At 57.4% G+C, this 40,637-nt stretch carries 33 protein-coding genes; 6 read left to right on the top strand and 27 right to left on the bottom strand.

Features of this window, described 5'->3' with window-relative positions; genetic code table 11:
• Positions 1-268: 268 nt before the first annotated feature.
• The 13 genes from ABJK56_RS09100 to ABJK56_RS09160 form a co-directional block, all read right to left on the bottom strand.
• Positions 269-3,622 (bottom strand): serine/threonine-protein kinase, encoded by a 3,354-nt coding sequence (locus ABJK56_RS09100; protein WP_347244353.1) that lies wholly within the window; start codon positions 3,620-3,622, stop codon positions 269-271.
• 84 nt (positions 3,623-3,706) lie between these two features.
• Positions 3,707-4,657 (bottom strand): hypothetical protein, encoded by a 951-nt coding sequence (locus ABJK56_RS09105; RefSeq protein ID WP_347244354.1) that lies wholly within the window; start codon positions 4,655-4,657, stop codon positions 3,707-3,709.
• Between the two features lie 115 nt (positions 4,658-4,772).
• Complete coding sequence (locus tag ABJK56_RS09110) at positions 4,773-5,708, bottom strand: type II secretion system F family protein (protein ID WP_347244355.1); 936 nt, start codon at positions 5,706-5,708, stop codon at positions 4,773-4,775.
• Positions 5,709-5,791: 83 nt separating this feature from the next.
• A complete protein-coding gene (locus tag ABJK56_RS09115; protein WP_347244356.1) occupies positions 5,792-6,646 on the bottom strand; it encodes a type II secretion system F family protein in 855 nt (284 codons plus the stop codon).
• The gene (locus ABJK56_RS09120; RefSeq protein WP_347244357.1) at positions 6,643-8,610 is read right to left on the bottom strand and encodes an ATPase, T2SS/T4P/T4SS family; all 1,968 of its coding nucleotides are present in this window, start codon (positions 8,608-8,610) and stop codon (positions 6,643-6,645) included. Before ABJK56_RS09120 ends, ABJK56_RS09115 begins: the two co-directional genes overlap by 4 nt.
• A 34-nt stretch (positions 8,611-8,644) precedes the next feature.
• On the bottom strand, positions 8,645-9,406 hold the full coding sequence (locus ABJK56_RS09125) for a hypothetical protein (RefSeq protein WP_347244358.1): 762 nt from the start codon (positions 9,404-9,406) through the stop codon (positions 8,645-8,647).
• Between the two features lie 180 nt (positions 9,407-9,586).
• Entirely contained in the window at positions 9,587-10,753 is a 1,167-nt protein-coding gene (locus ABJK56_RS09130; RefSeq protein ID WP_347244359.1) for a hypothetical protein, read from the bottom strand.
• The gene (locus tag ABJK56_RS09135; RefSeq protein ID WP_347244360.1) at positions 10,740-11,813 is read right to left on the bottom strand and encodes a hypothetical protein; all 1,074 of its coding nucleotides are present in this window, start codon (positions 11,811-11,813) and stop codon (positions 10,740-10,742) included. The genes ABJK56_RS09130 and ABJK56_RS09135 overlap by 14 nt, the downstream gene beginning before the upstream one ends.
• A gap of 67 nt (positions 11,814-11,880) precedes the next feature.
• Positions 11,881-13,305, bottom strand: coding sequence for a Tad domain-containing protein (locus ABJK56_RS09140; protein WP_347244361.1), 1,425 nt, complete (start codon positions 13,303-13,305; stop codon positions 11,881-11,883).
• A gap of 137 nt (positions 13,306-13,442) precedes the next feature.
• Positions 13,443-14,447, bottom strand: coding sequence for a hypothetical protein (locus ABJK56_RS09145; RefSeq protein WP_347244362.1), 1,005 nt, complete (start codon positions 14,445-14,447; stop codon positions 13,443-13,445).
• 66 nt (positions 14,448-14,513) lie between these two features.
• Positions 14,514-15,089 carry an A24 family peptidase gene (locus tag ABJK56_RS09150; protein ID WP_347244363.1) on the bottom strand — a complete coding sequence of 192 codons (576 nt, stop codon included), beginning with the start codon at positions 15,087-15,089 and terminating at the stop codon, positions 14,514-14,516.
• Between the two features lie 54 nt (positions 15,090-15,143).
• Positions 15,144-15,350, bottom strand: coding sequence for a hypothetical protein (locus tag ABJK56_RS09155; RefSeq protein WP_347244364.1), 207 nt, complete (start codon positions 15,348-15,350; stop codon positions 15,144-15,146).
• Positions 15,351-15,431: 81 nt separating this feature from the next.
• The gene (locus ABJK56_RS09160; protein ID WP_347244365.1) at positions 15,432-15,626 is read right to left on the bottom strand and encodes a hypothetical protein; all 195 of its coding nucleotides are present in this window, start codon (positions 15,624-15,626) and stop codon (positions 15,432-15,434) included.
• Positions 15,627-16,212: 586 nt separating this feature from the next.
• Here ABJK56_RS09160 and ABJK56_RS09165 point away from each other — a divergent pair.
• Positions 16,213-16,716, top strand: a complete 504-nt coding sequence (locus ABJK56_RS09165; RefSeq protein WP_347244366.1) for a thioredoxin family protein — start codon at positions 16,213-16,215, stop codon at positions 16,714-16,716.
• A gap of 77 nt (positions 16,717-16,793) precedes the next feature.
• The gene (locus ABJK56_RS09170; RefSeq protein ID WP_347244367.1) at positions 16,794-17,636 is read left to right on the top strand and encodes a hypothetical protein; all 843 of its coding nucleotides are present in this window, start codon (positions 16,794-16,796) and stop codon (positions 17,634-17,636) included.
• A gap of 38 nt (positions 17,637-17,674) precedes the next feature.
• On the opposite strand, the gene ABJK56_RS09175 is transcribed toward ABJK56_RS09170, so the two are convergent.
• A complete protein-coding gene (locus tag ABJK56_RS09175) occupies positions 17,675-18,682 on the bottom strand; it encodes a ferrochelatase (RefSeq protein ID WP_347244368.1) in 1,008 nt (335 codons plus the stop codon).
• Positions 18,683-18,845: 163 nt separating this feature from the next.
• On the opposite strand from ABJK56_RS09175, the gene ABJK56_RS09180 reads away from it, so the two are divergent.
• Positions 18,846-20,774: a sulfatase gene (locus tag ABJK56_RS09180; RefSeq protein ID WP_347244369.1), complete on the top strand. Its 1,929-nt coding sequence runs from the start codon at positions 18,846-18,848 to the stop codon at positions 20,772-20,774.
• A 43-nt stretch (positions 20,775-20,817) separates the two neighbouring features.
• Here ABJK56_RS09180 and ABJK56_RS09185 read toward each other — a convergent pair whose 3' ends face one another.
• The 8 genes from ABJK56_RS09185 to ABJK56_RS09220 form a co-directional block, all read right to left on the bottom strand.
• Positions 20,818-21,585, bottom strand: coding sequence for an exosortase-associated EpsI family protein (locus tag ABJK56_RS09185; RefSeq protein ID WP_347244370.1), 768 nt, complete (start codon positions 21,583-21,585; stop codon positions 20,818-20,820).
• A 59-nt stretch (positions 21,586-21,644) separates the two neighbouring features.
• Positions 21,645-23,129, bottom strand: coding sequence for a sulfatase (locus ABJK56_RS09190; RefSeq protein ID WP_347244371.1), 1,485 nt, complete (start codon positions 23,127-23,129; stop codon positions 21,645-21,647).
• A 127-nt stretch (positions 23,130-23,256) separates the two neighbouring features.
• Entirely contained in the window at positions 23,257-25,566 is a 2,310-nt protein-coding gene (locus ABJK56_RS09195) for a polysaccharide biosynthesis tyrosine autokinase (protein ID WP_347244372.1), read from the bottom strand.
• A 487-nt stretch (positions 25,567-26,053) separates the two neighbouring features.
• Positions 26,054-26,863 carry a hypothetical protein gene (locus tag ABJK56_RS09200; RefSeq protein WP_347244373.1) on the bottom strand — a complete coding sequence of 270 codons (810 nt, stop codon included), beginning with the start codon at positions 26,861-26,863 and terminating at the stop codon, positions 26,054-26,056.
• A gap of 424 nt (positions 26,864-27,287) precedes the next feature.
• Positions 27,288-28,220: an amidohydrolase family protein gene (locus ABJK56_RS09205; RefSeq protein ID WP_347244374.1), complete on the bottom strand. Its 933-nt coding sequence runs from the start codon at positions 28,218-28,220 to the stop codon at positions 27,288-27,290.
• Positions 28,217-29,023, bottom strand: coding sequence for an amidohydrolase family protein (locus ABJK56_RS09210; protein ID WP_347244375.1), 807 nt, complete (start codon positions 29,021-29,023; stop codon positions 28,217-28,219). The genes ABJK56_RS09205 and ABJK56_RS09210 overlap by 4 nt, the downstream gene beginning before the upstream one ends.
• Entirely contained in the window at positions 29,020-29,814 is a 795-nt protein-coding gene (locus ABJK56_RS09215; protein ID WP_347244376.1) for a hypothetical protein, read from the bottom strand. Before ABJK56_RS09215 ends, ABJK56_RS09210 begins: the two co-directional genes overlap by 4 nt.
• A 71-nt stretch (positions 29,815-29,885) precedes the next feature.
• Positions 29,886-31,229 carry a hypothetical protein gene (locus tag ABJK56_RS09220; RefSeq protein WP_347244377.1) on the bottom strand — a complete coding sequence of 448 codons (1,344 nt, stop codon included), beginning with the start codon at positions 31,227-31,229 and terminating at the stop codon, positions 29,886-29,888.
• Positions 31,230-31,732: 503 nt separating this feature from the next.
• Here ABJK56_RS09220 and groES point away from each other — a divergent pair.
• From groES to ABJK56_RS09235, 3 genes are all read left to right on the top strand, one after another.
• The gene (gene groES / locus ABJK56_RS09225) at positions 31,733-32,059 is read left to right on the top strand and encodes a co-chaperone GroES (RefSeq protein WP_347244378.1); all 327 of its coding nucleotides are present in this window, start codon (positions 31,733-31,735) and stop codon (positions 32,057-32,059) included.
• 60 nt (positions 32,060-32,119) lie between these two features.
• Positions 32,120-33,730 carry a chaperonin GroEL gene (gene groL / locus ABJK56_RS09230; RefSeq protein WP_347244379.1) on the top strand — a complete coding sequence of 537 codons (1,611 nt, stop codon included), beginning with the start codon at positions 32,120-32,122 and terminating at the stop codon, positions 33,728-33,730.
• A 320-nt stretch (positions 33,731-34,050) separates the two neighbouring features.
• Positions 34,051-36,057 carry a hypothetical protein gene (locus tag ABJK56_RS09235; RefSeq protein ID WP_347244380.1) on the top strand — a complete coding sequence of 669 codons (2,007 nt, stop codon included), beginning with the start codon at positions 34,051-34,053 and terminating at the stop codon, positions 36,055-36,057.
• Between the two features lie 105 nt (positions 36,058-36,162).
• On the opposite strand, the gene ABJK56_RS09240 is transcribed toward ABJK56_RS09235, so the two are convergent.
• The 5 genes from ABJK56_RS09240 to ABJK56_RS09260 all read right to left on the bottom strand — a co-directional run bounded on the left by ABJK56_RS09240 (position 36,163) and on the right by ABJK56_RS09260 (position 40,564).
• Positions 36,163-36,558, bottom strand: a complete 396-nt coding sequence (locus tag ABJK56_RS09240; RefSeq protein ID WP_347244381.1) for an Hsp20/alpha crystallin family protein — start codon at positions 36,556-36,558, stop codon at positions 36,163-36,165.
• Positions 36,559-36,652: 94 nt separating this feature from the next.
• Complete coding sequence (locus tag ABJK56_RS09245) at positions 36,653-37,099, bottom strand: Hsp20/alpha crystallin family protein (RefSeq protein ID WP_347244382.1); 447 nt, start codon at positions 37,097-37,099, stop codon at positions 36,653-36,655.
• A 280-nt stretch (positions 37,100-37,379) separates the two neighbouring features.
• Entirely contained in the window at positions 37,380-37,721 is a 342-nt protein-coding gene (locus ABJK56_RS09250; protein ID WP_347244383.1) for a hypothetical protein, read from the bottom strand.
• A gap of 139 nt (positions 37,722-37,860) precedes the next feature.
• A complete protein-coding gene (locus ABJK56_RS09255; protein WP_347244384.1) occupies positions 37,861-38,916 on the bottom strand; it encodes a DUF1559 domain-containing protein in 1,056 nt (351 codons plus the stop codon).
• 415 nt (positions 38,917-39,331) lie between these two features.
• Positions 39,332-40,564, bottom strand: coding sequence for a sialidase family protein (locus ABJK56_RS09260; protein WP_347244385.1), 1,233 nt, complete (start codon positions 40,562-40,564; stop codon positions 39,332-39,334).
• Between the last annotated feature and the right edge of the window lie 73 nt (positions 40,565-40,637).

A 40,637-nucleotide genomic window follows, 5' to 3' on the forward strand; every position in this document is an offset into this window, starting at 1 on the left:
GGCAATTTACGAAACAAGCTTATTATCAACGAATTGGCACAGATCGTGCTGCGCCTCCCGTTGGTAAGTTAGGCTGGCCCGTGGGGTTTCCGGCGCAGCGGTCGTCATGCGGGTACCTTGCCCTACCGCATGATTTCGCCACTGCGGAGGTGGCACGCCGGAAGCCCACTTTTTTTGTATCTCACCCGTTTCGGCCCTTTGATTTGAGGGGTCGGCTTTGTAACCGACCGCCTTTCGCAAAGAGCAAGAGCGCAGCGTGATCCTTGTTCTATCGATCCAAGCCGCTGAGAATCTGCCGCGACAGCGACTCGAACGGAAACGACGCGTATCGTCCCAACTGCCTTCTCTCGTAACGAATTTTGACCTGGGTGGCCTGGTCCGGCGCTCCGGCCAATTGTTCATCGAATCGATCCAAAATCTGCCGGCTCTGTTCTCGCCCCTGTTGGTACGCCGACGTCAACGGTTCGCCCAATTGCTGGACCCTGTCGTCGAGTTTCTGAAACAGGGAATCCGCCGGGCGTTCATTCCCTTCTCCAACACGAGCGGCGTATTCGCGGAGCTGGCCCAAAAAATGGAACACTTCCGGCCCGTTCAGGACCGTGACGATCAAGCCAGGCTTCGGTTTCACTTGAGAACTTTCCCAGTGGGAAGCAAGCGCCAGCATCTCTCCCACTGCCCCATTGTAGTCGCGTCGGAAAAGCTTCGTCCACGCCAGTGCCAGATAACTCACCAGTTCTTCGGGGCGTTCCAGTTTCAGCGGTTCAAATACCCGTTCCGCTTCACTGAACTGCGCCATCTTGATCTGCAACAGCCCATACAAAAGGGCAGGTTCCGGTTCCTTACCAGCGAGCTTGAGGGCCGTGCGATAAGCGTCATTGACCACTCTCGCATCCAGATTATCCTGCAAGAGCATCGCTCCAAGGCTCCGCAGGGCGTTCTTGGCCTCTTCTGTTAAACGAGGCGGCCGATTATCTGGGAGAAACAACCGCGGCGACTGCGACGTGCCGGCGAGCTGGGGCAACTGCCGCGTGAGAAACGCATAAAGTTCTCCCGCGTCGATTTGTCCATCTCGATTTTCGTCGGCCGCCCCTCGATAGGCATCAAGTAAAGCAATCGCCGTGGCAGAACCCTCCTGGGTGGCGACAACCCGCTGGCCGGACGTGGTTGCGGCAATCGCCGTGATAGTGCGAAATGGGGCTCGACCCGGCGGTCCCTGAACGGCCTGGAGGGCCTCTTCCGCAGAAACCACATCGCCCGGAATCTGAGCTCCCGCTGGAGACACATCCAGAATCAACAGCTTCCTGGACGCCGAAGACTTTTCCAGATCGTCCGCAAGCGATTGAATGGGAAGCGCCGTCTCCGACAGCCGATTGAGGCTACTGTCACGACACAGCAGATACACGCGTTTGCTCACATCTCGAATTGCAATGCCGGAATAGTACACGACCACCTCACCGTCCGCGGGCACCTCTTTCAGGAAAGCCCTCAGGGCCTGCTCCCATCGCACGCGACTGGGGTTGGTGAGGACAAGGGTCTGGCTGCGCGGGAAAGCCCCTCGCCGAATAAGTACGTCGGCGAGCTTCTGCGTGCCCGTGACAAGGACAGGCAGATCTGCCAACGATTCATCATCGAACTCGCCCACAGCCACCAGAAGGGCAAACCGCCTGCGATCCTCAGGCCGCACAACAGTGATCTTGAGAGCCCTCGCGATTCGACCGTCGGGCGTGTCGTGCTGGATGTCCACTTTGTCACCGGCCCGCAAATCCGTTAACTGGGCCGGTTCTCCGGCCAGCGTGATTTCACAAGTCTGCGGCACCAGGAACTGCATCGTCTTCTGATCCTGGCTGAGAAGGACGTCGATCGACCCGGCGTCGAAATGGACGCGTTCGATCACACCGGCCACACCCAGCACCCTATAGGCATCCACCCGCCGGATACGCGTATCGTGCTCAATTTCGACCTGGTCATTCACACGGAGATCAGCCGGGCGCAGAATCTGGCCGCCCACATTGGCCTGGCCGTTGAGTGTGACAATGCAATCCTCCGACCAGGGAAGCGTGACCACCTGTCCTGTCGAGTCCGATTCCACGGTTAAACGGGCGTTTTTGGCGTCCACCTCCCGCACAATTCCTTTCATCTGGACCACCCGAAAGGCGGCCACTTCCGTCACAACGAGCTCAGGCCCCTCACGCTGATAGTATAACTCCACCCGATCGCCACTTTTGAGCTGCGTGTATTCCAGCTTTTGCCCCTGAAAGGTAGGCTGGCCATTGAGCGTCACAGGGGTTCCCCGCGGAGCACGAAGAACCAGTTTTTCCCCTTCCGGTTCTCTGACGACGGTGATCGTCCCCTGTTCCGGCGAGACCGCCTCGATCTGGCCAATCAGGCGTTCTGGTCGAATGGCTTCGATTCGCTGAACCTGACGGCCCTGTTCATCGCGATAAACTGTAATCGTGATGCGATCCCCCGGCTGAAGATCTCGCAACAGCGACTTCTTGTCGTTGATGATGACCTCATCCCATGACCGGATTTCACGCTCTTCCTTCCCCTGACCGTCATGATCGATAATCAGCCGCCGGGCATCTAAAAGAACTGCCTCCAGGCGACCTTGGACGGGGGTCGCTGCCGCCGGTGGCGGGGGAGGCGGTGCGCGTTCAGGAAGAAGCATGAAAATTGACACCAAAAGCGAGCACGCCACGGCCACGCCCGCTATGATTCGCATCATCTTCTTTTGCCGTTGCTGCTTGAGCTCCTCTTCGCTGGGCTGCGATCGTTCCCCCGAGATGCTCGCGGGCACACTTACCTGCGGAGCCTTCAGAAGCGCCAGGGCTTCCCGAGCGGAACTTAATCGCTGCTGCTGATCCTTGACCACCAGACGGTCCACCACCTGGGCCAGGTCTTCGGGGACACCTTCCAGCACGCGATGGATGGGCGGCAATTTTTGATCGGGTGAGGCATGCCACATCATCCATGCAATTTGACGATCCCGTCCAAACGTGCTGAGCGTGGGAAAGAGCAACTCGAAATCTGGCCCACACATTAGCTCGTAGGCCGTAAATCCTAGCGAATACAAATCGCTGGCGGGGCCGACCGGACCAAATTGGGTGCTGATCAATTCCGGGGCCATGTACTTGGTGGTGCCCTTCAAAAGACTTCCGTGCTCATCTGTGGCCCTGCGTGCCAGCCCGAAATCTCCCAGCTTTACCCGTCCCCGGGCATCCAATAGCAAATTGCTGGGTTTAATATCACCATGGATAATGCCGTTGGTGTGGAGAAAATCCAGGGCCTGCAGAGAATCAATGAGAATTTCGCGGAGGAAATCCAGGTCGATCGGTCCTTTTTGCACACTGGCCTGAAGGCTACCCCGCATCAACTCCAGAATCAGCCATCCCCGGGACCGCACCACATCGTAGATGGTGATGATGTTTGGATGCTGGAGAGTCGCCAGAAGCTGCGCTTCTTTCCAGTAGCGCTCGAGTTGCTTGGGATCCCGTCGAAAATGGGGATGGATCTCCTTGATCGCCACATCGCGGCCCAGCTCGCGGTCTCGACCTCGATAGACCGTGGCAAAGTCCCCGGTAGCGATGGTGCCCACAATGTCATAACGGGATGCTTGGCCCATTCCCAACCTCACACCGAACCGCGACGGCGTGGCCTGCGTCTCTGTTTCCGACTGAACTTTTCACATCATGCCAATTGTGAAAGGCTATTCTTTGAGGAGGATCCTTAAAAGCTCCTCCAGTCGCTCATCCCGCGAGCGACTCCCTGTCAATCCAGTATAAGAGTTTCGCCCTTTTTCCGCGTAGAGCAAGAGGAGAACTTGACGGTAGAGCTCCCGCTCGCGCTGATGATCACCCCGACTGTGGGCCCAATGAGCTTCGCGGAGAAGTCTCTGATACTCGGCCAGTGGCGCGTTTGGGTTGAGACTGGAATAGTACTCAGCCGCCAGTTCTTCTCTCGCGCGTTCAAGCTCCTCCAAATTACTCCGCGTGGCGGGCACGGGTTCCACGAAGAGGAGCGCCAGTGAGGTCAAGAGGCTGGCAGCCAGCACAACCGCCAAAAGAACAGGATTGCTGGATCGCTTGACCTCCCGTTTTTTCTCGTCTGGAGAATCCTCTTGCAGGTGCAAACTGGGCAGGCTCCCGTCGGGCGCCAGCTTCCAGGCGGGTTCAGCCGTCTGGGTGAGGATCAGTCGGGCCACCTTTTTTCCGCCAGCGGTGGCAGTTCCCCCTGTGACGGGCGAATCGACCTTCGCCACCCTTTCAGACCGAGCCGCCCCGGCACCGTCACCCCGAAACCTGTTCTTTTCCGGCGGTACGTCCTTCCGGGCCTGTTCGACGCCGGGTCTTTCACGAGCTGCGGGAAGCGTCCCCTGGTCTTTCGCCCCCGAACGCTCCACTTTGGCGGGGGAAATTTCCGAGACTTTTTTGCCCTCTTTTTTCGCCTCTTCTCTCGCTGGCTCGGGACCGGCCGGAGCAACGGGTGGACTTGCCACCGGTGGTTCTGCTGGCCTAGCTTTCGATTCCGGCTGCTGCGGGAGAGCGGACTCCGGGCGAAAGCGATGGCGACACCACGGGCAGGCCACCTTGCTCTGCATCGCCGCATCGCTCACGGTCATTTCCGTGCCGCACAATGGACATTGAATCTTAACGGGCATGCCACCAATCCGTACTCTGCCAACCTAGCCTTTTAGGTTGTCCTGCCAGGATTTTTTCGCCAGGTGTTCACTTCTCACTCTCTCCCAGTGCGTCCTTTCCGAAAATCCTTTTACCTCACAGCGACAAACCGAAGTACAGATAGTTCATGAGAAACGGTCCCACCAGGATGAGCACGGCTGCCGCCATCACGAGAATTCCCGGCAGAAGCATGTTGACCCCTGCTTCACCGGCGATCATCTCAGCTCGCTGGGATCGCTTGATGCGGAGCACGTCGGCCTGGGTGCGGAAGATCGAGGCCAGCGGCGTTCCCAGGGTCTCCCCCTGCAAGATGGAGCCGATAATGCTTGTGATTTCGTCATCGGCCAGGCGGTCTCGCATCGCGTTAAAGGCTTCATAACGGGTTTTCCCCATACGGATGTCGGCGAGAACACGCCCGAATTCTTCGGCGATGGGGTGCCCGCGGTATTCCTCCACAGCCTGCGCTAGGGCATTGAGAAAGGTGGACCCCGCTTCCATCAAAAGGGTTAACAGATCCAGCAGAAACGGCAACCGACGTTTGATGGCCTGAAGCCGTCGCGCCGCTCGGTCAGCCAGCCGCAATCGCAACAGCCAGACAGTAAGCCCCGAGAAAATCACGGCGAGGAGAATGCCGGCCGCTCCCACTGCCCGCACCGCCACATAGGTGTACAGCGGGAAAAGCATCACAGCAATGAGTTCGAGCTTGGCCAGATATTCCTCCGCCAGCCAGAATCGCGGCAAACCCGCACAGTGAATGTGGCGCTGAATCTCCGGAAGCGCGTCACGGAATGCCGCACGATTGAACCGCGCCAAGAGTTGAATGAGCGGTTGAAATAGCCGGAAAAAGCGGTCTGCACGACGCAATTCATTGATTCGGCTTACGTCATAGCGCCACTCAGCACCCTGCGGCAGATCTTCGGTGTGGACGATTTGCCACAACCACTGCGTGACAAAAAAACCCGCAGCCGCCCACAGCGCGGAAGAAATAACCAGTAAAAATGCGTGTTGTTGACCCGCTTGCCAAGTCTCCATAGGCCAGCTCATTCCTTTTTAGAATGGTGTCTTTTACGGCTCTTTTCCCCCTTTGTCATGGCTTGTGGAATCTTTTTTCGGTGTTAAATATCAGGCCTCAACAGCGCACGGGCCCAAAGATACGCAATGACATCCAGGATGACGGCCATGCCCAGCAGTAGGTGCCCCAGCGGCTGTGTGAACAAAAGCATGGTGTTGCCGGGATCCATGATGTAAAAGCCGATCAGAAAAATCACCGGCGCAATGGCCATATAGACCGCCGATTTCCGCGCCTGTGCCGTTTCTGAGAGGACCTTCCGCTCCAGGCGCTGAAGTTCCAGGACGGACCCTGCAATTCTCTCCACTGTTTCGTTCAGTCGCCCGCCGTGTTCGTGGCTGGCAAGCAGGGCCGCAGCAAAAAGCGCGAAGTTTTCGCTCTTCAGCCGTTGTTTCGCTTCGATGAGCGTCCGATCGAGGGGTTTGCCGAGGTTATATTCCGCCACAATCTGCCGGAATTCCGCGTTGATAGGCCGCGGACACTGGGCTGCCAGAATCTCCAGCGACTGGGCCAGCGACAAACCCGCTCGCACCGCGTTGGCGAGGGTCACCATGGCGTCGGCCAGTTGATCCTCGATTTTCCGCCGATAGAACTCCGCCATCCGCCGCAGAAGATACCACGGCGCCGCCAGAAGTAACACAGCCGTCAAAATTGCAAAGATAAGGCTGTCCACCAGCAGCCAGAAACCGAAAAAAGCCACGGCAATACCGACTAGCCAAAGAGTCAACCAGAATCTCACCCGGGCGGTCCGCACCCGCAAACGCCGCAGCTTATCGGTGACGTCGGCTTCCATCCAGGCGAACGCTTGGGCTAGCCAATCACGAGCGCTGTACACCAGGATCGCAGCCGCGATACCGGAGCACAAACAGCCCAGCAGGAGTAAATCCTGGTTTCCCGTCATACCCGAATCCTCCGGTCCTCGCCGAGGGCTTCGTGCTGAGGGACAGTTTTTCCAGGGGCGGCCTGCACGGATTGATAGCCTTCCCCGTAGAGAAAGTTGAGGTCCAGCAAGTCCTTTTCAACCAGTGAGTCGATAAACGTGGGAAGATAGCCGGTTGGCTCAAGAGACTGGCCATTCCGGAAGTTAAAGATGTCGTGCATGATCACACTTTTTGTATCGGGATCGACACCCACAACCTCGGTGATTTCCGTGATCACCCTGCGTCCACCCGGCAACCGGGAAATATGGACAATCAGATCGATCGCCGAGGCGATTTGTCGGTGGATGGAATAAATTGGCAAATCGGCCGCCATAAGGATGAGCACTTCCAGCCGTTCGATAACCTCTCGGGCCGTGTTGGCATGGAGCGTCGTCAGCGAACCGTCATGGCCAGTATTCATCGCCTGGATCATGTCGAGGGCTTCCGGCCCGCGGCATTCACCCACAATGATCCGGTCCGGCCGCATCCGCAGCGCATTCCGGACTAGGTCGCGGATGGTGTAGGCTCCCTGCCCTTCCACGTTGGGCGGCTTGGCCTCGAGCGTGACGACGTGCTCCTGATGAAGGCGGAGTTCGACCGTGTCCTCGATGGTGATGATTCGTTCTTTGAACGGAATAAAACTGCTGAGGACGTTAAGCAGCGTGGTTTTTCCTGCCCCTGTCCCCCCGCTAACGAGGATGTTCTTTCGATCGATAACCGCCGCCCGAAGAAACGTGGCCGCTGCTTTGGTGATCGACCCCAACTCAATGAGGTCGTCCATCGTCATCCGTTGCAGCGGGAATTTGCGAATTGTTAGGCACGGTCCTTTCACAGCCAGCGGCGGGATAATGGCATTGACGCGAGAACCGTCGGGCAGCCGGGCATCGACAAGCGGCTGGCTTTTGTCGATGCGACGTCCTACCTGGGCCACGATTCGCTCGATAATCGCTTCGGTAACCTTGTCGGAGATGAAACGCCGTCCCGACTTCTCGATGACACCGTTGCGTTCCACGTAAATCTGATCCTTGCCCACCACCATGATTTCGGTGATGGAATCCGCGCGGAGAAGGTCCTGAAGCGGCCCAAAGCCGAAAATGGTGTCCTTCAAATCTTTCTTGAGCGTCCGCAGGATCAGATACTTCCGCAACTCGCTGTGAAGGTGAGGACGAACAAGCTGAAACGCTTCACTGAAATGATCCTCAATGCGCTGGACCTGCTCCGTAGTATCCCGACATTCCGAAAGCCGCAGCCTTTCCCGGATGAAATTGAGAATCCCCGCGAGCTCCGCTTCCCGCTCGGGGACCAGTGTGGCGGGAATATCGAACTCGTTGCCGCTCAATCCGGTCATTTCATAAAACGACTGGCTCCCCGACTCCATAATTAAGCTGTTGACCAGGTAATCGCGGAGCACGAGTCCTGTAATCTCTTCGAGAATCGGCTCATTCTCCGGCTCAAACACCCGGAGGTCCCGACAGATGTCCTCGATGTTGTTTTCCAAAAGGAGAATGCTCTGCGGATCATTCGTCCGACGATTTTCAAATTCGTAAAGATCGAGTCGTTCCAACAGCTTGCGGTGAATCCGCAGTTCCAAATCGGCAATCAGCGATCGGAGGTGGGCTTCCAATTCCTGCCGCGAGACGGTGACGGCCTTTTCCGCTTCGAAGGTCAGTGTGAAGGGCCAGATCCGCACCTTCGTCCCGGGTGTGAAGACGACCGTTTGCCCTCCCAGAATTTCTTCCTCCCCCACCAGGCAACTGTTGAGCCCGAGATTTTCTAACTGCAAACGCCCATCTTCTAAAAGCCGCACCACCGCATGCCGTCGCGACACGAGGGGACTGGGGAGCACCACCGTGTTGGAACTATCTCGGCCGATCCACACTTCCGTGGCGTCGACCTCAATCATGGTCCGCCGGCTTTCGTTGATGCGGTTGTACCAGATCTTCATGCGTCCCCCACTGTGGTTTTCCTCAAACAATCGTTCAGTTCTGCGAAGTATCCCGTGAATGGAGAATCACCCCCACCTGCCGAAAATTCGTGGCTTCTAGCATTTTCCAAAGCCGTTCCGCCTTGGGTTCAAGACGACCATCTTCGAGCTTCACGCTAATGGTCAGAATATTCTCCTGAGATTGCGGGAGTTGGTACGCCCGATGAGCTTCGACGCTCGTCAGCCGGTTACCCACCGCCAGCACTTTGAATTTGCCAATGACCTGCGGCCCGCCTCCCGCATTGGTCGCCGGCGCTGTGGGGTTTTCCCCGGCAGGAGGATTACCACCAGGGACCGGGGTTGGTGCGGAAACAATGAACGAGACCATGTCCCCTGGCTCGATCAAACTCGGCACAATCGTGCGAGTATCGATGGGGATAAACATCGCGATCTCTTCGGTGTTCCCGGCAGGCTGACCGCCAAACCGAAGACGCGGGGGCGGGGGGCGAAGGTCATCCTGAAGCAAAAGAGACCCGCCGGGCACGGGGCGCGTCACACGGAGCCCGATGATACTCGCTCGGTCCGCATAGAGATAAGCAAAATCCTTGAGCCGTCGCGCAGGAAGAGGAGGTATCGCGACCGGTACCAGGTCCTCCTCCGCCAGCACATGGCCAATATCCAGGTCCTTGTTGGGGGCAATTCCGACAAACGCGACCGCCTCAATATCGCCCGTGGCCCGGGTCATGTAGGCCCAGTTGAAAAGAGCCGCAGCCAACCCGACACCCAGGCCGAGAATGAGTCCTTGGATACCTTTCATAGAAGCGTGTCTTTCTCTGGGAGTATGGACACCTCAACTGCTGACGTCAGACAGGCCCCTGCCACTTTATTGTAATGCCCCGTTTGATGTTGACTCCACCCGCTATGACGGCAAGCCATAAAGGTTCTGCGCAACGTTTTTTCCAAGAATCTTTGACTGCGGAGATTTAACAAAATCTGTTCAGTTACCATCAGTCTGTGAGGCGCTGTGGCGAAGGTAAACCACTACCCCGCGAGACGCTTCCCCGGGCACGTTCCGAAGTCGTACAGTTAAATGCTCCTCGACCGTAGCATCACCGCTCCGAAGATACCTCCTCCAGCTTTCGTAGCCGGAAGCGTTCCACCGGCCCACTGCGTTCCACCCGTCGCGCGACAACTGCTGATCTATCCACAAGGGCCAGGTGGCTGCTTTTCCGGAAACAGTCTCCTCGAAGATTCCGACCCAGTTTTCTGAGGAAAAGGCAAACCGGGCCACCCACCGGGCCCCGACGGGAAGCTCGTTCAAGGGCTCCCGCATACTCTCGCTGGAGGATGTTCTTCCAACAGTGGCTACAAGCTTTTTGGACTGCGTGGGGGTAAGAACATAGAGAGACCAGAGATTTCCCCCCGCCTGCATCAGCACCGCCCACCCAATGACCCGCTGTGACACCCAGGGAGGCCCTTTCACGCTATGCACATCAGAGTTATTTGCTGAAGAATCACCATCGTTCGCCCCCAACGGTGCGTCCTTGTGATTTTCCGTCGGCCCAGACCTCGGCGAACTTTCCGGCCTTATGATTGCCCACATCGGAAAATGACCCGGGTAACGGAAAACCCGCGTCCCGTCGGGCGATGACCGCACCGGGACTACTACGGCCAGCCGTTCCAGAAGCCGCTGTTCCTCTAGACTCGGCGGGGTTTGGGGCAGTGTCAGCGTCTCTGATACAGCGAGACAGAGCTCTTCTGCTTTTCGGCAGGCTTCCGCCTGGCTGCCCGAAATAGCGATAATCCTCAGATTACCCTGCTCTGTGCTGACCCGCATACCTTCCCCGTCCCGTCCAGCCGACGTTTGCTCTGGCGTTATCGTGAGGTCACCGCTCATCGAGGAAGTCATTGGCGCTGGCGGTTCCTTCCACCACCGAATAACCTGCAGCCCGAAGCTCAACCCGGCAGCCAAGATCAAAAAAGTCACCAGCATCCGCGACGTGCAGTCCGTGATCCATCGCGCCAGGTCGCCAAACGTTTTAATGCGGCGGGAATTGGCCGGTCGCTCATCGAAGAAAACTTTCATCCCGTTCCCCTGCGCGGGATCCTGACCGGTATTCGAAGGGGCAGCAGGAAGTCCAGCCCGAGGATCATCGGCGGCCATGATTTTGCAAACTCTGACGAAACGTATCGAGAACGCTGATCCATTGCTGCAATTGGCCAATTTCCGCCTGGATGGCCGCAATCTGACCGGGCGGAGGCGGTGGTACGGCGTTGAGCTGGTTGTTCAACTCCTGAATAACACTCTGGTACAGGTTGATGTAGGCGGAGGCCATTCGTTCGGCCAGCGATGGTACGTGGTTGACACGCGGCGGACCCTGCTGCGGCCGGACACCTCCGATGCGGTCCAATAGGCGCTCTACCTCATCATGCGCTACGGCAAGATCGGTGGTACAAAAGGAACCCAATCGCGGGTGAAAGTCGGGTGAGCCGCCTCCACGCCAGCCGAATCTCTGTGCATAGGCCGGAAACTCCGGATCCCGGTCAAGGATCAGCAAAGCAGGACGTTCCGGCATATTGAGAATCGCCAAAGCCGCTTGAACGTACATTGCGAGAAAGTTTCCCCCTGCTGTAGGCAACTGGTAGAGGGCCGTGACTCGATGGGCCCAGCGATCGTGCCAGTACCAAGGCAGCGACATCTGGTGGTACTGCCAGCAATTGTCGAGCAGCGGAGTTTTCGCCTCGAGTCTGTAAGGTCCGAGCGTGGCAAGCAAGGGAAAATCCCGGGACAAATCGGAAGATCCTCGACGAAATCCCCGTGTAGGATCGAGAAGCTGGGTATTGACCACGAAACTCCCTAACCTTGGACCTCGTGCCACCGGAAGATTGACACGTGGATCGTCCAGCACCGGAGCGTCGGCGTCCCCTCCGCTTCCCAGACCGGCGTTTGCCGGCCAGTACTCAGGTCGCGGGGCAAGTGCGAGATCTCGCGGATGACGGCTCGCCCATACTGCGTGCCGAGCTACGGCCAGAGCCCGTACCCGCCATGCCGCGACCGTTCCAAAATTGATCATCAAGGCCATGATGAACAGGAATAGGGGAACAGCGATCACCAGCTCCAAAGGCGCCAGCCCACACCGGTACGACGCTCGCCTGGTGATCCCCAAGACATCGCGCCGGTCCTCAAACCGATGACCGTCTCTGCCTGACAAGCGGCAGTTCATCAAGTTTTCTCCCATAAACAGACCATCCGACCCCGGCCCAAAGGTCGGCCTAGGGGTATTTAATTCATCAGTGCGGACTGATCCTTTGGATGTCAGCGGCCGTCCAACCCGGAAGTGACGGCAACTGCAAGTTCCAGCCAGCGAACTCCGGTAAAGGAGGCGGCGTTTGGAGAATGGCCGGTAAACTCCACACCGTCGCCGGCTGCAAGGTACACGTCCAGTGCTGATTAAGAAGATCCCAGTGGGTCGGCACATCTTCGCGGACAACCTGCCAGGTTCCCTCGACATTTTCGGCAGGAGGAGACGGCTCATCCACGGGCAATTCAGCGAAATCACCCGGGACGCCTCCCAGAGGATCGGTCTGCCGGCCAGGCGCGAAGTACTCCCACACCAGCCGCGGCCGTGGAACAAACACCCGTACCTGTGCAAACGCGATGGTGTCGCTGCTCATGGGATGAATAAACAGCCCCGGCAAAATCGGGAGCATGGGACGCCAGTACGCCACTCCCACGAATGTGAAATACTGATCCAAATGGGCGTTGGGGTCCACGATCTCTTCACCGGGTGTGCGGATGACAAACGGCAAATTGCTCGCAGGATACTCGGCCAGCAACCGTTCCAGTTGCCCACATGTGAAGTTGCGCCAGAGTCTGCCGAACTGACTCATCTTGGCCTCGCGGTCGAAGAACAACATTGCCCGATCGTTCCACATGTCCAAATAATGCCGAGCAAGTCGCTGCCGTTGACTCCGCGCCGTATTGAAGTACTCAGCCTGATTGGGATACTGGTCCATGACCGGATCCACAACCGGCAAGGTCCGCTCGTACAGTTCCCCCGCCCCACCCACGGGAGTCACGTTGGTTCGCCAGAGAACCCCCAGCATTTCCCCCCGGCCGAAGTCTGGTCGACCATTGCGTCGTGCCACCTCCATGGCAGCCTGCTGGGCAATATCCGGAAACGCTGCCACCACCGCCCGCTCATACTCCGGGATGAGCTCCTGCCGGAGAATGAACTCCAGGGTAGGCAGAATCTGCTGGCTGGCAGCAGCAGCCCATTCGCTGTACGCCGTCACAAGGGCCTGTTCCAAGGGCGTTTTCGCAGGAATGGCTGTCGCCAGGGGGACGAACTTCGGAAAATTGGACTGTGCGAAAACCGGCGCTTCCTGATTCCAGGTCTCGAGGATGGCGGGCACAAACTGTTCTGCGTTGCGATCCCGAGCCTCCCGCATAAATGCAGTCAACGCGAATACATCACACAGAAGATGATTGCTGAAAGCGAGCGCGTTCATTCCGCGGGCAATGACCACTCCACCCGAATAGGCCACAGCATCTGCGGCATTTTGAAGCCGGATTTTATGATCCACCGCGCGGCCTACATTCATGACCATCCCCAGCAGGATGGTCAACAGAAGAACCGCGAAGACCGCCACGATGCTCATCGCGCCGGAGTCGTCGATAGGAAGTCGTTTCATTTTCTTGGCTATCGCTCGCATCACCGGTTTCTCCGCGATTCCGACTTAACCGCCAGAAACGTCCGTCGTTCGTCCCCAGGTATTGATCCCTCTGCGATCATGCCGACGACTCAGCACCGTGCGATGATTCAGGGCGCCAAACAGTCGAACCAATCTTTTCAAAACATGCTCGAAAGCCAATAAGTGTACGGAACCACCGATTTTTCGCCTTCGTGTCCCAGGGTGATAGAGGCTCGCAGTGGATAAGTGGCAATGCCGTTACGCACTTCAATCTCCTGCGCGACTCTGTCAGGTAAACCGTCGGGACGCCGCACAGCCTTAGCCAAAAACTTTCCCGGTCCAGGGAGCAAAGCCATGTGGTGTATGACTGTGACGGTGACCGTATCCTGAAATCCCAGTTCGTTCGGTCGAAACTGATAGATGTCATCTTCCAGATAATACGGCACGAGCGGAGGTTCCCGATTGGAATGGAAAAACCGCAGCTCCATTTCCGTAGCCAGCAGAGCATAGGCCAGCTTGTTTTCCAGCCGTCGCGGCACCCGAGGAATACCGCTGGCATTGGTAACATTCTGCAAATACGCCTGCTGCACCAGTTGTGCCGCCGCAGCAGCGGAAGGCGGAACGGAGAGCCCAAGGTCCCGGGAAGGGCAGATCGGCATCAGCGCGAGGACCGCTGCGGTGACGATTTTCTGCCACTTAGGGCTGCCAGGGTCATACGGAATGATGAACGTCATTCCTCCCGGCGACGGGCCATAATTGGGGTCAGAAGGATCCACAATAGGCAAAAACTGTTCTGCCGTGGGATCTGGATAATAGCCCGGCCCAATACAGTTTTCTAACTCGATATTGCCCACCCGAGCAGGAATCCACACCTGAGCCGCCCGTGCCGCGGCAAACGCCGCGTAGTGCACAACCACGGTGCCAATCATGATCTGGCTCACCTGCACAATAAAAAGCATTAGAAGGACGAAGATTGGCAGGGTGAGCACAAAACTCAGGCTTTGCACGGCGCCTGCATCATCGTGGACAAGCTCAGCCAATCGACTCCACCGAAAAGGGATCCTCCCAGACCCTCCCCAGCGAAGCAACCCAATGGCCGCCAGGATTGCTCCGATCAGCATCAGCGCCCACGGCCAGGATGCAAGCACAATCGCACGCCACATGGTGCGCCTCTCTCTGTTCCCCGGGTGACGAAGCGACCGTCCTCTGTTTGCTTCACCCCATTTACGTTATGGCTGACCAAGCAGCCGTTCTATCACCCCGAAATGTACAATGACCACGGCCAACCAGGCGCTCGGGGCCAGAAACAAGGTTGGTTCCAGGGCCTTTTGCTCTTCCGGCGTCCATGTCCCCCAGTACCCCACCCGGAGCCATCCCACGAGTCTTCGCCCCAGGTGCACCAGCAACCGGACGGGCCCCACCCTCCATACAAGAACGCTCAGCGCTAAACACGCGCCGAGGACGAACGTCCACAGCATCGCCGTGATCCCCTTCTCGGGTCCCAAGTAGGCACCGATCATCGCAATAAGCTTGACGTCCCCCCCGCCGACGCGAAAGAAGACGTAACAAGCGACCATTACCAACCCACAGCTCAAAAACCCGATCACGGCCTGCCCCAATCCGACCGCTCCCCAGGTCTGCATCCACGCGGGGCTCGCCCAGCCGCCCCTCACGGCCAAATCCGCCAGGCCGTTGAGGAGCAGCCCTCCCAATATCCCGGGATAGGTGATCCAGTTAAATATTCTTCTGGTCTGGACGTCCGAAACGACTGCCGCCGTGAGGAACACCAAAAGGATGTAAACCACGCGCAGCGTCCCTCACTCATCGGCGACAAACGTCCCAAAACTGCGAGGCACGCCTCACTGAATCGCGTTCACTCGCTCCGCCTCCAGCTCCTGCAGGCCCTGATTGAAGTAGCCTTTAATCCGCGGCCACCCCACACGAATCAGGAAGATCAGGATCGGCAGAGCGATCGCGCCGATAATCAGGATGGTCTCCAGGCTCACCGCTCCGCGATCATCGGAGTGGATCCGCTTCAGCAGTTGCCGCAGACTCGCCTTGCTCATCGTGTCACCTCTCTCCCTTGCTCGACTCTTCTCTGTTACCGAAAACGCCGTGAGGCGATACCCTCCCCACATCTCGATAAGTCACATGAACGGCCACACTAGGAGGACATAGACCATTTCATAGGCCAGCCGAATAATACGGGGCCCCGCCCACATTGTAAACGCCGCCACCGGCAAAATCACCCCTATAAGAAGGACATAGTCCAGAGTCGCCACCGCTCCGCGCCGCAGGTGGCGCATAGCTCGTTTTTCCCGCAACCAGGCAGCGCGATTCATGAGGCAATCCTCTGGATCTATTCCTCCTTTCGGATACCATTCCACCCCACTTTTATTTTACCCGGAGCGCAGCGAGAGCGAAATAACGCGAAGCCAACCAATTTCCCGTTTCGCATCCTCACCGATTGAGCGTTTGTTGTCGGACACCCCCGATAGAGAACAACCACTCGAAAAGGCAGCATCACCCACTTCTGGAACTACCCGGTCCGCCCAAAAAGCACCGCGTCAGCTCTTCTGAGCGTCTATTAGTTCCACCCGCGATGAAAAAGGACCCTGTACGGGACGGGGACTCTCAAGGGAATGGGCGAATTACAAAAGGGTTACTTGTCAGGAAAATTTTATCGATTACACTGGCGGCTTTCGCGATCTTTGCCCGGGTCAAAGCTGCGGGCACGCGGAAAGGCAAGGAGCCCATTCTTACGATTCCCCTCCGAAACGGATTTCTGCCGTACTGAAGCTTTCTGTCCCCTCGGGGCCGTTCTCCGGGAGGGATTTTATCGGCGTGCGGGCGTGAAGGCGCGTTGTCCCGTGCCTTAGCCGCCTCGAGGAGAACCGTTTACGTTTTTCAGCAGGAAAGGAGTGATCCATGGCGTTTTCCTACCTGTTTTGCGTGCTGCCGCTTGCCGTGCTGACTTCGGACACCGCTGCGCCGGCCAGTCAGAATAGCGTCCGCGCGGAGGCTTATGCGACCGCATACTATCAGGCTCAGCAATCAAACCGACCTCTTGTGGTCGTGGTAGGAGCCAAATGGTGCCCAGCCTGCCAGAGATTGGAAAAGGACGGTATCCCCGGCCTGCAGCAGGCGGGCATTCTCAAAAAGGCTGTGCTGGCTCTTGTAGACTACGATGAAGAGCCGAAGCTTGCCCAGAAACTCACTGAAGGCGGACCCATTCCTCAACTTTTTGTCTTCCATCCCACGGAAAATGGCTTCCAAGGCCAAAAAATGGTAGGCTATCCCTCCCGACAGGCGGTGATCAATTTCGTTTCCGCCGCTCTCAAAAAAGATGAAGGAAAACCAAATACGAAAAAGGCCCAGGACGCACCCAGCCCTCCATCCCCGTCGAACCAGCAGGCCGCCTCCAGCCGATAATGAGAAGTAAACCCCTGGGGCCCGTATTTCAGGCTCCCCACTCGATGGGCACGACACACTGACAAACGCACGCTTCGATGCTCCCGGACCTGGAACAACGGAACATCCAGCAACTTGAGGACCTCAATCAGCGGGGCGGGCGTATGCTCACTGTGGTCGATCTGATTGAGGCGGGAACGCTCTCCGCGGATATGGTGGCCACAGTCATGTATGCCCTCGCGCAGGGTGCGTCACTGCTTACAGCAGCCCGACCTGGCGGCGCCGGGAAAACCACACTCCTGGCCGCTTTTCTCAATCTTCTGCCACCCGGAGTGAAAATCATCACCGTTGATACCCCGAGCGTCGTTGGGCAGGCCCTCCAGGTGGCCCCTCCGACACCCGAGTGTTTTCTCGTTCACGAGATCGGGGATGGACACTGGTACGGCTATCTGTGGGGCCGACCGGTCGCCGATTATTTCCGTCTCATCAGCGCCCAGCGAAGAATCGCCTCCTGTCTCCATGCGGACACGCTTCAAGAGTTGACAGAAATCCTTCTGGGCCCGCCGCTCGGCGTCGCCCGCGGCGACCTCGATCGCGTGGGACTTTTCGCCTTCATCCACGTGGATTTCAGCGTATCCCAGGGTTATCGCCCCCGTCGCCGCGTGGCCAGTCTCGAATGTCGCGCCCCATTTGTCCCGAAAAGCTTTCGTTTCGTCTGGGACCCGTTGGCGGACAATTTCGCGGTGGCTTTGCCCGACGATGGAGGACGTCGTAGGTCTGCCCCGGACGAAGCTCTCACCACTTGGTTCGCCGGCCCTGTTTTTGGACTCTTCCGCGACTTCATTTCAGAGCTGGTCGAAAAAGGCGTCCGTCATCTTGCAGATGTCAGGCGAGAAGTGCTGGGCTTCTATCGCGAGCATCCCGAGCTGATCAAGCGATAGGTTCTATAACATGTGCGTCTGAGGGCCTTTCGAGCGATTCAGCTTGGGGGACAACAGTCCACCGGACACACATCCGCACAGGCAGGTAGACGGCCGATAGCCCGTCGCTCCGACCGGCCATCCAGCCGCTCTTCAATCATCTGGCAAAGACCGGCCACAAAAGCGGGATGGGTGCCTACCGTCCCGGCACGGAAGAAACCGATTTCCAATTCTCTGGCCAGGGTCGAAGCCTCCACGTCGAGGTCGTAAAGCACCTCGACATGATCGGATAGAAATCCGATGGGTGCCACCACCACGGCTGCCGCACGCTCCTTTTCAGCAATAGAGCGAAGCACGTCCAGGATATCTGGCTCCAGCCAGGGAACATGCGGGGGACCGCTCCGACTCTGATATGCAAGGCGCCATGTGGTGAAGCCGGCGGCCTCGGCCACCAGACGGCTCGCTTCCTCAAATTGGGTCAAATAAGGCGATCCCGCGGCCATCGCCACCGGGATGCTATGGGCGGTAAAAATAAGGTTGATTGATACAAATCCTGCTTTTTTGGCCGCTTCATGGGCCTCCCGAACGCGGTCCACCATCGCCGCCACAAATCCAGGATGATTGAACGGCAACCGCAGGCGATCAATTTCCAGTGTAACAGCACCGCAGACTTCCCGTGCCCTGGTTAGATCCTCCAGGTATCGCCGGCAACTGGAGTATGAACCAAATACAGAGGTAACCACCGCCAGGACCCGCCGCACGCCGTTTTTTACCATCTCATCGATCGCTTCCTCCAAAAACGGATGCCAGTTCCGGTTGCCCCAGTAAATCGGCAGCCTCCAGCCCCGCCGAGCGAGCTCGTCCTCCAGAGCCTTTTTGAGTGCCCGACAATGGTCGTTGATAGGACTTCGCCCGCCCAGGTGATAATAGTGCTCGGCGACCTCTTTCAGACGAGCCTCGGAAATATTTCTGCCACGAGCCACGTTTTTCAAGAAAGGCATAACGTCTTCGGCGCGCTCGGGCCCGCCAAAAGATACCAGTAAAATGGCGTCGTAAGCTTGTGCCATGGACCGCCTTCTGTCAATTAATTACTTGAAACCAGGTTAGACCAGCCAAAAGCGCTATCTCGAACGATAAAGCTGGGTTTAAACTATTCTACCGGAGAAGTCTCGCATAACCTGGCCCCCATGGCGAGAATTACTTTCAAGATCTATTTGGGGAGGTACCATCATGAACCGGACCCTGATTCTCTGTGTAACCGCGTTGAGCTTTGGCGGGTTGTCGGTGGCTGGCGAACCCACAGCTCCCCCTTCTAATTTCAGGCGTCCCAACGTGGTCTTCATTCTGGCCGATGATCTGGGCTGGCGCGATCTTGGAGTGTACGGGAGCACCTACCACGAAACGCAGAACATCGACCGGCTGGCCACGCGAGGACTGCGTTTCACCCAGGCCTATGCTGCCAATCCGCTCTGTTCACCCACTCGCGCCAGCATTCTCACCGGCCTGTATCCTGCGCGAATTGGAATCACCGCGCCGGTGTGCCATTTGCCTGAGGAAATTCTCGAAAAAGGACTGACCGCGCCACAACCCCATGTTCGTGTGCAGGTGGCCAACAGCCTCACCCGGCTGAAGCCGGACTACATCACTTTGGCGGAGGTACTCCGGGATGCTGGTTACGTGACGGCCCATTTCGGGAAATGGCATCTCGGGCACAGCGGACCATACGAGCCCAAAGATCAGGGTTTTCAGTTCGATTTTCCACATACACCGCAGGTTCCCGGGCCGGGCGGTGGTTATCTTGCACCGTGGAAATTCATCAAAGACCCCGCGATCCAGGGCACGCCCGGAGAACACATTGAAGATCGCATGTCCGCAGAAGCCGTTCAATTCATCCGCAACAACAAACACCGTCCGTTCTATCTCAACTATTGGTGTTTCTCGGTTCACAGTCCGTGGAGTGCCAAGCCAGAACTTGTGGAATATTTTCGGCAGAAGGCCGACCCCAATTCTCCCCAACGTAATCCGGTATACGCCGCGATGGTGAAGAGTCTTGACGATGCTGTGGGGCGAATTGTGGCTGCCATTGACGAATGTGGTCTGGCGGATCAAACGGTCATCATTTTCTTTTCCGATAACGGCGGCTTTGCTTATCCCCCGCGCCGGGAAGGCAGTCGTGACGTGGAAACCCAACCACCGGGATACGCAGACATTCCGGCAACCAGTAACCTGCCCTTGCGAAGCGGAAAGGCCTCGATTTATGAAGGTGGGACCCGCGTGCCGCTCATTGTGGTCTGGCCCGGCCACACCCAACCCGGCACCGTCACCGAAAGCCTCTTCAGCAGCGTCGATTTCTTCCCCACCATCCTGGATATGTGTGGGATTAATCATTCTGGTTACCACGTGGACGGAATTTCTCAGGTTGCGGCCTTCGAGGGCAAAGGCTCGCCGCGAAGGGAAGTCTTTTGCCACTTTCCCCACGGCAGTGAAAATCAGGCCCGCAACATTCCTGGCTTCCTACCGTCCGCCTATTTGAGAGAAGGCGATTGGAAACTCATTCGTTTTTTTGCCGCGAATCCTGACGGAAGCGATCGGTTTGAGCTGTACAATCTCGCCGAGGATATTGGCGAAACTTACAATCTGGCCGACAAGTATCCAAAACGCGTTGAAGCCCTCCGCGCCAAACTCGAAAAGTATCTGCAGGACACCGATGCGGTTATTCCGCGGCTCAACCCCAACTACCGGGGAGACACGGCCAGCCAGGATCCACTCCTCGGATGGAAAGCCCGCGGCTGCCAGGCCGAACTCCGCGAGGGAAAGCTCCATCTGACCGCCACAGCCGCTTCGCCCTTTTTGGGCTATTCGCTCGGGCGTCAGCCGGGCCCGTTACAGGTGGCTTTTCAGCTTCGCGTTCTGCGTACCGATGGCTCCGTCCAGGGGAAACTTTCGGGCAAGGTAGAGTGGCTCCCTCCTTCGGGCGAACGGCCAGCTCCAATACCATATGAGACAGATCCGACCGGTCTGCAAACGGTGGTCGTGCAGGTTCCTTGGATGCAACCGATCGGCATTGTGAGAATCTACTTGCCGGAGGGCTGTCGGGAAACCGAGGTGGACTGGATCGAACTTGTCTCGCAGGATCAGAAAAAACGCTTCGACTTTTGATGCGGTGCGTCAGAGGCCAGATTTTGCACGAAGACCGCGCTGATCATCGCGGATTGACCGTACCGCTACTGTGCGCGAGCAGCGCACTGGACAATGCAGGCTCCAAGCGCGCATCAAGAATTGGTAAAAGGACCGCACCGAATCGCAGAGCCGAACTCTGATGGGGCAATTGCCCCGGAGGCGACTCCGCCACCAGGTACAGTTTGACGAGCGGACGCCGTCCTCCGTACGTCCACCGCGGAAAACGAGGAGCCCGCCAACCACGACCATCATTCCAGCTCCAGAACACCCGCAGTCTTGTTACCCCAGTGGGCTCGCTTTTGGTAAAAACTGCAGTCATGAATTCCGCCTGGCGAGTCGGTCCTCTAACATCTTGCGCCGAATAGCTCACGGTGAACGGTTGAGGAGACGTTTCCATCACAAATCCAGCTCCCGGATAACAAGCGTCCGGTGTGTGGACCGCGATATCCCGGGACCACCCGGCAAGCAGATAGATCGTCACCGCATCCCCCTGGGTTTGATCGCGATAAGTGGTATTGAAGATCGCGCGTGCCCCACTGATTTCCACCACCCGTGGATCGGGCGGGACCACTTCGTTGGCCTTCCAAACGTCGATCGACAGGGGAACCTGTTCCACCGCCTGTGCGAGCGGGTTGAGGGCCAGCTCAGCATCGCTGGATTGCCAGCGAAAACTCCAGTAGCCCTCGACAATGGCCCCGGCCACCACAACAAAGGCGGCAATCCAGAAAGGACCCAAGCTCCGGAACAAGCCGAACACCGTAGATCCCTGTGTTATTCCCCGGTCGGTCATCGCCATTTTCTTCATTGGCCCAGATCGGCCGCTTCGACCACACACCCAGCAAATTCCCATTATCGGCGGCGGGCCACTCGCCCGTCAGGTTTTTGGGGGTCGTAATTCGGATTTGGCGTGGGATAACGGGCTCCCACATCGACGAGCCAGTTTTCCAGGAGCCTTTTCAGCTCCGCGACTTTTTCCGGATACTGACTGACGAGGTTCTGTTTCTCACCGATGTCTTCTTTCACGTTGTAGAGTTCCCATGAATCGTCTTCATACCAGTGAATGAGCTTCCAGGAACCCTTTCGTACTGCCGCACTCGGGGCTCCCCCTTGGTTGCCATAATGGGGATAGTGCCAAAACAGCGGTCGGTCCGATGGGAACGTCGGATTGCGGAAAAGAGGCACCAAATTCAAACCGTCCACCTTATATCTGGTGGGATCTTCCCCAGAAAGCTCAACGATTGTCGGAAAAATATCCACGCTGCACACGGGTGTCGTACAGGTCGTGCCCGGTAGGACTACCCCCGGCCAGCGCACAATGAAAGGAACGCGAATCCCTCCTTCGTAAATCCATCCTTTGCCTCCCCGTAATGGAAGATTGGATGTTGGCCAGCCTTCACTCGTGGAAAGCCCACCGTTGTCGCTGGTGAACATGACAACCGTCTTTTCCGCCAGCCCAAGTTCATCAAGTTTCCGGAGGACCTTGCCCACCGCCTGGTCCATGGCCTCGACCATAGCGGCATAGATAGGATGTTCCTGGACCAGGCGCACTTCCCGTGGTCCTTCCTGCCCAAATTGGGCCACCAGCCCGAGGCGCTTTCTCTTCTCCTCATATTTCTGCCGGAGATCCTCCCGCGCCATCAACGGTGTGTGCACTGAGTAGAAGCAGAGGACCGCTAAAAACGGCCCTTCTTTATGCTGCTCGATGAATTTTGCCGTCTCGGTAGCCAGGCGATCCGGCAAATGTTCGCCCGGAGGACCATCGGGAAGCCGTGGATTACCATAAGGGGAAAAGTACTTATTTCCGCCGTACGGCCCACCCTGTCCCGTGCCACCCATGTTGATATCGAAACCCTGATTTTCCGGCCAGTAACCTTCCGGTCCAAGATGCCACTTGCCAGCAAAGAACGTGGTGTATCCTCGCTGTTTGAGGACTTCCGCAAATGTTACCTCTTGCAGGGCCAGCGCCGTTTGGTAGGGAGCGGGCAAGAGCCGCGTGTTTCGATTCCATGCCTCTGGCTGGGCGGCGCCGATGTAGTCCGTGATCCCCACCCGCTGCGGCCATTTGCCCGTCATAATCGCCGCCCGCGTCGGCGAACACACCTGGCACGCAGCGTACGCATCCAGAAAACGCATCCCTTCCGCCGCCAGACGATCCACGTGCGGGGTCTCGTAAAACGAGCTCCCATAACACCCCAGATCGGCCCAACCTAGATCGTCCACCACAAACAACACGACATTCCAGGGACGATCCTCGCCAGCGTTAGCCAGGGAGCGACTTCCCCAGTACGCGAGGGTGAGGATTGATCCCACCACGATGAAACAATTTCGGAACATGAGGCACCTCCCCGTAGCCGTTGCCCCCATCCCGTCTTTTCAGCAAGCGCGATCGTGAATCCGCCGAGAGTTTCAATTATTTTCCCCTACCTACCCGTTCGAGCACTACCGCATCCGAGCATCCAATTCATCGGTGTGTCCCATCGGCCGCCTGTGATTCCACGTCAATCGTGTAGGAACGGTAATAGCTCCGGTACCTGCTGGGAGCGGTTCCATGGAGAACAATTCCCAACAGGGGAAGATCCACGCTGCGAAGTCGCTGCACGGCCTCAAACACTCGCGGGAGTCGACTCTTGTCCTGAATGACCGAGAGGACCACACTGTCCGCCATATGGGCGAGAATGAGGGCGTCTGCGGTGGTCAAAATCGGGCTGGAATCCACCAGCACCAGGTCGCACTGATCGCGAAGCGACCGCAGGAACTGGTCGAGCTTCCCCTGCGACACCGCTTCCAGCACCTCGCCGTCGGAGTGACCGGCCGTCACCACGTGCAGGTGCTCAATTTCTGTGTTCTTAACAATCTCTTCCGGCCCAGCCAGATTTTTCGCCAGTTCACTCAAACCGGGCGCAAGCGGACAGTGGAACAACCGATGCAGGCGTGGGCGGCGGAGATCGCCATCTACCACCACCACCCGTCGCCCTGCCCGTGCAAGACTGGCCGCAAGTTGCGCGACCAAAGTGGTCTTTCCTTCCCGCGCCAGAGCACTTGTTACCAGAAGCACTCGCATCCCCTGACGCTCCGCACGATGGAGAAGAATTGTCCGTAACTGGTCCACCGACTCGATCAAGACAGACCGCATCGTATCGGGCAGGTGACCGTTGCGACTGACCCACCGTGTGATGGGCCGTTCAATGAGCGGCAAGTCTCCAAGGACGGGCAATCCCAAACCGTACGAGATTTGATAAGCAGAGCTCACTGGCCTGAGGAGGAAATCGAGAAGCACCACGGCAGCCCCAGTCCCGAGGAATGCCATTAGCCCCAAAAATGAGACCAACCGATACTTGTCGTTGATGTTGCTGATCCGAGGCGTGCTGGCTTCTTCCAAAACGCTTACCCGGGGGGGTGCGGCAAGTTCGATATTCCACCGCTCCAGCTCGTCCCCCATGCGGGCAGCAATAGCTTTCAGTCGCTCCACCTCCGCCCGTTCCGCCTCCAGATCGGCAGAGTACTTCCCGAGTTGCTCGGCTTCCGCCGCTTCCTTTTCAAACTGCTCCAGGGCTACCTTCAACTCATCTTCGAGTACAGCTTTCTCCAATTCAGCCTGAGCAATCTCGGCCTGAATTTGCTCCGCTTCTGTGGGAGGGGTAACCGCCCGCCCCTTGGCCAGTTGCTCTCGTGCAAATTCCTCGAGTTGCGGCGCCAGTTCTGCCCGACGCTGCTCAAGACCTTTTCGCAGGGTCTCCATTTCTTCGCGGATTCGCTGGACACTGGGGGCCTTTTCCCCCTGGGCCGCCCGCTGTCGCTCTTCGAACCAGCGCGTCTCCAAATAACTCAACCTCGCCTGCGTCGCCGCAATCCAGGGATCCGCCCGCAGAGCGTTTTCCACAATCTGTTGAATCACAGCCTCATCACGCTGCCGCCGCTCTTCCTCGGTGGTCTGCGGACGGTGCTCTTCCAGATACCGGAGTCGACTTTGCAGAATGGCGATCCGACGCTCCAGCCCACTGATCTGCTGCCGTAATTCGTTCACATGTTTACGATGGTCCGCCAGCGTTTCGAGTGCCGTGAGGGCTTTCTTGCGGGCGACTTCCGAATCCGGGCTTCCCACCGCGTTGGCCAGTTCTCGATACCGCTGGTCGCGTTTCTTGACAAGCTCCAGAGTCTGCGCGTAATTGGCCTCCAGCAGCTTTTTCCGCTCCAGGGCATACCTACGACTGAGGTCTCCCACTTCGCTCATGTAGGCGTCTTTTACAGCGTTGACAATCGCCGCAATCTGCTCGGGATCGTCGCCCGTCATGCTGATTTCCAGAATTTCCGCCTGATCGGCAAATCGGACCCGCAGATTACGCCGCAACCACATGATGGGATCGACCTGGTTGCGAATGTAGGGGAGCTGGCTGATCCCCGGCTTTTGCAGCGCCGCAGTCAACACCCGATTGCTGGTGACGAGCGTCGTCTGCGTTTGCCGGTTGCGGAGCAACGGATCATCGTCTCTCGTGTCAAAAAGGACGCGCGGCCTCTCAAGGGCAACCTGCAACCACGCCGTGGCCGTGTATTCAACGGGAATGGTCCGCCAGGCAAACACCATGACACCCACGCTCGCCATGACCCCCAGAATTAAGATCAGCCACCAGCGCCGTCGCACCGCGTGCAGCACGTCCGAAGGCTTCGGCGGTCCGTGGAGCGTTTCCCGCTGAAGAGGCGTCGGCGCCACAGAAAGCCCTGTGGCCAACGTTGATGGAGGGGATGTTCCCAGTACCCGCACAAGATCAGACATATCGGCCACTCAAAATGTCATACAACCAGGCCACCATACCAATTCGCGCAAAACTTTGAACCTCCCTATTCCACACGCGTCACCTGCAGAACATTGCCTCTGTTTGGCTATCGTCTCTCCAATTCTCGTCTACCGGGTGAGCCCCTGGACGCCCGCAGACTTTCCCAACCCAGCCCTTTTATTTTGACCTGGAGCCACAGCAAATTCCACAACTGAAAGGATGTTCCGGCGTTGAGACCGTTTCCCTCGCACCGGGGACAGTCCCCTGCTCCGAGCTGAAAACCAGGCTCCGTGTTTTGCTTCTGCCTCAGGATTCAAATGGAGCAGATGTTCAGGCCGAAGGAGAGACCGCCTCCAATCAATGAAAAGCCTCTCGTGCAGCGGTCAGGCCACGGCATCTGGAAATGTCAAGAATTTCGCCCAGAGAGCTCCCTTTGTCGAAAGGATGCCGCTTCCGAAATCGGGGAATTGCCCCACCTCATCCGCTTCAGCCGAAGATTTGCGAGGGAAACTCCTTCACCCCGCTGATGTGAACCATCCGCACCGCCTGCCAGGGAATCACGACCAATCCCGCACCAAGAGCCGAATCCTCCACGATGAAGGCTGCATATTCGCCATTGAGTCCGAACGGCCGGAATTTCAAGACCGTCATGGTTTGGCCGTCTTCCAGCCGGATCTGCACGGTACTGGCAATAGGTCGGCTAGCCCACACCTTCTGAAACAGCTCTCCAAAACTTTGCCCGGCAATTTGGTCGCCGCGGGAAGAGTCGGTCCGCATTTCCACTCGACTGTCTCCCGGTGACCGACTGGGAAACAATTCTAGGTGGACACCGCTGTCCGGAACAATCGCCGAGTCGCCCAACCCAGTTCCCGCCACGAGATGGGACGAAGGTTCTGGCGCGAGACTGAGCGGGATCGCTTCTTCGGCCTCATTCCCGGACAGTTCCTCCACGACGGGAATACGGAAACGAACGCCGCACTCGGGGCACTGCCCCGGTCGGCCTTGCAGATCCGGAGAGCCAAACAATCGGTGCCCGTTGGGACAAAGGAACTGAATCCGCGTGCGATCGCGCGAGTACGTAGCGGCGCCACCGTTGTCGCCGGCCTGCGCAGCGCGAATTTCTTCCAACGTCGGGATGAGAAATTTCACGTTGCACTTCGGACACTTCGCCGGCTTACCTGCCCGATCTTCCCCGCATCGGATGCGGTGGCCGTTGGGACATAAAAATTCAATCGTGCCTGCCATAGCCACCCCCTTTGCCAGAAGACTCGTCCAATCCCCGCCAATCCATCCCACCGCCACTCCAAAACCGAAAATCGGCCGAGCACCCGGCGGGAACACCGGCGCAGGGGTAAGCACGAATTCGGGTAGAAAAAGCGATCATTTTCGGCCTTGTCCACATAACTTTAGTTTACGTCGGAAACGGAAAAACGAAAACAATCCACCCAATAAGGCGCATTCATTGGCGCCGCGCCCCACTGGGGGATACCAAAATGCAAGTAGAGAATCAGTTTCAAAAATCGATCGGAACTCCGAGGGCAACAACCGCCACCCGCCCAAGACCACTTTTCCCTATGCAAGGCCTTTCATCCCATCATCCATTACTAAGCAGATTTGCAAACATTCGATTCGGGCAGCGAGTTCTCTCTGCTGAGAGCGGCCGCAAAGCACGACAAACCCACCTCAAAATGACCCGCAGATGCTGTCCTCCGGGGAAACCTCAGCCGGAGCCGGGTTGCTCAAGCAAACGCCGTGCGTTTTCGCTGGCAACGGCTTGCCGTACCGCGGGTGACAGTCGCGACTCCACAAGCTTCAGGTGCGCTGCAGCGAAATAGAACAGGGGTAGAAATGATCCGAAGCACACTCGCTCGACAGGAACCGTCTCCACAACTCTTTCAATCCCGCCTACACCTTCCAGCATGCTTAGATCCACAAATACGCGTCCGCTCTCCATCCACCGCCGCAATTGGGTCGGGGAACAGATCCGGTGGGCGTTGAGCAGCATGATAGTTACCTCCGGGATTTTCTCGAGAAGCCGCTCCAGACGCGACAAATTCACCGGGGGGACGCGGAACAGGTGTGGCTGCGTCCGCGAATCTTCCATCTCCACGACAATTTGGAGAATTACCCTCCGCTGGGCCGCCATGTGCAGGAGGCCTTCCACTTCGGGTCCGTCCAGTGAATACCCGTGATAGTTGGGAAATAAACGGAGAATCTTTATTCCCCAATCGTCCACGCACTGACGAAAATCTTCCTCCCAATCGGGCAACCCGGGATGAATTGTCCCGCACGGACGCAACAGATCAGGCCACCGGGAACACTCCTCCACCAGCCGCTCATTGACACCCCTCATATCTGAGTGAAATACTCCCTCTAGACTCCCAGCCCACGCCTCGACAACTCCATAACGCCGGAGCGTAGTCACAAGCTTCTCGGGCGTATCGTCGGGGAGTTTGCGAAATGGCCAACCAAACAAATAAACGTTCGTATCCACGATGGGCCCAAGAGAATCTGTTCCAAAACCCTGGGACAAGGCCTTTCGTTCCTCCCAGGTGTTTGCGAAGGCCACGTCTTTCAGGGACGTGCTGACGATCCCGGCCGAAACGAGAAATGACCGGCGATCCAGTCCTCGATGCTCTTCATTGGCGTTCATAGTCGGATACCTTTTCGCTCCAAAATCGGGCCGAGGATCCGCCGCAGATTGTCCCCGAGGATGAGACGTTGAGCGTCGGCTGGTATTGCGGCGCCCAATACTTTGCCCAGTTGGGTGGCGAAACTTCTGCCGGGTGCGTCGCTGCCAAAAAGGACGCGTTCGGGGCCCAGCGTCCGCACCGCCATCTCCGTTACCCCCGCCGTGGGATCAAATCCACACAGGTCCACCAAAATGTTTGGGCACCGGCGGACAGCGCGAAGTCCATATTCCCAATTACCGCCGCTGTGGGCCGCGATAAACGTGGTCTCAGGATGACGTCCAGCCAGAATAGCCAGGTCCTGGGGCGTCGATTCACCCGGGAGATTACCCGTAGTCTTGAGCCAGGTGTGCTGAAGGACCACCGCTTTCAACTCTGTGGCCCGCTCCACCAACGGGTCAAGAGCGGGATCAACGCACCGCTTTGCCACCCAAAGCTTCACGCCCACCATGGGCCCGTCGGCTACGTGGCGATTCAATTCCTCCAAGCTGGCCTGAAGATGGTTGGGATTCAGATAGACAAAGCCAAACGCTCGGTCGGGAAACCGCTCAATCGCTTGCCGCACTTCCCGGTTTGCCTGGGCCATCTCGTCCGGGCTGGGATTATACTGAAACGTCATCCCCATAAAAACGCACACGCGGCGAATTCCCAGACGATCGGCATACTCCAACAAATTGGCCAGTCTCTCCGCTGGAGTTTCTCCTGGTATTCCGACAAGATGCACATGCACATCCCAGATTTCAAATGGCGGTTCGTCCCGGCTCATGCCTTTCCGTCCTTTCCGCCACCATTTCCCGGCGGATTCTCACTTTCCTGCGCTGATTCAGGCCGCGAAGGAGTGGGCGCCGATGCGTCGGACTCCTTACCGCTGAAAAGATCGGATTCCGGTGACTTCCTCAGCTTCTGGCCGACAGTTTCTTGCTCTTTAGCAGGTTCCTGCTCAGGCTGCTCCAGAATTCTTCGCACACCAAGCGGATCCTCCGGCGTCCATGTAAGGAGCTGCTCCGCCACCGAGTGCGCTAGGCCCCGCTCTCCCAATCGAACAAGGCACTCCACCAGATCGCGTGCTGCCTGGAGAAACGGTTGATTGGTTGGCCGATTTAGGGGCAGCCGTCCCTTAAAATCTTTTCCCAAAGCTTTCAGACCCAATTCAAAGGCATATCCCAGATGGCCACGTGCCAGCTCCAGTTTGTTGCGATACAGGGCGATTCGTCCGAGAAGCTGATGGGCCTCCAACAGATCCCGACATTGCTGAAGAAGCCACAACAGCTCATCCACCGCCAGATCCCATTCTTCATGGGCGATGATGTCATAGACCTCCTCAATATCCTCTTTAAACTGACGAACTCGTGGGGGATATACCAATTCGAAGATTCCCAGGGAAATTTCGCGGACGCTGATTTTTTGGCCAGCTAATTTCGATTTTCGGCTTCTTTGTTTCTCTCGCTTTTTGCCCCGGACCTTTTTTCGAGAATCATTCTCCGCCTGCCCACTCGCCGGCTGCCGTTCAGAGACCGGGCCATTCCCCTTCTCGTCATCGCGACTCTTTTTTGGCATAGATATCCCTTCCATGTTGATGATTTGTCGGGCCTGTAATCCGCCGCCTTTTCCCCCGGACGCTTGCGTACTTACTCGATAATTTTTTCCAGCGCAATATCAAATTCCGCGGAAAATCTCACAATTGCCAGGGGGAGCATCCAACGAACAGCGGTGGCACGACCTGACAAGCCTGAGAAGCGATAGACAAACTCGACGCCATTTTCCCCGAGCCACAGGGCTTCTAGGTGATCGAACGTCTTCCGGCAACCATCGCCCTCGATTTCGGCTTGCCATCGATAGAACCATCCGCGGTGAGAAGCAAAGGCCTCCTGTGGCTGACTGTATTCCACTCGCAGCCCAATTTCGACCATTCCAGGATTCTCCCGCCAGGAAGTGAGTGTTACCGTCGCGTCCCCCATGTGCTGCCGCTGGGGGAACAAATTTCCGACGGGTCGTTCAAATTTGAAGGATTCAAGGCAAACCGGAAAAACAAAATCAAAAGCCCCGCGAATCGCTGCCTTGCTTTCTTTGCTTACCGAATCGTCTACCACCACAGTGGTCTCCACGGCAGGCCGGAATCCCAGAATGGGAATCTCTCGCCGGGAAGGCAGCAAGGTTTGCCGTGCGCCTCCCCTCGAACTCACAAGCTCCACCGGGCCCCACCACAACACTGCAGGCCGCAGTCGTGGCTCCCACGCCAACGTGACGTTCAGCACAATCCGTTTCGAAGAGGTTAATGGCGAGTTCTCCTCGCGGGGCTGGGCATGAGACGCCTTTTCTGCAGTAATGCGAATCGGCCCCACGTACGTTACCTGACGCTTTGTCCTAAAACGCCCCGCGTTCTCTGCGCTGAGGAGCTCCACGCTTCCATCCGTGTTGAACGTCACTTCCGAGTGGGACTGTTCGGCAAGGTCGTCGATAACTTCCCAAAATGGCGCGTCGTGATAACTTGCCGAAATTGGTTCCTGAGCCAGTTCGCCCCGCACCGTGACGACGTTGCCTGTCTGCGATTGAATGTCTTTCAGGATATTTTCCAGCGATCTCTGCTGAACCTGTAACGTCACGTGGGACTCCCTTGCTTCCTGACGGATGCGCTGGGCAACGAGCTGCTCCCGAATCCGCGCTAAGCGGAGAGCGACTTCCGGTGAGGTGGCGACGACGTCCGACAATTCCGGAAGAATTCGCCACCCCAGCGATTCCAACTCTTTTTCGGCCGAGTCGCGGACCGAGCGCTGAGGGGCATCCAGGGCCGCCACCAGGCGGCGAATATGGTCGCGAAGCTCTTCCTCCACTCCTAAAGCAGGAGGCGAGATTGTACTACCGACAACGAGCACTGACACCGCAAAAGATACCGTCCAAAAGCCTATCTCGGCCTGCCGAAGTGAAAGGTCCGGGAACTGGTGGAACAGCCACAAGCGCCAACGGGATAACATTGGAAAGCTCCCTTCCAATTCCAGTTCAATGCCGGAGCGCCGTCCATGCCGCCAACCGTGCCGGGGGCGATCATGGTGCGCAGACGCCCAACGGGCGGCGCTCCGTCTTTATTGTGACTTCCCGAAAGACCCCGGCAAACTACGAACGCCAAGGTCGCACACCCCTCCTAAGAGGGATCGGCCGCCGGCTAGGGCCGTAAAAGCAACTCTGCCAAATTGGCAGTAATACGGTTTGTGGAAGGTCACCTTTTGGCACACGGGATCGCCAATCGGGGCCCGAGCAAGACGCATCTGCAATGTGTAAGTGATGACCGCTGCATTACTTTCTGACGTTGCCTAGAATTTGGCGCGCTAATTGCAACCCAGCGTCGCAGCCCAATTTATTGTTTGCCTGGAGTGACCTGGTCGGGCGTGTGTAGCAGGTCGCTTTGTCGTTTCGTCTTTAATGTGCCGTTGATCGTTTGTGTGGATTTTCCAACTCACTCGAGGAGGGTACTGAACAGATGGCCAAGAAAAAAACCGCCGAACAGGGAGACAGCAAGCTCCAGTTGCAGCCGTTGGCAGATCGGGTGGTGGTCGAACGCGAGGAATCGGAGGAAAAGACCCCGGGTGGTATCCTTCTGCCGGACACCGCGAAAAAGAAGCCCTCACGGGGAGTTGTGGTGAGCGTGGGCCCCGGCCGTTTGCTGGATGATGGGACGCGGGCACCTCTTCAGGTGAAGGTTGGCGACCGGGTCCTGTTCAGCTCCTATGCCGGCGATGAATTTCGGATGGGAGAACAGGAATACGTGTTGTTGCGGGAAGAGGACATCTTGGCGGTTATCGAGTGATAACTGATTCTCGCCACAGGAAATTAAGGAATCACGTAGAGGGAAAGGAGCGTTCGAACTATGGCAAAGTTAATTGCCTTTGATCAAGAAGCCCGAGATGCTCTTCGCCGTGGCGTCTCGAAGCTGGCCCAGGCCGTCAAAGTGACGCTGGGCCCTCGTGGTCGAAATGTGATCATTCAGAAAAGTTTCGGTTCTCCGACCGTGACCAAAGACGGTGTCACGGTGGCCAAGGAAATTGAGCTGGAAGACGTCTACGAAAACCTCGGTGCCCGGATGGTGCGGGAAGTCGCCTCTAAGACGAGTGACGTAGCGGGCGACGGTACCACGACCGCCACCATCCTTGCAGAAGCGATTTTCACCGAAGGTCTCAAGGCCGTGGTCTCGGGCATCAACCCCATCGGCCTGAAACAGGGGATCGAAAAGGCGGTGGAGGATGTGGTCGATAAGCTCCGCAAGATGTCGATCCCCATCAAGACGACCAAAGAGATGGCCCAGGTGGCCGCCATCGCCGCCAATAACGACATGGCGATCGGTGAGCTTCTTGCCCAGGCCATGGATAAAGTGGGCAAAGACGGCGTGATCACGGTCGAAGAAAGCAAGACCATGGAGACCAAGGTCGAATTTGTAGAAGGAATGCAGTTCGACCGTGGCTACCTTTCGCCGTACTTTGTGACCGATCCCCAGAAGATGGAGTGCGTCCTTGAGGATTGTTACATCCTCATCCACGAGAAAAAAATCTCCAACGCACGGGAACTTGTACCGCTTCTGGAAGCGGTCGTCAACGCGAACAAGCCGTTGCTCATCATCGCCGAGGACGTGGACGGTGATGCTCTGGCGACCCTGGTCGTTAACCGCATCCGCGGTACTCTCCGCTGCTGTGCGGTCAAGGCACCGGGATACGGCGATCGCCGGAAAGCTATGCTGGAAGACATCGCCATTCTGACCGGCGGCGTGGCCCTGTTCGAAAGCCTCGGCCGCAAGCTCGAGCATGTCACCCTTGCCGAGCTCGGCCGTGCCAAAAAGGTCGTCGTGGATAAAGACAACACCACCATTATCGAGGGCGCCGGGAAGACTGAAGAGATCAAAGGCCGCATCGAACAGATCCGGCGCGAAATTGAAAAGACCACCAGCGATTACGACCGCGAAAAACTCGAAGAGCGGTTGGCGAAGCTTGCCGGCGGTGTGGCTAAACTGAGCGTCGGCGCGGCGACCGAGGCCGAGATGAAGGAGAAGAAAGCCCGCGTGGAAGACGCGCTCCATGCCACCCGGGCAGCGGTGGAAGAGGGTATCCTGCCCGGTGGTGGAGTGGCGCTCCTGCGTGCGGCGGCGCAATGCTCGTCCGAGGGTCTCACCACCGATGAAAAAGTTGGTTATGAGATCGTCCTTCGGGCGTGCCGTGCCCCGATCACACAGATCGCAGCCAACGCCGGCCAGGATGGCAGCATCGTCTGTGAGAAGGTTGCCGAAATGAAGGGCAACATGGGCTTTAATGCTCTCACCGGCCAGTTTGAAGACCTGGTGAAAGCGGGCGTGATCGACCCAACCAAGGTGGTTCGCACTGCCCTTCAGAATGCCGCCAGCGTTGCCGTCCTCATGCTCACCAGCGACGCACTAGTGGCTGAAAAACCCAAGGAGGAAAAAAGCGGTAGCCACTCGCCTCCGGAATACTGATGAAATGTCCAGCCTGGAGGTGGACTTATAACTGATGGAGGCCCTGGTCTGTAGCCCAGGGTGCCTGATTTCGAGAAGTCGCCCCCTTCCCCTCCCCTTTGATGAGCGCCCCCATCCCCGCTGGGGGCGCTCGATTTTTGCGCCCCAACCACTTATGCTTGTATCCATCCAGAGAAGGCCGTCATTGAGCTCACGATCGATCGGGAAATTTCGCGCAGATTTCAACCCTCTTTCGCGACAACGTTCGGTAGCGCAGCGCCACTTTCTAGCAGAAGGTTCATCTAATGGGCCAGCAGTTACATCATGCTTTGAGAAGGAAGTTGTACGCAAAAAATTCATTTCTCATTTGCGCCGCGATCTTGTTTGCTTCTGCCGCAACAGTAGCGCAATGCTGTGGCGAAGTGCCCTCCCAATGGCTTATCCACTGGGATAGACCGGCCCTGACAGACAGGCCTCTACAAATTGTCCATGGGCTTTCTCCACGAATGCTCGTGGCCGACGCTGTCGCCCAAATCCTCCAGCAGCCGGCAGCGCAGCCTCAATCCGACGAAGGCCTGGCCTATTATCTGCGCCGCGGCCGTGGCGGAATCGTGTGTAATGTGATGTTTGATCATTACCTCGAATCGGAGGAGCATTGGCAATCTTTCATCGCCGGTATCCAGATGTGTGCCCAACTCGGCATGCCTGTCTGGATTTACGACGAAAAAGGTTATCCCAGTGGAACAGCCGGGGGACTTGTCCTCCGTGGACATCCAGAATTGGAAGCCCTCGTTCTCGCCCATGACCCACAAGCAAATCCCGAGTACTTTTTCCGCCGGGCTTACGAGCACACCCACGCTTCGAACAACTACCACGCGTTGCGGCGCTACATCAACCTCATGGACGACCACGCAACAGCACGCTTCATCGAAGTGACGCATGAGGCTTATTACCGCAAAGTCGGCGAGCATTTCGGGAAAACCATTGTCGCCTTCTTCACGGATGAGCCGTCACTAATGGCTGTCGATTTGGGGCCCATTCCGGAACCTGCTCGCAGCAAAGTCCCCGTTGAAGACGCCGTCGATCCGAACGTCAAACCACTTCCCACCGTACCGTGGTGCCACGACTTCGCCGAGGTCTACCGGCGTCGCTGGGGCGAAGATATCCAGTCACAGTGGAAAAGCCTCTTCGAAGGCGATTCGTCAGAAGACCGCCGCATTCGACGGCAATTCTGGAGTACGGTGGCCGATCTGGTGGCCGATCGCTATTTCGGACAGATTCAGAGCTGGTGCCGGGCGCACAGGGTAGCCTCCTCCGGCCATAACCTCCACGAAGAGTCCATCTATCATCATGTGCCCCTGTACGGCAATGGTCTGAAGGCCATTTCACGGATGGACATTCCTGGCCTGGACATGCTCACATCAAACCCCGAGTCGGTCATCCACATGAGCTGGATGACGGCAGCCATGCCTCTTTCCGGGGCGCTTTTGGAAGGTCATCGCCGGGTCATGACGGAAGTGAGCGATTTCATCCAGAAGATGTCCGGTGCCGGACCAGTGAGCCTCCTCCAAATGCAGGCCACCGCCGGTTGGCAGGCTGCCTGGGGCGTCACGGAATTCACACTGTATTACAGCCCGGAAGACAGAACCCCCGACGAAAACTGGCAGTATGGACAATTCGTGGGACGGTTGAACACGATCCTCAAGCCGGCCATCCCGCAACCGCACGTGGCTCTTTATTATCCCATCTATGATTTGTGGGCCGAGTATCGTCCTGTAGCCGGACCACTTCATCAATCTCCGGCGCCACCGCGGGCGGAGCAGATCATTTCCTCGTTCGTGCGGCTCGGCCAAACATTCCAGAGAAGGCAAATTCCGTTCATCCTGATCGACCACGAACATCTCGCCCAGGCAGCAGTCACTCCCCACGGTACCGTGCGGGTCGGGAACGCCGAGATCGCAACACTCGTTTTCCCGATGGGAGTCGAACTGCCCCCCGAAACGCAAAAGGTCGTGGAACGATTCACCGCTCAAAAAGGCCGTGTGATTTACGATCAACCTAACGATAGTATCAACGTCAACAACGCTGTGGCGCGGATTCAGCCCGATCTGGCCATCCAACCGCCCAGCGACCGCATCGTCTTGGGCCGGTTCTCACGCGACGATCACACTATCCTGGTGCTCGTGAACGTCGGCCAGGAAGCTTATCGCGGCACTCTCCAGGGAGTCAACGAGCGAGCCTGGACCCGGCTCGATCCTGCCACGGGAGACAGGCAGCAATTGAAACCGCTGAACAACGCACTCGGCCTCGAGCTGGCTCCTTACCAGACGCTCCTTTTTGTAGACTGAGCCCCAATCGGCCTCGGAGGAAAAGAATCTCGGGCGGTCGCAGCCGCCCAAACAATCGGCGCTGTAAGCCGTTTCCTGCGGAATTGATGGGATGACGAGACCTGATCAACTCTTAACCGCAACCTCGATCTTCCGTGGACGCAGGCCCGCAGATTTCGGCAAATGGAGCGTGAGGACGCCGTCAGCATATTCCGCCGAAATCTTGGCCGCATCAATGGCTTCACTCACATGGAAGACCCGCAGGAAATCGCCCACACCGTATTCCTGTCGGAGGAACTCCACTCCCTCGGCGTACCTGGGAGTCACCCGGGCATGCAATGTCAGTGTCCCATCCTCAAATTGAACGTCGATATCTTCCGGTTTAGCTCCCGGCACGTCCGCAATGAGGAGAATTTCGTCGGGTTTTTCCACGATATCGACAGCCGGGCTGTAGTACCGATCGCCCCGAAGATGTTCCGGCACCGCCTGGGCTGCACGCTTTATACCATGGTGGTGTTTCATAGTTGACCCTCCTTTCTTTTTTACGAAGAGTCATCCCGATTACTTGGACTTACTGCCCTCCAAGTTCTTCAGAAAAGGGTTTCCAGCGTTCGACTCAACCGGTGCGTACGTTCACGGGGATCTTCCGCGGCCGGGTTGCTTCGGCCTTCGGCAGCGTGATCGTCAGCACACCGAGCTGGAGATCGGCCTGCACCCGATCATGATCGACTTCACCGGGCAACCGAATGACGCGCGTGGCTTCTCCTGTTGCACGTTCCCGCCGATGGTAGGTGACACCTTCTTCGGTAGGTTGCGGTCGCCGCACCTTGATCGTCAACTCGTTGCCCGTCACGGAGATATCGATCTGATCCTGTGTCACGCCAGGAACTTCGGCTTCCACATAAAAGGCATCCGCCGTTTCCCACATGTTCACCGGCAGACGTTCACGCCACTGCAATGGCCAGGATGCTTCCGGCAGCTCACCGAGAAAGCTGTTGAACAAACGATCCATTTCACGACGGAGCTGCTCCAGAGATTGCGGACCAAACGGAGGGACTGCCATGACCTGTCTCCTTTCTCTTTGCTCCTAAAAACCCAACCGAACTTACACCCGGCAGACCATCCCAGCCGGGTGAAACACCACATCCGCGATGCCTTGCAAATACCATGCCCGCCAGCACGGTAGCTTCATAAGTATTTATCAGAAAAGAACTTACATATTCCATGCGCAACAAAAAAGCCTGTCAGTCTGACAGGCTTTATAGAAACTCGGTCTACGTGGTACCAGGGCCCGCTCAACGGCCTCGAACAGCATCAACCGGTAAAGTCTGTCCCCAATTCGGTTATTTGTTGAGGGCGTTGAGAATCTCTCTGGCTTTGGGAGCCAGCCCTTGAGGAGACGTCTTCTGGAGTTCCGCAAAACCTTTTTCCAGAACATCGGCCTTAGCCGGGTCCGTCTTTCGAACAGCGTCAACCAAGTCTTTAAACCGTGACGCCTCACTTCCCATTGGGGCACCACTCGCATAGTTCTCAAGGAGCGCTTTGGCCTCCTCGAGCGGTCCCTTCATAGGAATCTGGTAGGTTTTGGGAGTCGGTACTCCACTTTTCCCGCAACCTCCCAGGATGGCAAGCGCTATCCCGATCAGCAGGCAGGCAATACCGTTTTGAACATGTTGCGCCTTCATCCCAGAAATCCTCGTCGTTTCCATTTCACATTCCCGTTCGGATATCTGAAGCCAAAGATTAACGCTCCAGGGATCCCCTTTAAAAGTAAAAGACAACCGCGACTCACTCGAAGCCGGCGGACGCATTGCCGTAGCAGCATCAGAACTCGGGAATCGGCTGACCGTCCGAAGCGTGACCCAATTTCTGGAAGGTGAGTGTGTCGATTGTACTGGTAATGAATCGAACAGAGCCGTCGCCCAGGCCCACGTTCACTCCACCAGGATGAAGGCTCCGTGGGGGGATGATTCCGCGACCCCAGTCGTGGGCACCGCCCGGACAGCAGTTACCCCCGCAACTCGGATATTGCCAATTGGGCGGAGCTGCTGTGTTGAACATCACCTGGGCGTGCGGATACCAGGCCCAAAGCGTCCCGTTATTGCTCCGTTCACCTGCCGGATTCCGGCAGGCCAAACCGATCGTCTCTAACTCGGCAGGCGTGGGGAAATCCTGGTTGGCGATATTGCTGTACACGCTGTCGCCGCCCTGCGGGTAGAAAATGTCATACGGATAGGTGGCCTTTGAGCTATCCCCGTCACCGGAAAGTATTTCCGAAACCATGATCGTCTGAGAAAGCCCGTCGGTCACCGCCGCAAAGGGCTTTTCAATCCGCACCTGGAACATGCCATTGAACGAATTGACGCTGGCACCCCATGCCGTGTAGGTCGTGCTCCCAGAGCACCACGCATAGTTGCAGCCCGGCCCATTCCACCCCGCTGTGTTGTTGACGTTTCGGTACGGCAGTGCGGAGGGACACAAAAAGGCCGGGACCTTCCGCTGCATTGGTCCGTTGTAGTAGGTCCCAAAGGACGTGCCCGGCACATACACGAACTGATCCGCTAGGGCCTTTTGTTCAATAAACGGAAGAATGCACACATTGACCCCGAACCGTTCCCAGTTGTTCCACGGTCGGCCTGCATCGTTCCCCCCGTACCCGGACCGCGGAAGCGTGTTATACACGTCGTGGTAGTTGTGCATGGCCAGGGCAAGCTGTTTGATGTTGTTGGTGCACTCGCTTCGTCGAGCAGCCTCCCGCGCAGCCTGGACGGCCGGAAGCAATAAAGCAATGAGTATCCCGATGATCGCAATCACCACGAGGAGCTCAACTAGGGTGAAACCACTAGGCTTACGTCGGTTCAATCCGGTGCGCGCACGCATAGCAGACTCCCTGTTACAAAACGGATCTGGTGACAACCCCAACAGTTATCCCTTTTGGGAAAGTGTCTTAAAAAGCGGCATTCCCGGCGGGCAGTCTTCAATTCGGTGGGTAACACGTGGGCTGGCCTGGGAATCGTCTCTATCTCTTATTATAGTTCGATTCGTTTGAAACGCACGGTTCACGCGGAGCTTTTTCTCGGACTGCTTGCGCTGCATGAAAGACTAACACAAAAATATTTGGAGTTTACTGATGAGCTTTTTGTTAGAAGATTTCTTATGGCCGTTGTGCGCCGGTGCTCTTTAAATCCCACGCACAACTGTGAAAAGCCAACAGGACTCCGAAAGGTGTTTCCGAGCGCCGCGAACCTCTTGGCTGAGCGTACTCCTCGAACGATTTATGACGCAAAAGGCACCTTCACACCAGTCGCCAGCGAGCTTGTCGCAATACAGCGTAGGGCGACTCGCGGAGCAGTTCGTACCAGATGGTCAGTAGCGTGCCATTTGCCAATTCCACGGTGGAAGGATAGCCCAAATCGCCGCCTGCTCCATCACCGTAGATCACGAGTGGTTCTGACCACGTTCGACCGCCATCGCTGCTCAGTCGGGCCTGGCATCCAAACGGTTCCCGGCGATGGCCGTAGCTCATCAGTAGGCGTCCGTCCCGTAATCGAATGAGATGAGATGGCAAACCCCACACGCCGATGGGATGCGGCGTTGACCAGGTTTTGCCCCCATCCTCGGACTCGCACTGCAATGTTTCCCCTGCGTTCTGGGGATTGTGATTCCGGAGCTGCAGGACCAATCGTCCCTCGGTTGTCTCCACGGCATGCAGCTCGTGGTATTGATTCGGGTCATCGCCCTGCCGAACCGGTAGCTCGGCTAGCCATTCCCAAGTTCGACCGTCGTCCTGCGAAACGCACACGCCGACTCTCTTTGTCCGCCACAGGTCCTTGCCGGCATAAAGCAGCCGTCCATCCCGAAGCTGGATCGGACCGTGGGGACTGTTCACCAGACAATCGTAGGGGGCCGACCAGCTGATGCCCCCATCTTCCGAGCGCATCATCCACACTCCCAACTGCCTTTGACGCTCATCTTCCGAAAGGCGCTCGTGGGCCGCCCGCCAGCGGTCCAGTTTTTCGGCAGGCCAGCCACTCCCTTGCCCTGCAGCCTCACGTGCTCGTGTCAACAGGGAAACGTAGGCCAGCGAGGTAAACGTGCTCACAAGGAGAGTCCCCTGGGCTGTCTCCAGGACACCGGAATCCCGATCGTCAATCGCACTATCCCACAAAACCCGTGGATACGTCCACCACCCGCCGTCGTCGTTTGAGGTCATCATTTCCACCCGGCCAAATGGACAAACGTGGGCCTCACGCCCGCCGGAATACACAAGCACAAGCTGGCCGTTCCTTCGTCGCGTCACGGTGGGCCAACCGTGATAGCGGTGGGGAAGCCGGCTGATCGTTTTGATTTCTGTGACCTCAAAACGAGGTGTTTCGCTTCCAAAAATGCGCGCCGCTCGGACAACTGTCGGTACGGCCATTGTCCCCACCAGACTGAGAAGCCACCGCCGCCGATTCAGCCGAGACGTGCCGAACCCCCTCCGAAGACTAGATACCGCACAGCGCTGCGGTCGGGTCATCGATAACATGACGGGCTCCTATGAAGTCTCGCGCCTGGAGACGCCCCCGTTATACGACTTTTCGGGGGCCAATCACCACACT

Origin of the sequence: Thermogutta sp. (assembly GCF_039793925.1) — a bacterium.
In the GTDB taxonomy this organism is placed as follows: domain Bacteria; phylum Planctomycetota; class Planctomycetia; order Pirellulales; family Thermoguttaceae; genus Thermogutta.

Bases quoted from the DNA above. Each gene is read 5' to 3' on its own strand.
- ABJK56_RS09190 (WP_347244371.1), bottom strand. From the start codon at position 23,129: ATGTTCCGAAATTGTTTCATCGTGGTGGGATCAATCCTCACCCTCGCG.
- ABJK56_RS09205 (WP_347244374.1), bottom strand. From the start codon at position 28,220: ATGAACGCCAATGAAGAGCATCGAGGACTGGATCGCCGGTCATTTCTC.
- ABJK56_RS09255 (WP_347244384.1), bottom strand. From the start codon at position 38,916: ATGCGTGCGCGCACCGGATTGAACCGACGTAAGCCTAGTGGTTTCACC.
- ABJK56_RS09125 (WP_347244358.1), bottom strand. From the start codon at position 9,406: ATGAAAGGTATCCAAGGACTCATTCTCGGCCTGGGTGTCGGGTTGGCT.
- ABJK56_RS09245 (WP_347244382.1), bottom strand. From the start codon at position 37,099: ATGGCAGTCCCTCCGTTTGGTCCGCAATCTCTGGAGCAGCTCCGTCGT.
- ABJK56_RS09195 (WP_347244372.1), bottom strand. From the start codon at position 25,566: ATGTCTGATCTTGTGCGGGTACTGGGAACATCCCCTCCATCAACGTTG.
- ABJK56_RS09180 (WP_347244369.1), top strand. From the start codon at position 18,846: ATGAACCGGACCCTGATTCTCTGTGTAACCGCGTTGAGCTTTGGCGGG.
- ABJK56_RS09215 (WP_347244376.1), bottom strand. From the start codon at position 29,814: ATGCCAAAAAAGAGTCGCGATGACGAGAAGGGGAATGGCCCGGTCTCT.
- groL (WP_347244379.1), top strand. From the start codon at position 32,120: ATGGCAAAGTTAATTGCCTTTGATCAAGAAGCCCGAGATGCTCTTCGC.
- ABJK56_RS09130 (WP_347244359.1), bottom strand. From the start codon at position 10,753: ATGGCCGCCGATGATCCTCGGGCTGGACTTCCTGCTGCCCCTTCGAAT.
- ABJK56_RS09110 (WP_347244355.1), bottom strand. From the start codon at position 5,708: ATGGAGACTTGGCAAGCGGGTCAACAACACGCATTTTTACTGGTTATT.
- ABJK56_RS09170 (WP_347244367.1), top strand. From the start codon at position 16,794: ATGCTCCCGGACCTGGAACAACGGAACATCCAGCAACTTGAGGACCTC.
- ABJK56_RS09175 (WP_347244368.1), bottom strand. From the start codon at position 18,682: ATGGCACAAGCTTACGACGCCATTTTACTGGTATCTTTTGGCGGGCCC.
- ABJK56_RS09185 (WP_347244370.1), bottom strand. From the start codon at position 21,585: ATGACCGACCGGGGAATAACACAGGGATCTACGGTGTTCGGCTTGTTC.
- ABJK56_RS09240 (WP_347244381.1), bottom strand. From the start codon at position 36,558: ATGAAACACCACCATGGTATAAAGCGTGCAGCCCAGGCGGTGCCGGAA.
- ABJK56_RS09105 (WP_347244354.1), bottom strand. From the start codon at position 4,657: ATGCCCGTTAAGATTCAATGTCCATTGTGCGGCACGGAAATGACCGTG.
- ABJK56_RS09250 (WP_347244383.1), bottom strand. From the start codon at position 37,721: ATGAAGGCGCAACATGTTCAAAACGGTATTGCCTGCCTGCTGATCGGG.
- ABJK56_RS09210 (WP_347244375.1), bottom strand. From the start codon at position 29,023: ATGAGCCGGGACGAACCGCCATTTGAAATCTGGGATGTGCATGTGCAT.
- groES (WP_347244378.1), top strand. From the start codon at position 31,733: ATGGCCAAGAAAAAAACCGCCGAACAGGGAGACAGCAAGCTCCAGTTG.
- ABJK56_RS09120 (WP_347244357.1), bottom strand. From the start codon at position 8,610: ATGAAGATCTGGTACAACCGCATCAACGAAAGCCGGCGGACCATGATT.
- ABJK56_RS09135 (WP_347244360.1), bottom strand. From the start codon at position 11,813: ATGAACTGCCGCTTGTCAGGCAGAGACGGTCATCGGTTTGAGGACCGG.
- ABJK56_RS09115 (WP_347244356.1), bottom strand. From the start codon at position 6,646: ATGACGGGAAACCAGGATTTACTCCTGCTGGGCTGTTTGTGCTCCGGT.
- ABJK56_RS09160 (WP_347244365.1), bottom strand. From the start codon at position 15,626: ATGAATCGCGCTGCCTGGTTGCGGGAAAAACGAGCTATGCGCCACCTG.
- ABJK56_RS09155 (WP_347244364.1), bottom strand. From the start codon at position 15,350: ATGAGCAAGGCGAGTCTGCGGCAACTGCTGAAGCGGATCCACTCCGAT.
- ABJK56_RS09220 (WP_347244377.1), bottom strand. From the start codon at position 31,229: ATGTTATCCCGTTGGCGCTTGTGGCTGTTCCACCAGTTCCCGGACCTT.
- ABJK56_RS09260 (WP_347244385.1), bottom strand. From the start codon at position 40,564: ATGTTATCGATGACCCGACCGCAGCGCTGTGCGGTATCTAGTCTTCGG.
- ABJK56_RS09100 (WP_347244353.1), bottom strand. From the start codon at position 3,622: ATGGGCCAAGCATCCCGTTATGACATTGTGGGCACCATCGCTACCGGG.
- ABJK56_RS09140 (WP_347244361.1), bottom strand. From the start codon at position 13,305: ATGCGAGCGATAGCCAAGAAAATGAAACGACTTCCTATCGACGACTCC.
- ABJK56_RS09145 (WP_347244362.1), bottom strand. From the start codon at position 14,447: ATGTGGCGTGCGATTGTGCTTGCATCCTGGCCGTGGGCGCTGATGCTG.
- ABJK56_RS09165 (WP_347244366.1), top strand. From the start codon at position 16,213: ATGGCGTTTTCCTACCTGTTTTGCGTGCTGCCGCTTGCCGTGCTGACT.